The sequence below is a fragment of the Pseudoalteromonas sp. NBT06-2 genome, assembly GCF_002276045.1.
Classification (GTDB): domain Bacteria; phylum Pseudomonadota; class Gammaproteobacteria; order Enterobacterales; family Alteromonadaceae; genus Pseudoalteromonas.
In genome coordinates this window covers 1-41,376 of sequence record NZ_NQMR01000082.1, presented here as the reverse complement: position 1 = coordinate 41,376, position 41,376 = coordinate 1, and the positions used below count along the sequence as shown (strand labels likewise).

Genomic DNA, 41,376 nt, shown 5'->3' with positions numbered 1-41,376 from the left:
TGATGGGTATATATACCCAAGTCACTTCAAGATACGAGTTTAATTCTCGCTGAAATCGCGCATTTTAAAGTATTATGGGTATAACTCCCTTAAAAGAAGATGGACCGGTAATATGCACCTGCACTGCTCTAATATCTAAACTTTTAAGCTGCGATAACACTGAATATAAGGCATAAAAAAATGCCTTATATTTTGATAAAATACGTTGTTTACTTCTCTGATATTTGCCACACAGCAACTGTTCCAGATATTTCATTACCAATGACCAGCAATGCTTTCCCAGTTGGACTATCTTTAGCAGATACAAATTTCATACCCTCAGGCGCTAAATCTCCTGTAATATTAGCTTTTTCTGTAGTACCTCTATTAATAAAGTAGTTTACAAATTTAGTATTGTATGGATTAGTAATATCAAACATCATAATACCAGCCATGCGCTCTAAGCCAACAAAAACACATGTACGATCACCAATTTTACCAATTGCTAATGCCTCAGGTTCTGCGCCTTTTGCATCTGAACGTGTATCCCCTTTATTTTCATCTTCATCATTATTAAATGCTTCACCGTGAATAGATGCTGTTATGCGATCAATCATATCACCAGAATCAAAAACAACTAGCCCATTACTATCCCAAATAGTGAAAGAGCGGCCGCCAAAAGTATATAACTGCTCAAACTCACCATCATTATCTATATCACCTAACTCAGAAGATACTTTTAACCGACCAATATCCATATCATCATTATTCAAGTGATCAAAATTATCCGCTAATGTCAGATCTTCAGCTCTTATTTCATTGCTGTATGCTAAGCAGCCATCATCTTCGTCAAAGTCTAATCCACCAGCTACTAAACAAGCATTTTCACTTTCGGCATCAAAAAAGTACTTGCGACCATCTCCTTCGTTTGCAGTAATAATATAGTCAGAGCCTTGCCACTTAAAGGTAGCCACTGAATCAGGTTGGTACATACCTTTTAAACCAGTATATTGTTTAAAGTTAATTCCACCATCTTTATCTGAAGCATCAAAATCTAGACCACTCCAATCTTTAAAACCTAAGCCTTTAATTGATATTGAATTATCATTTAAGTTTAAAGTAACTAAAGCATTATTCTCTTGTAACGTAATAAAAGCTTTTGAGTTATCTTGTGAGATTGCAACATATTCAGGCTCTAAATCCATTGCAACAGTGGTTTCAATCAACTGACCTTTAATTGTTCTACCTGATGGATTTGAAAATATAACCCCCTGTTCAGTTAATTGATCTTGTTTGCCGTTAAACGTTTTAAAATCAATCGAAGTGGCAATATCTTTAGGCGTACCTGAAACAATATCTATAATTGAAATAGAACCCTCAGGGTCAACGGAATAATCCCCCACTGGTTCGCCTTCATTAGCAACAACCACTTTTTCTCCATTAGGAGAAAAAGCAACCATGTCAGGTAAGTAACCAACAGTAACATTTTTTATAAAATCGGGAACATCATTTGATATATCATAAAAGGCAATTTTACCCAGCTCACCTGTATTTGCAGCCATAGCAACCGCTAATAAATCATCGCTATCTGAAATAGCAATGCTGTTGGCATCACCATTTGTATTAGCAGATAAATCAATAGTATGAAAAATTGGCATATTTGTATTATTAACAACACCCTCACTATCTTTTATAAGCACTGATGCATCAATATTTTTTGTTGTTAGTATTTCAACTACCGCTTTATCACCGGAACTATTAATCGCATACACTTTTTGTGACGATTTTTGATATGCCACAATTTCTGCTGCTCCCTCAGGGGACTCAGTATTGAGCTGAGCACGACCGATAAGTGAAACATTTAACTGGGTGTCTATGTTGTTTCCATCTTTGCCATCGTCACCATCTAGATTGCAGCCAATTAATAAAGACATTAAAGTAAGCGCGATTATTGATTTTTTCATTTATAACTCGTTTAAAAAAGAAAGGGTAAAAATAATTGGCTAATAGAAACAGTTGTTGATGACAGAGAAATTACAATAAAACGACAGAAATATGACAATATTATGATTGGAAGTTTATGACTCTAACCTGCAAAAATCTGTACTCAGTAAAACTAAATATCTTTAAAGGTTAACACTATCTCAATACTTAGGTTTATACCCAAACCACTTCAAGATGCAGGATTCAGTTGGAATTAGAAATGCTTTAGGCAAGGCGTATTAGTGAATGGAATAGCGGGCTATTTCGAGCTGATACAACGTAGCATGTGTGATTTTTGGCCATTCCCTGCGGGTGAGGCTAAAATTTCCGTATACTGCGTTAAATTTTCTTGATGGAGAATAACTAGACCTACAAAAATTTTCCTAGTCTACGAAAATTTTAGCTCTCGCTGGTGACTATATTTTAAACTGAACGGTTCTCTAGGGGCTGTTGATCTTTCAGGGTTAAATTTTGTTCGAGATAAAAGCATTTTAGTCGTGTGTAGCATAGTCATTCTAAGTAAATACGACTCAACAAAGAATAAAATGCTTTTAGCCGAACCCTTCGGACAGCGTTTGTTGGGCATTTTTACTGCGTTATCGCCTTTTTATGTGGAACAACCACATGACAAAGCCTCTACCTTGTATAAATGCCCTACAATTCGCTGCAAAAGTAATATCGAAAGATCAACAGCCCCTACAATAAAGGACTGGTAATACCAGTTCTTTATTGTAAATAATAACTAGTTTGATATTAGTTTTCTAGGTCGGATCTCCATAAAAAATCCAGCTGAAAAAATGGCTAAAAGAGCGAAGATAATATACAAAATGTCATCATCACTTTGTAGTGCTTGCTGTTTAACCTCTTCCAGTTTCTGACCTGTTACCTGCTCCATATTTGCTGCCTTGCCAGCATCTGGATTTGCTACATTTTTAGCAACATCAAATACAGGCGGATTTAAACCAAAGTTTTTAGCTTGATCTGTTACATGTTGTTTTAATTTCTCATTATCAATATATAACTCATATTTTTGTGCAAATTCAGAATAAGTTTCAACCAACTTTTTAAGTCGCTCAGGAGAAGTTTGCCAATAGTTTTTCCGATTCGCTTCTAACATGCGTTCCATCATTCTCGCTAATGCTTCAGGATTTACTTGCTCAAACCACTTATCTAATTCCATGTTGAGTTTATCATCGACATAAATATCAAAATATTCATCCCATTGATCATTACGAACGAGGTTCGGATCAACCACTTGCCAACCAAAAAAGTTATCCATACGAGAGCTTAAAGCAACAGCACCAGAGTAACCTTCTTTTTGCATTTCTTCTATCCACCGAGGATGAAACACTCGGGTTCTCAGCTCTTTTGCCATAAATAATCCTGCATCTTCCGCGATTGCATTGGTCACACTTCTCAAGTTAGCAATCACCATATCTGGACTTTTACCATCTAAGTTTCTGACTGCTAAACTTAAACTACCAAAGTATTCAAATGGATCATCTGAGCTTAACATGCCAAATACATTTGAAGAGCGTGAAAGTAATGCAATATCGGTACCTGAGAGCTGTTTACCGTACAGGTTGATAGCTTCTCCCTGTTCATTATTTACTTTCAAGCCCCACTTACTGCGATCAGCGCCATAATAATAACCCATTTTATTCATGTAATTATCAGCAATAATGGCATCTTCATCCCACTTATCACTCGCCCATGCCAGCTCGTCCGTACCTGAGCCATAGTCTCCTGATTCGTTTGAAAAAACACGTACAGTAGATAGGTATTCTGCGTCTTCTTGGTCTACACCTTGCGTAATTAATTCATCTTTAATGCGGACGCTATTTTTCCAAATTGGGTTTGAGTCTTCTTTAAGTTTTGCAACCTGCTCTACCGCTTTAGCTAAACGCATCATCACATTTGGAAATGCATCACGATATAAACCTGTAGCCGATAGCACAACATCAATTCTTGGACGTTTTAATTCTGAGTAAGGGATAATTTCAATGCCTATCACTCTACCGCTTTGTGACCATTTAGGTTTTACACCCATAGCATATAAGGCTTGTGCCTCAAGTACGCCATAGTGACGCATAGTTTCAATTGACCACAATGAAAACGCCATTTTATCTGGATATTTTCCATGCTTTTGATAATGATTGGCGATCATAGTATCGATCAATTCTATACCCTGCTCATAAGCCGCTTTAGTAGGTACTTTTGATGGATCAAATCCATATAAATTATAGCCAGTTGCTAAGGAATCAGGGTGACGTATTGGATCGCCGCCTGTTTTAACGGGAATATATTTACCAGATAAAAAATCGGTCATGCTTTTAAGCTCACGAATTTTACTCATATCAGCATAATATTGACGTCCAGTTTCAATATGTTTTTGTAGTTTTTTATCAATTTTATTAAACGAAATAGGTTGATCAGTCGAACTTTCTGTTAAAACATGTTTAACAATATAATTTAATGCGGTTTTATAACCAGCTTGATCTGAAAGTGGTACAACTGAATTACCTTGGTCAACTGATACATTAGTTTGTTGTGAATGAAAATGATGACTGTGCTCACCTTCATCATTATCTTCATGGCTAATTTGATAATTCTCATGTTCAAACTCACTCGCCAATGCAATAAAATCATTACCAAGCATCTGAATAAGTGTTGATGTCACTAACTCTATATCAGCTAAACTACCAAATGTATGTAAACCAAGCGGTTGAGTTGATGTTGCAAGTGATTCCATATGTGTATGTAATTCATTATAAAACCTATCAAAATCTGATGATATTTGTTCATCCGTCCAACTGATATCTTTACACAAGTTACTAGAAAAACATTTTTCTTTAATCTGTTTCGCTGTTTTGGTTTTTACGCCACCTTGATCTAATTGATTGTATTGATGCATTAACTCATGTAAAACTGAGATATCACCATGAAGACCTGCAGCTGCAAATGGCGGTGTCATATGTGAAATAACCGTAGCACGACCTCGCCGTTTGGTTTGCATTGCCTCACCAACATCATCAACAATAAATGGATAAACCACCGGAATATCCCATACAGCAAGGTTTCCTTGATCGTACATTGAAAGACCACGTTCTTTTCCACCAAGATATTCATGTGAACCATGAGTACCTAAATGCACTATGGCATCGCTGTTCCAAAAAGTTCTGGCATAAAAATATGAAGCCAAGTAAAAGTGATTAATTGGGATAATACCTTGATGAAGCATACCTGATTCATCATTTAATTTATCAGATCTCGGTGGTTGGCGCATAACCAACATATTGCCATTTCTAATTCTAGGTAATATAAAATAATCTTTACCATCGCGGTTTATCGCCATAAAATTATCTTGTGGTTTACCCCAATGACTATTAATTTGTTCTCTCACCTCTGCTGGTAAAGTATTAAACCAAGCTAGGTAACTATCAATCGGCATTAACTCTGCGAGATCTTCTTTTAATAAACGTTCTAATTGATAATCTTTATAAAAGGGATCTAAAATGTCTTTTACCCTATCTATAAAAAATGTATCTTGTTGATTTTCTATTGAATAGCCTTTATCCGCTAATGTACTGCTTATTGAACTTAAACTTTGTGGTACATTTAAAAATGATGCACCTATATCTTTATCACCCCAAACAAAAACAGTAATTTTTTTATCTTTATTGGCTTTGTGTTTCAAATTAGCAAGATTGATTGCTTTATTAACTAAATGGTCAAGTTGGTAGTCGATAATCTCATATTTTTGCGTTTTACGATCCATTGCTGCGATTATCATAGGATCAGTAACACCTGCTGTTTCTGGTAAAACTAAGGTAAAAGCCATCATATTGGGATCAACACCTATAGTGTCTTTTTCCCAAGTTTTTTTATCTCCAGAATAATATGTCATAGCTTGTAGTACAGGCACACCAAACTTTTCAAATTCTACTTTACGCTGATTTGCCCAGTGAATATTTCTAAAACTGATAATGACATCAACAGCTGGCGACGCTTCACCACTCAGATAAATAGCTTCATCGTAATGTTTTGCACCACGGGCTAATTCAAAATAGAATGGTATAACTTGAACTCCTAAATTCTCGAATCTTTCTATTGTTGTATCAATTAATTCTGTTTTTTCTATTTCAATACTGTCTCTGTTAAACAATAAACCAATTGTAGGCTTATCTTTTTTTAATGGTCTCCAAGTAACATATTCATCCAAAGTTTCTTTTATCAGTTTTGGCATCTCAGGGTGATAAACCCCTTTGATAGGAAAAATAATTGGCACTTTTACATTTAAATTATCTGTATTTGCTAGTTTAAGTGCATTTTGCGAAATAAAGCTGAGCATATTATCTAAATTTGCTCTACCGCCATTTCGCCAATAATGTGTTAATGCTTGCTGTTGTTGCTCATCTATGCCTTTATTTGCATTTGATTCAGTTTTCCAGCTTGGAGAAAAAAACACAGCTTTTGATGATTTTACAGCTGGTAAGTATTGCTCAAATGTTTTTTTCGATTCTCTTTCTGACACACCATCAAAAACGATTACTTGATTGCGTTTAAAAAGTGCTTCTGCCTCTGACAGCTCTTTTAAACTTCTAGCTGATTTATGCGTGATTTCCCACGATAATGGATGTTGATTTGCAACTTTTTTAAGTAAATCAACTTTAGATTTATTACTATGCGCTGAGCTTATGAATAAAATATTTATTTTATTACTCGCATAAGTAGGAATTAGGCTACTAAACAAAACCGACAGAAACATAAATAGTTTCAGGTAATTTTTCATTTTTATCTCACATGAAAATAGGGCAGGTACCCAAACGGCTTAAAAATGCGAGTTTCAGTTGGAATTAAAAACGATTTAGGCAAGGCATTGATAGTAGAGAATGGTAACCACTTTTCAAAATCAATAACTCAGCATAATTCATTTTTAAACCAACCTTATAGGCGTTTCATAGGAACTTACTCTCTACGTTGCAACTTATTCAATGGGAATAACCTATTTCTGCAAAGTGGCGCTTGATATTAAGTCCCTATGAAATTCTGAATCCTGCATTTTGAGTTAGTTTGGGTATAAATGGTCCTATAAATTTATAATTATTATTCTGCAGTTAATTTATCTGCACGGAATGTATAGCTACCAGAGTTTCCTTCGTCGTCGTAGTAGCTTGTTATTTGAAATTTATAATCAGCTGTAGGTGTTTTTACAATATAAACACCGTACTGAGACCAAAGCTTATGACCTTGCTCTAAATTATATACATACCATTTATTGTCATCAAAGGCTTTTGTACTATACTCGTTTGATTGAAAACCATAGTAATGTGCTGTTGCAGCATCGACACCTTGATAAGCATTATCAAAGTCTTTTATCGCTTTTGCATCTGCATGTAAATTAAGCTCGAAAGTACCATTAGCATCACTACATGGGATAGAAACGTGATATGCAGCATCTGCAGATACTTCCATGCCAGTTTCAAAATCAACATAAACTGCACTTGTCTCTGTATCGCTACATAACATAGCAAGGTCTAGCGCTACAGTTTTACTATCACCAAACTCTTCTGCACCTTCAGCTTGCATAGCAACATTAAATGTTACACTCGACATTGCATAAAAAACTTGAGTTAAGTCAACAACACTAAACTTTGCAAATGCACTTCCAGTTTGAATTATAAAAAAGTTATCTGATGCAGCTGACACTAGATGAGTTGTAGAGTCATAATTATGAAATCCATCTAATATTTTTTCAGTTTTATCTATTTTAAAGCTTTCTTCATCTGTAGGAATTGAAGCATGTGTTACTGCTACATAATCTTCTAATTCACTTTCAGGTGTTGCGTTAACAAATTTTTCTACAACAGCTTTACCATCCGTATCTAAAAAGTCAGCATTATTTCCTGTAAAGTTAACAGACACTAAATTATTTTCATTTTGATTTAGGAAAATACTACCACGTCTAAAAGCGATATCCCAAATTGTATCTGTTTTTGCTGTTTCTTGTGTTAATTCAACTACTTTACCTTCATCTAAATCGAAATATGCATATTCAGGTACTTGACTAGTGCCTGTACTAAGAGGACCATAAACAGTGTCAGTTACAACTACTGGCGGTGGCTCAACAACAGGCTTTTCTTCTTTTTTGTCACTACTACTAGAACCACAAGCAGTTAAAGATAAGGCTAAAGTAATTAAAGAAAGTTTATATAGGTTATTCATTATATTTTCTCGGTTAATTTTCAATTAGAGTTAAAATTTGTATTCAATTCCTAGCCTAAGTTCACGGCTAGATGTAGGGCGGGCATCAAAATGTCTTTGGTTAGAGCTTGATGACGATTTATGTTCATCAAATATGTTGTTTAATGCTAAAGTCCATTGAAGTTTTGATGTGATAAATTGGTTAATAGTAACGTTGACTAAGGTATATGCGTTATTTTCTACATCTAAATAGTTAGAAGATACCGCTTCATCCGCTTGGTAAACCAAATATACTAATGATTCAATATCCCACTGTAAAAAATCATAACCAAAATTAAATTTAACTTGATGTCTCGGTCTGCCACCTAGGCGGTTATCATCTTGGTCATTACTATCAACATAACTATAATTTAACTGGGCCACCCACTGGTTGAATGTCAATTCATTTGATATATCAAAACCGGAAATTTTAGCACTTTCTATATTGCTATAACGAGATATATCCAGCCCTTCTTTAGCCGATTCTTCAATATCAGTTACTGTAGAAATTAAATCTTTAGTATCAGAAAAGTGTGTACTTACTTCAAAAGAATAATCAGCATTATCTGATAAAACCTGTGATGCATAAGCTAAACTCGCTGTGATAGAGTTCGCTTGTTCAGGTGTTAAGTTTTCGTCACCTAATACCATATATCCTAAGTTACTGTGATCAAAAATATAATGACGCTCTTTCAAATCAGGTACTCGGTAGCCTTGTCCTACACCCAATCTCAAAGTAACTGGGTTTTCAAGATCTCCCATCTTTGCCATACCACTAATTCTTAGTGCACTATGAAAACCAAAATCAGAATCATTTTGACCACGAACACCTGCAAGTATTTGGTATTTAGGTGAAATCCAATTATATTGAAAATAAGATTCTATGCTGTGTCGGTTTTTTCCGTTTATTTCTATTGAATTTGTTAAAGGTTTAATTTGATCTAAACCATCGAATTTAGTAACAACTCCAAATACCGTTTCACTGCCAGATTCACCTTCAACTTTTGGTGTTGTATTGCCACTTTGCCAAACATTCAAACCTTCAACTTCTGCAAACTGAATACTCGTATCTCTTAAGCTATTTGACTGTCCGCTTGTTTCATCATGTTGAATTAAACGACTATTTAGTTTCCATTTGTTATCTGTTGGTAACAAATTAAAATCTAATTGATGCTGTGCAACATCAGATGTGTAATAAATGTATCCTTCTTGACCTGGAATTTTTGAAGTTGGACGCGTTTTCAACTCATCAAAATACTGATAACTCAAGGTCGTACTAATATTTGCAATATCTTTTTGGCTATTTAACTGAACAAATTTCTTTTTTAACTCAGCCGAATTTTGACTAATTGTTTCTTCATCATAATCAAAACCAGTATCTTTTAATATTTGTAACTTTACATTATGTTGCCAACCTAGCCACTGCGTTCCCGCTTTTAAATTTAACAACTGCGATATTGAGTCACCATTTTCTGTATCTGGCTTATTATTAAGATAGCTGCCAGTTTCATAAAATGCCGAAGCATATGAACCTTGTCTTTTCTTGGTAAGAATATTGATAACACCGCCCATCGCTGAACTACCATGTAAAACTGAAGCTGCACCTTTAATAACTTCAATTTGATCGATATCCGAGGCGCTAATATGGTCAAGATCAACTGAAGAGTTTGCCGGAGAAATAAGTGACTGACCATCCACTAAAATCAATACATGTTTACTGCCAAACCCTTGCATTTGAATGTTATAACCGTCTTTGACACTACGATTAACAACAACACCAGGAATAAAATCTAATACTTTAGCTAGTGTACCTTGTGATATCGCTTTTAAAGTTTCACCATCAATTACGTCAACCAACACAGGTGAGTTACTTAGCAATTTATTTGTTTTTGTTCCAGAAACAACAATGTGTTCAATATCTTTATCTGCAGCAATACTTTGAGAGTTATAGAAAAACAACGTAATTGGCAACAAAATTAAAAGTTTAGATTTCACAATAAATGCTTCATGGTTAAAAGAGCACCTATTATAAATAAATCACTAAAAAACTTCAATGCAAATAATAATAATTATCAGTGAGATTAGGGTTTTTGTTTTTGAGCACTTTATTTTATTTACCGGTGAAAACCAAATATTACGATGGAGGTTTTATACTTTTTACCCTAAACTCTTCTGCCAGCTACCCTTTAGTACATTGCTGTTTTACTCGTTTAGCACCCTCAATAAAACGATTTCAAGCATCATTTGATACCGACGTTGACCAACCATTTGAGCCTAAAATGAATCCTCAACTTGGCTTGTTGTCCTGTAAAATATCGTAAAAGCATTCAATTACCTTCAAATTCAGTCGCCAAGATTGAACCACCAGAGGGGTAACCTTGTTCTGAAAGCATATGCATCATATTTTTATAACTTTAGGTCTAAATAAGAAACCTAGAATACTACCAAAGAGTTTTTCATACATTGCTTCTATCTCTTCTTTGTTAATATTTCCGCCACATATTAACATCTCAAGCTGTTCACCAGGTTCTTTCACTCTATACCCTGATGAACTAAATCCATTTTTCTCATAAAAAGCTTTACGCTTGACTCGCTGCTTGTAGTTTTTTGCTTGCTGATCAAGTTCTTCAATATTTAGTACAATTCTTTTTTCTGAGTGAGTCCCTTTTAGCAAATCCATAACCTTACTACCATAACCAGCTGAGCGATAAGATTCCGCTATAGCTAAAAATTGTACAAATAAAATATCTTTATACTCAGTGATATAAATGAGGCCAATCCAAATATCATGTGCATAAAGTATGTTGAAACCCATCTTACCTTTTCTTAGTTTATATCGAAGAAACCATGTAGGTATGTACTGAGCTTCTGGAAAAGCTTTTTTATAAAGATCGATAACCTCATAATAATTTTTGTCGGATTCAAATAGTGGTCGTAGATTAATACTCATATGCTGTACTCATAACGATTTTATTAAACTGAAAACTTTGAAGGTGAGTTTTTGATTTATTAAAGTTGAGTTTACTCGCTAACCTATTAAATTAAAATCTGTTTTTAACTTCGATTTTTATTTTCAGCGCGATAAGACCTGCTTTTATCATTTAGTACTAAAGGTAAATGAAAGTTACATTTAGTACTAAATGATAAAAGCATTAAAGACTTAATTAATGCCCTTTATGGACTGCGGTGGTATTGAGGGTATTATACCCGTGCTATTTGAAAATTCAGGTTTATCGACTTGCTGAAATCGCGTGTTTCCATTTAGCATGGGTATATACCCAGACCACTTTAAGATGCAAGATTCAGTTGGAGTTATAAACGCTTTAGGCAAGGTATTGGCTTTTTCTTTTCTATATTTTCCCAAATGATTTTCCATGATAGCTCACTTAAAATCATCAAACAGGAAATATCTTTGGCCGATTCTTTATTTTGTGCTAAATCTTGAAGCTGCAATAGTCTTATTGCTATAAATGCCTAGATAACCGAGACTCTTATTATATTATCTCGACTTTGCATTCTGAGCTCTTCAACCTGTGCCTATACCATCGAAACAAGTAAAACCGTTTAGAACAGGTCAAAAAACAGATGCTAATGATGCTATTACCGTCGCAAGTCGAGCAGCTAATATAAAACCCGCTAGAGTTTTATCTCTTGAACAACAAAGCCTTCAGTCTATTGAAAAAATAAGAAGCCTGATTAATAAGCAGAAACTACAACTCTCAAATCAAGTACGTTGCTTGTTACTAGAGTTTGGCCTTGTTATCAATAAAAGTGTTAAAAACCCTAGTAGAAAGATGCGCCTAGATTATGAATTGCTCAGCAGTCCTGAAACTCGCATCTTGAAGTGGCTTGAGTATAAACAACTCAAATTTGATCTCACCATCTTACTTTTACAAAATCGCTTTGCGCACTTAAAGACTCAACTAATAGCAATTTATTTTTGTGGGGATGCAAATCAAATCCTAATCTAAATTTATTATTGCCGATTGAAACACTTAATAAATCATTCTGAGTACCTTCTTTTAACTCAGATAAATGATCAAAAGAAACGCGATTTAAAAATGATTCTCTATCTTCTCTAGAAGTAAAATATAGACCTAAATCATTTAATGCCCAACGATGTAAATTAGCTGATTCTATTGTTTCTAACTTCTTTTTATTTAACACTTTGCCTGCTTCAGTAAATATCAACCAAGCTATCCTATCTTGGTCTATTGCAACTGCGTTATACCCCTTTACTTCTAAGAATGGTCTAAAGGCTAAATAACCTTTAATAACTTGATGCTGTTTTTTATCTTTGACAGAGATTTTTTTAATATTCGGTTTACCATTTTCATAAACCGTTAAATATAAAGATCTATCATCATGCCATAATGGGTTAGCTACTTTTTGTAATGAATCAGTTATATAGTTTGGTTGTATTTGTGTACCTGTAACACATGCTGAAACTGTATTAACTGATTCAATAACTAACCTTTGATTTACAATTGCTGCAAAGTGATTTTCATTTGGGCTAATCTCTAAGTTAGATATTTTAACATTGCTCGGCCAACAAGCTTTTATAGATAAATTGCCAGCTATCTCTTGTTTATGGATCATTAAAGATTCAGCGGTTAAAGTCGCAAAATAAAGCGCTGAACCGAACTGGCTATAACGAGGTAAATCCTGTGCACCTGATAACGCAATAATTTCACTTGCCGTGATTAAAGGGGCTTTTTGCGTATTAGCTTGTTGTATCGTATTCAGATCAATCGAATTTGTATCTTTTTTTGCTAATAAAACATTGGGCTCTTCTTTAATATCTAAATAATTACCATTATGTTGGCGCATTAGATAACAATTTTTACCGCACTCAGCAAAAATATCATTTGTATAAGCAGGAAATTGAGGCAAGCGTGTTAACTGGTTTTTAGTAATATTGTACTTACTGGCCGCACCACTGAACGCACTTAAAGTTAATGTATTACTATCTTGATGCCAAACAATACGGTTAACAAACATAGATACAATGCGATTAGCGATAAGTGTACCTGAGTGAGTTTCAATCACTAATAATGAAAACTCTCCTTTGGCAACTTGCCTTATGATCGCTAAGTACTTTCCATCAAATGATTCTGAGGCTAAATAGTCTCCAGAGCCTACTTGAGGAGAAGTGATTGATGTTAACTCCTGTGTTGTTAAATCGAATATATAAATGCTGCGGTTATTTGATACATAAGCTTCTTGTGCTAGATAAAGCGCATTATCTCCATGCCATCCAACAATATATTTATCTTTCAAATTTGGATGTTGTAAGACATCTACATCAACCACATCTCCCTTTTGATTAAACTTTGTAATTATGTTGTTTGATATACCATCTTGATTTCGTCCAAACGCCAGTTTATTTCCTTGTTTTGACCAATATGCTCCTGAGTAATGTGCGCCATCCCAACTTATTTTTTGCAATCGATTATTTTTCAAATTTTTAATAAGAATTTGTTGTGGTGCATCACTTTTACTTCGGTGCGTAAATGAAATTTTTTGAGTGTTATGACTAAAACTACCATAAGTTTCAGAGCCAGCAAGTTCTGTAATTTTGCTGACATTAAACTTTGGTGTTTTAGATAAATCTTTATCAGAAATTTTGTTTAAATTAAAAATATAAAAAAGGCCAATACATAAACAAACTAGCACAATAATAAAATAAGGTTTTAAAGCCTTTAGCTTTACATTACTATTTAAAGGATTTTTATTTGAAGTATCAGTTATTAAAATCCTATCAACTGAAGCTATAAATTTATAGCCTTGGCGTGGCACAGTTTTAATAAATATTGGAGATTTAGCGTCATCCCCAAGTATTTTTCGTAACTTTTTAAATGCAGCCCTGATAGCCTCATCACTCACATGGCGCCCCGCCCAAACTTCATTTTGAATTTGCTCTCTATTAACCACATTAGGTGACTCTAAAATCAATAAGGCCAAACAAGAAAATAGCTGAGGTTCTAGTTTTATTTCTTCATTATTTTTATAAATACGCTCTTTAGACAAATCAATTTTAAATTCGTCAAAAATAAAAACATCCTGAGTACCCAGCGCCATATCAGCCATAAAATAAATCCTAATAATACATGTGACTTTTTGTGAACATCACATTATTGCAAGAGTTCACAACAGTTAACAAAAAGTTATTTGCCTTAAACCACCCTTTTAATTAATTCTAATTAAACACTTTGGACAGTTAGGTTCAAGTGATTTAATTAGCATTAACTTAAAATTTTGCATTAATTTCACACTGAAAAATAATAAATTCATTAAGAGGTACTATGAAACTTTTATCCATACCAATCATCATCTATTGCTTGTTACTGTTAGCCATTTCAAATATTGTTAATGCCAATTCCAAGCTACCAAAAGCACAAACATTAACTCAATTAAATAACAATATTTCAAAAATTATGGAGAAAAGTAAACTTCCTTCTTTGGCTTACGCATTAGTCAAAAAAGAGAGTATTGAAGAAATTAAAGTACTCGGGTTTGCTGATTTAGACTCGCAAAAAAGAGCTGATAAAGATACCTTATACCGTATAGGCTCAGTATCTAAAATGTTCACCTCTATTGCGATATTAAAATTGATAGAACAAGGCAGGTTACATCTCGATGATGAAATTAAAACCTTAGTTCCAGAAGTTAAATATTTTAACCCTTGGCATGAAACACATCCTATTAGAGTGGTTCATTTACTTGAACATACTACTGGCTGGGATGAGATCGCTTTAACTGAATATGCAAAGCAAAATAACCCTGAACAAACTTTAATTGAGAGTTTAAATTATTATCCAGAATCTCGCACATCTCGTTGGCCTGCAGGAACGCGATCAGCATATTCAAACTCAGGCGGAGCTGTAGCAGCTTATATAATTGAAAAAATCACAGAACAAAACTTTGAATCTTATATTCACGAAACAATTTTCAATCCGCTTAAAATGCAAAATTCAACTTATTTATATAATGAACAAGTTAAGCAGTTTGGTGCAACTTCTTATATGCACCAAAAAGCACAAGCTTATAAACACCTTATATACCGCCCTGTAGGTGCGATAAATTCAACGATAGAGGATATGGCTAAGTTTACAAAAATGCTACTTAATAATGGCAAGCCAATATTAAGTCCTGAATCTATTAAACGTATGCAAAGTAGCAAATCAACTAATATTCATGAAATTGCTAATGCATACGGGTTAAACAACATCCCCATTTTATTAAATAATTTCTTATATCACGGACATGACGGCGCTGTTAATGGTTCTTTAGCTGACCTTAGATACTTACCTAGTGGCAATGCTGGATTTGTAATTTTAACTAATAGTGGAAATCCAAGTAAATTAAAACAAATTCGAGAACAGATTATCCATTTTCAAACTCAGGAGTTAAATAAACCTGAGGCTTTTTCAGAAATAAACCCGAATGAAATATCAAAACAACTTAGCGGTTACTACTACACTGTAAACCCTAGATTTGAATTAGCACATTTTTTCAATAGATTAATTGCTGTTTATAAAGTAACGGCTACAGAGCAAGAATTATTATTTAGTGGTTTGATATTTAATTCTAAACCTAAAAAGTTTTTACCTGCCTCTGAAACTTCATTTAAATCTATCGACAATGGACTAGTTACCTTGGCAGCAGGTAATGATCCTATTGACGGACAAGTGATACATTACGGAGATAAAGTGCTTAAACAAACCTCTGCTTTTGCAGTTTATAGCCAACTAATTATTGCTTTGTTTTGGTTGATCAGCATCATCTCATTTATTGTTATTTTATTAATAAGTGGAATTAATAAAATACGAGGAAAAAAGCTTTCTGAAGTTCATAAAAAGTTAAGAACTTACCCGCTATTGGCATCGTTTTCAGCATTAGTGATGATCACAGTTCTAATACTAGGAATGAAAAATCCCGTTCTAAACTTAGGAAATATCACAATATTCTCTATAGCGTTAATGCTTGCAACTATTTGTTATGCCATTTTTACATTATTAGCTGTTTTTACTGCATTCAAAACAGATCCTGTATCACTTAATAAAGCTGTATATGGGTACCATGTTATTTGCTCAACAGTACACTTTGTCGCCTTTAGCTATCTATTATATTTTGGCATTATTGGTATCAGAGTTTGGGCATAATATAGTGAGGATAAAATGTCACACTCATTTTAAACTTTAAAATAAGTGTGACTAAAAAAGTACTTATTTAATATAGTGCCTTCCATTGTGAATAATCACTGTTACCACAACTATTTATAGCTCTAATTCTGACATACTGAGTACCAGATAAATTTAGATTGTAATCAGTATTAGCTGTACTTCCATGATCTGTCCACGTTCCAGTCCAGTATTGAACATCATAACGCGTTGCGTCTAAAACGGTTTGCCAACTAATACTTTGACTAGTGCCATTTAAATCTTTAGGAGTTGTAGGCGCAGCATTACAACTATCATTTGGCAGCGTCACTTCTGTCCATTGACTAAAATCACTTGAACCACAAGAGTTACTTGCACTTATTCTTACATATTGTGTGCTACCAACAGATAAATCAGTAAATGAATACTCACTACTTGGTATTGTGTTAATTGTCTGCCATTGGCTGTCATTCATCCAAAGTTGTACGGTATAATTTTCAGCTTCTGCGACTGTATTCCAATTAGCTGTAAACCCAGTTGATGAATCAAGCGTAAAAGTCGGTTTTGATGGTACATCAGGAGCAGCAGTACAACTTGTTCCATCAGTAGCCGCTATATAGTTATAATACAGCTGAAACCATTGACCACTCATTAAATAATGAAATGTAATATGAATAGTAGAGCCATCAGTTGGTAATCCTGTAATGGTGTGTGACGTACCACTTAATTGATGAGCGTTACGATAATAATCTTTCGCTCCTAAAGTTGAACCCGCATAAAACCAAAACCCCTCTGATTGTCCTGGATTCCAATTAAATATTTGTGAAGACCCAGTCAGTGTTTCACCATCAACAGGACTTATTAAACCCAGCTCATCGGTAGTATTCTCATTAAATGCAACAAAATTAAAGCTTTTTTGCATCCACTGGCCATTACTTAAATAATGTAAAGTAATATGAACTGTAGATCCATCTACAGGTAAACCTGTTACTGTATGAGAGTTATTAGCTGTTGGATTTGTTTGGTTGTAATAATCAGCTGCACCGACTGTTGATCCTGCTGATATTTTGAAAGCCTCTGCTCCAGCAGTATTCCAGCTAAAAAGCTCAGAGGAGCCACTTAACATTTCGCCGTTTGATAAATTATTAATACTAGGCGTTTCATCACCCACACCTGTAATTTGACCTTCAATCGCATAATACCCTACAGAAGAATAATTTGAAAAGCCATGATTTGGAGAACCTTCTGCGCCACCTCTGATCTCTAATGTGTAGCTACCTTGTGATAAATCTATATCAAAAGAAGCAGATCTCTTAACACTTTTATTAGATTGTGCAACGGTATACCCATTACTGTCTTTAATATAAGCCTGAACATCAAGCATACCGCCACCTATATGCTCAGTTCTATCTATCACTAAATTAACTTGGCCCCCAGCTGAGCCAAGAGTAAAACTAAAACTGTCAACATCTGTATTTCTCTCTATTAATCCGGTATTGACCTGCGCACTCACACTCCCATTTGAAGCTATTGAAAGTGCTTTTGTATGCGTATTATCATCAAGTTTACTCGGAATAAATCCATTGATGATATTAAAGTCATCTTCTCTATTTGAAGCACCGTAATACTCTCCTTTACTCCATTGGTACAAGGCATTATTCCAACCTGTCCCCATCCAAATATTGCCCATAACTGGCACCCATTGAAAATCAGCTATCCCATTAAAATATTCACCTCCAGGTTGACCACCATCATGGGCTAAATGCAATAAGTGACCTAATTCATGAACTGCAATTCTTCCCTGTCCATAAGCATCACTTTCTCGATAAAGCGTACAAAAAGTAGAAGTACCAAAAGCATAATGACAAGAAGAACGACCTGTTTCACGATACATAGTGGCACCGCCCCGCTTACTTGGTACGGCATAATCATAAATTTCGCGATTGGTTGTCACATTAACATCAAACATTGAAAAGCTAGCAGCGACAATTTGCCATGTCGTCCAAATAAACGCTTTTGAAACATCATATGGCACACCATTACTCATTACTCGGCTAGTATCAATCAATATGACATAATTCGAGCCTGGCTTACTTTCTAATAAACCCACATGCTGTCCAGCATAAGAGCCTATATGTGGTGAATTAGTAAAAGCATTCGGAAAAGCAATTTTACTGTCAGCTGACTTATTTAAAATATTATGCTGTTCAAAGTTACAGATAGGATGTACATCCGTAATTTTAACTTGCTTTACAACTAATTCTCCATATTCAGTTGTATATTCATAAGCGATATTTTGATCTCGCAAGATCATCCAACCATAAAGATTTTCATTATTTCCTTGAAAGATAAATTCCGAATTATCAAAACCTGCGACTTGCCCTTCCATAGATAAGTAACCATCAAGTTCCAATGAAAATTGTTTAGTAATTACAGGGATACCCGCTCCTTGTATATCTATTAAATTAAACTTCATTGGCAGCTGAGTTGACTTAGCCTGAGTTCCTAATACCTCTTTTAATTTAATCGCTTTATTTTTTAGTTTTAATTTTTTAAGAAATGTTTCAGTAGAACCTAGATTCAAAGAGTTCGATGATATATCTAAATTTTTTGAAGTTTCATTTTCCTTAGCTTTAACTGCATTGCCAAAAAACAAACAGGATAACAGGCAAAGCCAACTTAAATATCTTTTGCTATTAAAATAAAATAAATGGGGTTTCGTTATTTTCATTTTTTCATCCTAATTCGTAATAAAACAATTAATTGAAATGAAAATCTGACTTTTAAAATTCATATTTTATTGTAATTACTACGATTATTTTTATATAAAGCGAAAGTTGATACTGCTATTTTCTACTTTCAATGAGCAGAAGAGGATCATCAAAAATCCATCAACCGGCAAAAAAAATTGGTTGAATTGCAACCAACAGCACTAAAGTTATAAAACTTAATTTTGAAGTTCAATAGAAACTGACATGAAGTACCTAAAAAAGGAATTAAAACGTAGCAATTATGTATTAAGTTGTAAATGAAGCTATTTGGAGATAAATATGAGAGTTTATTAAAAATAAATTGAATTATTTAATTTTAATTTGTATTAAAAATAAACAGTGCTTTCCAAGGGAAAAAAAACACTGTTTACAGTTGGGTTACATACTTCATGTATATAATACCTTTCCATGTAAGTGAAAAGGTTGCTGTAATATTGTTATTTATTAATTTTCATTGATTATGTTCACTTTGCGAACAATTTAATTGAATTTCTAATTTAATAAAAAATAATAAGCTATAATAGCCAAAGCAAAGTTAATAAACGGTTAATTCCAAACATTTTATTACTGGTTGAATTATATACATTGCTTAGTGCTTTTTTCTATTGTGTCTTCAACTTTAGAGAATCTTTTTAAAGTTTTTCCTTCTCGCTCTATCATTTCATCAAACATATCTAATGGGCGCACCCAAATTTCTTTTTCGCCATATTCAGGCTGATATACAACTAATAACTCTTGTGTTTCACTGTGCTTTGCTAAATGTAATACTTGGTAAAAGTTACCTTTAAAGTGTCGGTACCGACCTAGTTTGATCATGATTGTTTCCTAAGGTAGCCATAATTACTGGATTTAATAAAATAAAAATTGGAATTTAAATAAAAAATAGAGATGAAAAACCTCTCACTTTATAATCTTCAATAGATTAACTTTTAAGTTTATCTAATAAACCACCTAATTTTTCTTTAGCCTTCTTTTCTAATTTCTTTTTAACTTGGTCTTTTAAAGTTGTTGTTTGCTGTTTTTTTGCTTGCAGCCAAATAGATGATAAAGCTTGTGTTACCAGTTCAGTACCCAATTGACTTGCTGGCATACCGGCTTGACCACCAATATTAGTTAATTTGATATCAGTTAATACTGCTTGATGCATTTTATTTCCAAGTTGAGTTAAATCAACTGTCAGTGAAACACCTGCCAATACAAATTTATTTACGCGTATAATGGGCTCTGCACTACTATTGGTATTTTCTTTCTGGGGTACAGTTGCTGAATCACTTGCAGTATTTTTCTTTATAGCATCGAGGATATCTTTAATATTAGCGCCACCATTTTGGGTAAATTCTACAACAGCTTTAGGTTTATCAATTACAATTTTTTCAATAATAATAAGGTCAGTTGTTAAGCTCTCAAGATTAATATCTAAAGTCACTTCATTTAATGAAAATACTGAATGTGCTTTATATTTATCTGGATTATCTAAAACTAACCCCTTAATAGTGCCTGCACCATCTAAAAGATTAATATCAACCTGGCTAACCGTGACAGACTGTTCGGTAACTTTGCTACCTACCTGTTCTATTTTCTGCTTAATAAAATCATTAAGAACACTGCCAGTGAAAAACCAGAATGCACCAGCAACGATTAATAATAAAACAGCTATAAATATTGCAATTTTTTTCATTTTTTATATATCCATATTAAGTTTGGAAAAATTATATAGGAATTAATACATAAGGTAAGTCTATCAATTAAGCTTTAGGTATATAAATAATAATTTCGCATCCTTCACCAAAAACTGATTCAACTAAAATACTGCCATTGTGCTCTTTGATAATGGAATGAACAATATATAAACCTAATCCAGTCCCTTTACCAACTGCTTTTGTCGTGAAAAAAGGATCAAACAAGTTTTTCAAATCACTGGGCTTAATACCTGTTCCTGTATCTTTAATACTTACTTTAACAAATTCTTTATCATTCGAAGAGAAAATGAAAATTTTTCCTTTATTTTCAATTGCATGGGAAGAGTTAACAAACAAATTTATAAAAACTTGTAATAACTTTTGCGGATAACATTTAACATAAGAGTTTGCTGCAAACTCTTTAATTACTTCAGCTTTATATTTTAATTCGTTAGAAACTAAGTCTAAACTCTGCAAAATAATGTCTTCAATTAGCATTTCTTCCATATCGTCATCATCTTTATGAGTATAATGCCCTAAATCTTTAATGATACGTGTCACTCTTTGCAAACCATTTTTACTTGAATTCATAATTTCATTCATATCAGATAAAATGTAATCAAAATCTTGATCATTAAAGAATTTTGTAGCTGCTTCTAAATTACCACTCTCTTTTATCAACAAACAATATTCTGAAATTAATTGTGAATATTCATCTAACACACAAATATTACTTTGCACAAAACCAATTGGATTATTTATCTCATGAGCTATTCCCGCAGCTAGCTGACCGATAGAGGCTAGTTTTTCTGAATTAATCAGTTTTTCATTTAAATTCAAAAGCTTTTCTTGATTTAACTTTCTATCATTTATATCCGTAATGGTTATTAAATAATGAGTTTCATTTGAGATTGAAAGTAAACGCCCAGAATATTCAATATAAGTATTCTTTAAGGCTGGGCTTAATAAACTTTCTTCAGATGTTTTTAAAATATTATCAAGATCTAATTCACCCGTTATCTCTTGTAAAACAGGAATAAATTCACCAATATTATTATCTAAAAGTAATTCAGAACTATTGCCTAATATCCTGCAAGCTTCTGGATTTACTTCTTGTATTAAACCTCTTTTATCTAATAGTACAATACCATTAGGCACTGTATTCATAATGTTTATTAAACGTTGATTCACATCATTTGCTAATGTCCGTGCACTGGCTAACTCACACGCCATTTTATTAAATGCCGAAATAACTTGTGATAACTCATCTTTAGTATGATGTTTAACTTGTACTGATAAATCACCAGAAGCGAGTAATTTAGCTTTATTTGAAAATTCTTTAATTGTTATTTTCAAGGAATGATACATACCAAAAATAAAATAAGTAATTACGAGATAAAGCATTAAAGCTAGAGACAAAAATAAATATAACTCTTCTCTCTGTAGCGCTATTTCAGCGTAGAGTTCATTTTTAATAATTGGCAGTAAATTATTACTTATATTATATATTTCATTTAAATGTAGGGTATTCATATCAAAGAATTGCTGCCAAGATATATCAACAATACCAAACTCTGAAAGTATGATTTTATTATAAAAGTAATCTATTAATGAGTTCGTTTCAGAAGTAACATCAATAAACTGATTTATTGTTACATTTGATATGCCTAAATTAGAAGTATAATTTAAACTTTGTTCAACTATAGATGAAGTTTGAATTAGCTCATCATGAACTTGTTCCAATAAAGTATAAGAATAACTATCAATACTCGACGAACTTAAAGCGTGACTGCCAAATGCTCTTAATTTGCCAATTACTCTATTTAATAAAGGCAAATCTTCAATTAATAATTTTATCAAAAAGAAGTTCTTTTTATTTGGGTCATAAGCCAATTTACTTTCATATGAAACTAACCTGGCTAGTCTTTCTAATTTTTGTACGATACGATCATAATGATAAAAATGGATTTCCGGTTGCCCTTGAACACCAGCAGTTGAATTAGATAATTCATTCCATAAACGCTCTAAGCTAGTTAACTCGTTATGAAGCTCAATCGTCAAGGCCTTAGAAGATAAAAGATGTGTTCTTAAATTAGATAATGATGCTTTAGCTTGTTCTTTTCTTATATGAAGGTTTTCTGAAAATTGAAAAGACAAATTTGATCTTTGTAAAATAGAGTAATCTCTTAAATCAGCAATCACTTTAATGGCTTTTAAATTATATTCTAGCGCTTTAATACCTTGTAATTCTAACTCCGAAGTTTGAATATTTCCCTTCATTTCTCCTATTAGTGCCCAGCCAAGTAAGGTGAGAGGGAAACTGAAAATTAAGCAAATAAACACAAATTTAAAGACAAACCTTAATTTACTCATTAAGGCAATTGCAGGATAGAACAGCAGGAACTTAGTATTTTTTATCATATTTAAAACACCAAGGATCTCATTTAAAGAGAGTAAAAGATTAATTAACTTAATCTTACAACATTTTGAGAGACAAGTTTAAAATAAGTTCAATAAAGTAAACCAAAACATGTGTTTAAAATATACTAAACCATTTTAAAAAACATAATGTCCCCACGAATACCGGCATCACAGATATCAAAAGTTGAAGTATGCTTGACGGTGTTTTTTTACATACTCACAAACAGTTTTATTGAAGACTCTTTGTCAATTTTCAATCCTTTAGGCGATACAAATACCATAGAAATTTTTAGATTTTTTGGTGAACCAAGTTTTGCCCAAATGTTAGATTATAATGTTTTTATTCATTGGTAATAACTGTATTCAGAAAAATCATAATTAGCATAACATTCCACCCCAGAAATAATGTCTTTTTATATCTGAATATAATTTGAAAAACTCTCTTGCTGAAATACTTTTTATCACCTGCATGATCTGACTTGATGACATTTTTAATTCCCTTCTTTAGACCATATGAAATGGCTATATATGCTTACCCAGCTCGCACCTCTTTGAAAATTTATTTTCCCTTATGGTGAAAATTATAGCCCAAGTTCGGAATATTATAACTATGACGAAGTACCCCTTTATAATTGTAACCCCTAAGCTCTGCAGGCAAATTAAAAAAAAAGTTGAGTTTATAATTTTCTGCATAAGAAAATACTGAAAAGAATCAACAGGAAAGTAATATCCGACATTCCGCACCCAAAGTCGATATTTTAAATTCTGAGTGAATCTTGATTAAAACAGACTTAGGTTTCAAATAGCGTTGTCTATTAAATATACATTGTGCGTAATATCAGTAATGTCATTTTAATCATTAATAATCCGTTAAATTTAATGCAAGCAACAAACTAAAAAGCATTTCTACCTTAGTCAGGTCTAACCTAGCATTAATCAAATATAGAGTAAATAGCGTCCAGACTTAGTTATTTTGATGCAGATAGCCGCATCATTATGGGTATTTTTATCACATGAAAAACACATTACATCTTTTAAATTTTTTCATGATGATACTTTAAATCTATTAAGGGCTGCATAAAGGTTAAAAATATTATTTTTAATATCATGATTAGCATTTACTATCTTTTTTGCCCCTTGTGTTGTTTTATTGGCTATAGTGGTTATGTTCACAAGATTTTTATTAACTTCTTCTGCTACCATAGATTGCTGATTAGCAGCTGTCGCCATTTGAGTGTTTAAATCAGAAATTTCATTCATTGCTTGAAATGCATCTTTAAAAATGGCAAATGTTCCCCCACTTTTTGCTAAACACTCCTTTGCGCTATCAGTACCTTTATTCATACTTTCTACGGCATTACGCGCTTCACGTTGTAATCGCACAACTAGGTTTTGAATATCTACAGTTGAGGTTTGCGTGCGTTTCGCAAGCGTTCTAACCTCATCAGCTACAACAGCAAAGCTCGACCACTTTCTCCTGCTCTAGCGGCTTCTATCGCAGCATTGAGTGCCAATAAATTTGTTTGCTCTGCTATGCCTTGTATAGTAGCTAATACATTACCAATATTGTTCGTTTCTGATACTAGTGATTTAATAACATTTTCTGCATCGCCAATCTCATGGGCCAAACGTTCAATGATATTTTCCGTTTCCGTTGCACCAGTTTGTCCTTGTAATATCTTTAAGCGAACACCATCCGTAACTGTTGATGCGCTAAGTGCATTATTCGCAACCTCGGTAGTTGAACTACTCATCTCTTGAACTGCCGTAGAAACCATTTCTGTTTCGATTTTCTGAGTCTCTATGTCAGTAAGTGTGGTCTGTACTATTTTCGAGGCTAAATCTGATGCACTGCTAAGCGAATTTGCTTGCTGATTCGTGTTTTGAACTGTTTCATTTAATGTAGCAAGTAGTCGGTTAAAAGCTTTAGCGACTACCGTGGTTTCATCTTTACCATTTTCTTCTAGCCTTAAGCTTAAATCACCATCTCCATCATTTATTTCAACTAGTCGCTCGATTAAATTAAAGATAGGCTTGGAAATTGAGTTATTTATTATTGCAATCAATACCGTACCGACAATAAAACCTATAATAGATAAAATACCAATTAATTTAATGCCTATTTGTTCATCGTGTTCCGCTTTTCTTGCAGCTTCTAAGGTAAAAAATTGGATATCCTCTAACATTACAATAAGACTATGTTTAACTTTATCTTCATGTATTTCAATCGACTTTATTTCTTGATAAAGTGTTGCAACTTTGTATTCATTAGTTTTAGATAGTACATTTTCAATTTCGATGGTTAATTGATTAAATTCTTGTTGTGCTCTAGGTTACCATTTTCGCTTAAACTCGCTTTTAACAACGAACGTTCAAATAACACAGCTTGTTCTAATTGGTGCTCAGCAAGTTTAGTTATTTTATTTGTTAATGGAATGTTATTTTCAGCAATTTCGATTAGTTCAGTACCAATTTTATCCATTTTAATAAGAGAAATACCTCCCATCAGCAGCATTAGCAGTAGTATAATTATACCCAACAAAGATATTTTTTGCGTAATTCTTAAATTGGAAATCATGTTACACCTCAAAAAGTATGATAATTAAAACAGAGATTAAAAAATTAACTCTTTATAAATTATTTTTTTATAATTACAAAAAAAATTACTCATGTAAATTCTATATGCAAAACTTCTGAACTTTATATTTTTTCAGTAAAAGTGAGCAGAACAGATTACTTTAATCACTAAACCTTTCTAATTTGTATGTTTTGTTATTTATTACCTTTTTTAGGTTTTTTTAATTACGATCATATTCTAAAAAAGTAATAAACAGATATTCGATTTTGCAACAAAGACAACTTGAAGAATTCACAACAGAAATGACGCAATGTGCATTAATTATCCTTACAATAGAGCAGCAAACAGAAAAGTGTGGTTTTGGGCCCTCGTCAGAGTATAAATTTTTAAAGCGGTGATTATCAGATACCTATAAAAGCGCTTTTCAAAAGAAGTCGCTCTCCCATTTACAACGCAGTTCGAAATGACTAAAAGTAAAGGTCAATTTTCAGAATTAAAAGTGAGCTCCATTAAACTGAGCCTGCCAATACTAAAAGCATCATAACAAAAGCGAGTAGACCAGACTAAAGTGAAACAAAAAAGTGCAGTTAAGCATTTTTAGTAAATCAAACTTAGTTATATACCCAAGCCACTTCAAGATGCGTACTTCAGGACTGCTGAGCAACTCATGATCTCGGCGCATCTTTGTATTAATGGTTGCTCCCTTAAAATAAGATGGACCGGCAATATCCTGCATTGCTCTAGTATCTACATCTATGCAGGCAACAACGAGCATGATTTTCTAAGAAGCCCCCGCTGGATTGGTTTAGAAACGCTTAAGCTGCGTTATGATTCATCATCAGGGAATACCATGAATTACAAATCATGTCTTGTACTCGTATCCTACTCAAGCTCTGAAACCTGCATTTCCAAGTGACATGGATTATATACATCAAACTTCATCTTACGTCGTTTAAATATATCTTAAAAGAACAGTTATTTCAGTCAAATTACGGTAACCCCCTGCAACATCTTGTTGATAATTCTAGCTCAAACCTTTAAAATTATTATTGATTGAACGTTCAATTAAAAATAAAAAGAGAAATGAGTGCCAAAAATTGGAATGCAACCTCTGCGAAAACAGCAGTTAATTAATGCGACTTTAGAGTCCGTAGCACAATTCGGATTACAAAAAACCACCGTAGTTACCATTAGTAAGATAGCTGGTTTATCATCAGGTATTATTAGTCACTATTTTGGTGGTAAGCAGGGGTTAATCGAAGCAACTGTTAAATATCTTTTAGAGCAGTTGAAAGTCGCGTTATTAGAAGGAATGACTAACCCCCCGCTCACTGCAAATGAAAGACTAAAAATGATTGTAGAGGCCAATTTCACTCAACTACAACGCTCTATTCCTGCAACTAAAACTTGGCTTAGTTTTTGGGCGCAATCAATGCACGATCCCGGACTTGCAAGATTACAAAATATCAATAGCAAACGCTTATACAGCAATCTACTATTTTCTTTTCGCCAAATACTCGATGAGGATTTAGCACAAATAGCATCAAAACAAACAGCTGCAATGATCGATGGCTTTTGGTTACGCAGTGCATTAAGCACAAAGCCCAAAGAAGAATTTAAACAAGCACAACAATTATGTAAAAACTTTATAGATGAACAGATAAAACAGTACGGAGATATTTCATGTCAATCATAAGCTATAAAAACTATGTAGATGGTGCCTACTTGGCAAATACCAGCGGCGAAACATTTGATGTGATTAACCCCGCTACAGGAAAAATAATCTATCAAGTTGAAATTGCTGATGAGCACATCAAACAAAAAGCAATATCAAGTGCAAAATCTGGTTTTGCTATTTGGTCGGCAATGAGCCCTACTAAGCGCAGCAGAATGTTAAACAAAGCTGTAAGCTTATTACGAGAACGTAATGATAAATTGGCAAAAATTGAAGTTTTAGATACAGGTAAACCTTGGCAAGAAGCCTCTGTAGTAGATGTTCATTCAGGCGCAGATTCAATTGAATTTTTTGCAGGACTCGCACCTGCAATTGAAGGAAATCAGCAATCAATCGATGATGATTTTTATTATACTCGCCGAGAACCTCTTGGTATTTGTGCTGGAATTGGCGCTTGGAACTATCCATTGCAAATCGCTTGCTGGAAATCAGCTCCTGCACTTGCTTGTGGCAATGTCATGATTTTCAAACCATCAGAAGAAACACCTCTAGGCGCATTAAAACTTGCAGAAATTTTCACTGAAGCAGGTATCCCTGATGGTGTATTTAATGTTGTTCAAGGTGCAGGCGATGTGGGTGTTTGGCTAACGCATCATCCTGAAATTGCAAAAATCTCTTTTACGGGCGAAGTCGGTACAGGTAAAAAAGTAATGGCAGCCGCTGCTAACACACTTAAAGATGTGACTATGGAGCTTGGTGGAAAGTCACCGCTTATTATTTTTAATGATGCCGATATCAACAATGCAATTTCTGCGGCCATGATAGGTAATTTTTATACTCAAGGTGAGATTTGCACTAACGTTACCCGCGTATTTGTACAAAAATCAGTTTATCCCACATTTATTGAAAAACTTATTAAGCGAACAAGTCAAAATATTATTGCAGGTGATCCAATGGATCCTAACACCAATTTTGGAGCGTTGATTTCAGCTAAACATCGAGACTTAGTAGAAAAATATATCAATATAGGCATAAAAGAAGGTGCAAAACTACTTTATGGCGGCACACCTCTAAGACCTAAAAATTCACCTGATGGCTATTTTATTGCTCCTACAATTTTTGGTGATTGCACAGATCAAATGACTATTTGCCGCGAAGAGATCTTTGGCCCGGTCATGAGTATTTTAACATTCGATGATGAAGATGAAGTCATCAGCCGCGCCAATGCAACTAGTTTTGGGCTCGCAGCTTCAGTATTTACCCAAGATATTAATCGTGCCCATAGAGTGATTCATCAAATGGAGGCCGGTATTTGTTGGATAAACAGCTATGGTGCCTCTCCTGCTCAAATGCCTGTTGGCGGTTACAAACAATCAGGCATTGGTCGTGAAAATGGTCTTGCTACACTTAACCACTATACACAAATTAAATCAGTATATGTTGGATTACAGCCTTTAGAAAGTCCATTTTAATTGCAATAAGCTTTTCATCACAAAATTTTAAATCATAACCATTTAATTGAGATAAAAACATGCGTTTTGATCTCTCAAGTAGTAAATACGAGTTTTACATGACAAAAGAAAAGTTTGATTACATTATTGTTGGTGCAGGTTCTGCTGGCTGTGTATTAGCTAACCGTCTATCAGAAGACAGTAATAATCAAGTATTACTGCTTGAAACCGGTGGTAGCGATAAAAGCATTTTTATTCAAATGCCAACTGCGCTATCTATTCCTATGAATACAAAAAAATATGCTTGGCAATTTGAAACCCTACCAGAGCCTCATATTGATAATCGTCGCATGCACTGCCCTCGTGGTAAAGTATTAGGTGGTTCGTCTTCAATTAATGGCATGGTTTATGTTCGTGGACATGCAAAAGATTTTGATGAATGGCACGAGCATGGGGCTACAAACTGGGATTATGCACATTGTTTGCCTTATTTCAAAAAAGCCGAAACTTGGGTATTTGAAGGTAATGAATACCGAGGTAAAAATGGACCATTAGGTGTCAATAACGGTAATCAAATGCAGAATCCGCTTTATAAAGCATTTATTGATGCGGGTGTTCAAGCAGGTTATTTTGAAACCAAAGATTATAACGGCGCTCAGCAAGAAGGTTTTGGTCCAATGCATATGACCATAAAAAATGGTGTACGCAGCTCAACATCTAATGCCTATTTACGCCCAGCTATGACACGTAAAAACTTAACTGTGATCACCCATGCATTAGTACACAAGGTTTTGTTAGAAGGCAAAAAAGCAGTTGGTGTACGATATGAACGTAAAGGCAACATTGTTGACATAACAGTTAATAAAGAAGTTATTTTATCGGCAGGCCCAGTGGGTTCTCCACATATTTTACAACTATCAGGAATAGGCCCAAAATCTGTACTTAAAAATGCTGGCATTAAATTAAAGCATGATTTACCCGGTGTAGGCGAAAATTTACAAGATCACTTAGAGTTTTACTTCCAATTCAAATGTAAAAAGCCAATATCACTTAATGGCGAACTAGATTTATGGAGTAAGTTCATCATAGGCACACGCTGGATTTTGACTAAAAAAGGCCTAGGTTCAACCAACCATTTTGAATCTTGTGGTTTTATTCGCTCTAAAAAGAATGTGCAATGGCCTGATTTGCAATATCACTTTTTACCCGCCGCAATGCGATATGATGGTAAAGAAGCCTTTTCCGGTCATGGATTCCAAGTGCATATTGGCCATAATAAACCAAAAAGCCGCGGTTTTATTAAAGCGAACTCATCGGATCCTACAGCGCCTCCTCAGATTCAGTTTAATTACCTTGAACATGAAGCTGACCGTGAAGGGTTTCGTGCCTGTGTACGTTTAACCCGTGAAATTATTCACCAATCTGCATTAGACGAATACCGCGGTGAAGAAATTCAACCAGGAACACATGTTCAAACCGATGACGAAATTGATACCTTTGTTCGTCAATTTGTCGAAAGTGCTTATCATCCCTCATGTTCATGTAAAATGGGCACTGACAAACTATCTGTTGTTGACCCTGAAACTAAAGTACATGGTATTGCAGGATTAAGAGTGGTTGATTCCTCAATATTTACCACCATTCCAAACGGTAATCTCAATGCACCGACCATTATGGTTGCAGAGCGTGCTGCTGATTTCATTCTAGGACGAGAAACTTTACCACCATCTACTGCCCAAGTGAGCATAGCGCCTAACTGGCAGCAGCAACAACGAGCAAATAAGCCAAGTAGAAAAATAGATTAAATTCAACCGCGGGTATTTTTAATTCGTTAATTTTCGCAATCATGACACTCATAATCATTGTTATCATTGCGAAAGTTAATATTTAGGAGAATTTCTAAAAATTAAAAATGCGCTCATTATAAAAAAGAAACAGGAGTAAAACGTGTTTATATCCACTAAAATCAAAATAAGGAGACTGCTATGACCCCTTGGTTATCTGCTGGCATCTTATTCACTTTTTCAGCCATCGCCTTTGTGTTATATCGCTGGGGGAATATTCGCTGTGTTGGTGTAACGCCCGTTAAAACATTCACTTTTATTGCGATTTTATTTACTTCAGGACTAGATGTGGGCCTAATAATGTTCCCATTAACCGAATTTTCTGGTTATGCCGATTTAGCAACCAGTCCTGAGTACGCATTTACTAATCCACTTGCTATAGAGTTTGGCTTTTGGGCATTTCTAATTTGGGGTTTTTACTTCCTTACTTGCTTTTATTTCTGTGTCATTGAACCAAGAGTTAAGTTCTTTGAGATCCCACTGATCAAATTAATAAATAACGTTGTTATTGTGGGGACTTGTGCCTTTACTGCATACTTATTATTAACTAATTTACCTTGGTATGTGCCCGAACTTGGTGATGGAGAATCTATCATAGGCAGTTTTTACTTAATCGTATTTTTAGTGATTGCTGTTGCTGTTTATTCTAGTACCAGTATTCGTTATGTACGTTTACTAAGTTTACTAACTAGCTGGATGTTTATTGGCTTAATTTTATTAATGTGGGCAGGTGCTTTCCTCTCCGAAGGCTCTAGTATTGGTGAGTTTGCAACGACTATCTCTCTACTTGGTGGCTACTTTGGCAATATTCATGAGTTTGTTTTACCGATGAATGCTTACCATGAGTTCTATCTTTATTGGTGGTTTGCATGGAGCATCATGATTGGTCAATTTACGGCACGCTTTGTAGGTGGATTACGCACTTATCAAATACTGGCTGCAATGTTGGTATTCCCATCAATTCCAATCGCGATTTGGTTTACTGTATTGTATTACTATAGTGCAAATGGTTTAGAAACAGCAGGTTTTTACAATATAACAATGGCAATTGTAGGCGTGACTTTTGTCGTTAACTCACTTGATTCATTGATCCGTTTATATACAGATAACTTAAATTTAACTGTATCTAGACTCGGTAAAGTTAAGTACTTTTTAGGCAATTTAGTTGCTCTGAGCTTACTCACTTTATTATTTAAATTGGACTTCTTACAGATCCAATGGGTAGGTGCTGTTGTTATTGGATTATTCTTTACTTGTTTTGGTTATATTCTATTTTCCAAATTCAAGGTTGTTAGTGAGATAGCATGCTCACCAAAAGAAAATAAAATCGACTTTAATAAAATTGAACTAGTTAATTAATATGAGTATAAAAATAATGAATAAAAACATCCTAGCTATTGCGGCTACTAGCTTACTTACAGTATCTGTCGCTTCACAAGCTGCGTTATCTTCAACTGTAAACCTAGCATCTGACTATACGTTTAACGGTGTTAGTCAAACAATTAATGATCCAGCTCTGCAGGCAAGTTTTGACTATGCTGCTGATAACGGTTTTTATGCTGGCACATGGGCATCTAACGTTGACTTTGGTTCAGGTGAAGATACCAACATTGAATGGGATGCTTATATAGGTAAGTTTTTTCAGCTTAATGAAAAAGTAGGTCTAGATACAGGTATAGCGTATTACACTTACCATGGTGATGACGTTTCAGATACTTATAACTATCCTGAAGCCTACGCTAAATTTTCTTATAACTCTGCTATGGGTGATACCCAGCTTAACTTCTGGTATAGCTGGGATTACTTTGGTTTAGACGTAAATCATTATATTGCAATGATAGCCCATACAGTAGCAGTTGCAGATGGTCATAACATTAAATTAAGTTTTGATCGTTCTACTTCAGCCGATGAAGATAAATGGTATTGGGGAGAAGAAGGTAACGATGCCTATAACCATTACCGTGTTGAATACATGACAAGTTTACATGATTTTAATTTTAGCTTAGCAGCAGAGAATACAAACATGGACATAGATACAGCTGATTCACGTATCGTGCTAGCTGTATCGCGTAAATTTAGTTTCTAAGCTATTTTTAGAACGATATAAAATAAGCCGGCTCAAGTCGGTTTTTATCTATAACCTCAACTATGTTAGATAGATAGGTTATTTAACACTCGTTAAAATTAACGATTCACTAACCAGTTAGTTGCTTAGCCTTATTGGTATGACTACATATATTTTTATGTCGCATACAACTAATATTGAAATAAAATTTAAGAGAATTAAGAGCACTTCCATGACTAAGATACACAAACCTAGCAGTATAACGATGTTTAAAAGAGCCATTGATAACATGCCTTTAGGTGTTGCCGATAGTTACCGTTACTGGGGTGAAGACAATACCGTATTTTTAAAAAGCATGAAAGGATGCACTATCACTGACTGTGATGATCAAACTTTTACAGATTTTCGTTTAGCTTATGGTCCTATAATATTAGGTTATCGCGATGAACGTATTGATAAAGAAGTAATTAATACCATTACTCATGTAGGCACTATTTCCGGTTTTTCTACAGGCTTAGATTCAGATGTGGTCGAATTAATAAAGTCTCTTTGTCCTAATATCGAAAAAATGCGTTTTTCAAACTCTGGTACTGAAGCTGTAATTGGTGCGGTGCGTACAGCGCGTGGTTTCACTAAACGTAATAAAATTGTCGTGGTAGAAGGTGGTTTTCATGGATTACACGATGAAGTAATGTGGAAATCAGATGTTGATAACTGGGATATTAATACTCAAGAAGCGCCTGAAATTATTCCTTTTGGTGGCGGTATTCCACACAATACCCGAGAACACCAAGTAAGTGTACCACTTAATGACTTTGATGCACTTGATGCTGTTTTTGCTGCACATGGCAATGATATTGCTGCTATTTTAATTGAGCCTATTATGGGTAACTGTGGTTCAATTGCATCTACACAAAAATATATGCAAAAGCTACGTAATATATGTGATGCTAACGCCTCATTACTTATCTTGGATGAGGTGAAAACGGGTTTCCGTGTTGCAAAAGGTGGTGCACAATCTTTGTATGGTATTCATGCCGATTTAACCACATATGCAAAAGCAATTGGCAACGGCTACCCTGTTGCTTGTTTTGGTGGGCGTGCAGATGTAATGGATACGATTTCGTTTGATAAAAATGGCGTAACGCATGGCGGTACTTATACTGCAAATATGGTGGCATTAAGTGCCGCAAAAGCCACTTTAACAGTACTCAAAGAAACTGACGCACTTGAAACAATAAATAGTGTAGGTAAAGCTATTAAAGCCTTATTATCTCGTGTTTTTACCAAGTTTGGTATTGAGCATTGTTTTGCAGGTCCTGACGCTATGTTTGGTGTACATTTTGGTAGCACAGTACCGCAAAATTACCGTGACTGGAAGCAAACAAACAGTGATCTTTACACGCAATTTGCTCTTAACTTAATTAATAACGGTGTGATGTTAGAGCCAGACTCACGTGAACCTTGGTTTATATGCGAAGCACATCAAACAACTGACTTAAAATGGTTAGAGCAGGTAGCTGAAAAATCGATGGAAGCAGCGATTAACGCGAAATAAGTCGGTTTTAAAACCCTTTTAAGCTTATGTTTAGTTATAACAAAAGCTTTATAATCATCGCGTAATTTTTAAGAAACCATAATTAAATAAGGCCACACATGAATACAAAAATATATAAGAGAGTACTTTCACTCACTGATAACTTATTGGCGGCGGCGGAACAAAAAAATCAAAAAAGATTTGATGGCTTTTATTCAGAATTAAAGCAACTGTGTGAAGAAAATGAAAATTCAGATAAAGACCATCCGGTGCAGTGGGAAACGCTTGCGGATTTTACCGATAATTTAGCGCTTGCTGTTACTATTTATGAACAAGCCTTAATTAAAGCTGAAGCAATTAACTCTAAAGACTTCCGTTCTTCTATCGGTTATTCAATTGGTGCATTAAAAATCGAGCTCGGTGATAAAATGGGTGCTATTGAGAATCTAGAAAAAGCTAAAATTAGCTGTAATAAAATCGCAGATAAGGAGCTTAAAGCAGAGATACACGACTTATTAGAAAAACTTAAAAACTCATAGTTCCACTCGCAGGCTAATTTGAAATAGAGTGATCCTTGTCACTCTATTTCAGCAAGAATATAACCTAACTTTCTTTCAGTAATTTGATTGTTATGAAAGTAGTCCATTGCTAATTTTTTGTTCCATTTTTGGCCCTTTGGTGCATGTGGTAAAGTAAAATCTAACGCTAATAGTGATAGATCTGAAATCGTATGACCCTTCTCTATATCAGCTTTTGCACATTTAAAAAGTATATAATCTATTGAGTCTTGCAAACCATAGAAATGCCAGTTAAATCCTGCGATACAACCGCCAACTACTTTTTCTTTATTATCAAGAATATCAATTTTTCTCTCGGCGCAGCCAAAAAGAAGTACAATAAAACAAAAAAAGAAATACGTGTTTTACGTTCATATTGTTTACCTTAAGCCTTTTTAACAAATTTAGCTGTTACCATCATTTCACCCACGCCATCAACTTTACAATCGAGTTCATGGTCTTTTTTATCAAGTATACGTCTCACAAGCGCTTTAGTACCAATCTTAATGATTTGCGAGCTGCCCTTTATTTTTAAGTCTTTAGCAACTGTTACCTTATCCCCATCACTTAATAAAGTACCATTGGCATCTTTGACAATCACAGCGTCTTCATCTGGTTCTTGCGGATTCCATTCATAAGTACATTCGGGGCATATCAAAAGAGATTGATCTTGATACACATATTCAGATTCACATTTAGGACAAAAAGGTAAGGCTGTACTCATAATTTATTCAATAATATCAGTAAAAATTATCGCTATTTTAGCAGTCCAGTAATCACATTTAAATGATAAGAATATTTAAATGGTCAAATACAAGATATTTATTGCAGGTAATGGTTATTCCCTTATCAACATAAATAACTTGGTAGTTGACCATTTAAAACCCGCCCGTAGGGAATTTTAAATGAAGATAGGAAAAAACGTTCAGGAATGCTGTTCTTCAATGAAGATGGCATTGAAGCTGGGGGCTGTATTTATGACGGAAGTAAAAATTAAAAAAAACATAGCACAGGTATGTCACTCACATTCGAACAATATAATGGCGATCAAGTAATACAACTATTAACGACTGATACGCTACGTGGCGACAAGCGAATAGTTAGATCTGGTTTGGCCTTTAATGATAGAGCTGACGGTGGTTTACTCACTGCATTTTATAAAAATGGAAAGCGTCATTACTTAAACGAAAATACTTTTGCAGTGTACATCACTAATTTACCCAAACCAGTAAAAACAAGCCAAAGTAGAAATAGCCAGTTTTCACAGTAGTTAGGGCTCAATAGCTAACTTAAAAGCTATAAGTCTATTTAAGATTAATTTTAGGTGTTCTGAATTCATTCGATAGTTTATCGTCTAGATTTTTTACGACCTTTAGATTTTCCGTTGTTAGGCTGTGGATCAGCCTCAAAATTGCCATATTCGTCATCTTCAACTTTCTTTTTATTTGACCTCCCTTTTCGCTGAGTATTTAAAGCTGCTTTAGATTTTGCATTTTTCTCTTTAGCTGCAGCTTTGGCAATTTCCTTTGCTATCTCCTTTTTATTCGCTTTAAAACCTGCGACAGTCTCTAATTCAAACTTACGCTCAATTAATCGCTCTATCGCCTGTAATTGCTTAGTTTCATCGGCACTAAACAATGACACAGCTAACCCTAGCGTACCAGCACGCCCCGTGCGCCCTATTCTATGTACGTAATCTTCTGGTACATATGGCAGGTCAAAATTAACCACATAAGGTAATTGATTTACATCTATACCGCGAGAAGCAATATCAGTTGCAACTAAAACACTAATATCTTCATTTTTAAAGCCATCTAACGCTAAGGTACGTGCGTGCTGGGTTCTGTTTGCATGAATTGATGCAGCAGTTATTCCTGCTACTTTAAGTTCAGATACCAAATTATCAGCGCCATGCTTAGTGCGACTAAAAACCAAAACTTGATGCCATTCATTCTTTTTTATTAAGTGAATTAATAATTCACCTTTTCGTGATTTTTCTACTGAATATATTTTCTGCTTAATCTTATCAACGGTACTGTTTGCAGTTGTCACTTCAATTAATAGCGGGTTATTTAACATACCATTTGCAAGCAACTTTATCTCTGGTGAAAAAGTAGCAGAAAACATTAAGGTTTGACGCTTATTAGGTAACAGACTTTTTATATGGCGAATATCATCAATAAAGCCTAAATCCAACATGCGATCGGCCTCGTCCAAAACTAATATTTCAAGTTGTTCAAAGTTAATCGCATTTTGATTATATAAATCACGCAAACGACCAGGGGTCGCAACTAAGACATCAACACCGCCTTGCAATAAGGTAATTTGCGGCTCAATTCTAACACCACCAAACACAGCCGCAGAGATCAGATTCATATGACGACTATAGCTTGCTATGCTTTTTGCGACTTGCGCAGCGAGCTCTCGGGTTGGTGTAATGACTAATGCACGTACAGAGTGAGCTTTAGTGCTTTCACCTTCAGACAAAAGCTGCACCATTGGCAACGAAAAACCAGCGGTCTTACCTGTACCTGTTTGTGAAATAGCCATCACATCGCGCTTTTTAATCACAGCAGGAATAGCCTCAACCTGTATTGGTGAAGGCTTTATATAGCCTTGTTCTGAAACAGCTTTCACTAATTCATCACTCAAGCCTAAAGCGCAAAAAGACATAGTTATACATTCCTTGGGTTGATTAAGATTTTTTATATTAGGTCTGATGTAGAGTAAGTAACAATTATTATTTTATAAGCACTTAGATGCGCATAACTAAAGTGGTGACCTAACGCTTTAATCACAAATTAAAGCGATTTTAAAACATAACGCCATTAACGACTCAAATTTGTGGCTATAATAACCGAGAATGAGCAAAAGCCAACTGATTTGTGCTGATTTAAATAACCACTTCACATTTATTTCACTTAAAAGTTTATAAGCTCGCCCCAAAAATATAAAAAGGAGCCTTGCTAATGCTTAAAAAAATCATGGGAATATTGTTAACCCTGAAAGATCAACAGCCCCTAGTATAGTGCTCTCATAAATTGACTTGGAGCACACATTATGAAAAAAATGATAGCAACCATTACCTTTATTTTTTTATTAGCGGGCTATTCATTATTGGCAAAAAGTGCCGTTCAAGATGTTGATGCTCCTGTTAATAAATATGATTTTTCAGCACTATCGGATGGAATAAAGTTAACAAATGAACTGAAATTTGGGTTTCAACCCTCAGAGCAACAATGGCAAATTTTGTTTGAACACCAAGCTTATGAGTTGATTTTTTCCATTTCTGATTTAGGTCAAGAAAAGCTATAAATAACCTAGATTGGCTTGATACCTATAAAAGTTCACTGTTCAATTCTAGAGCAATAGAGCGTTTTTTAAAGTTGGCAAACCAGTATATCCCAGAAACATTTCGTTCTTCAAAAGCACCAAAGTATTTTTTTGGCTTTTTTGGACAAAATGCACATTCCAGCACAGAGGGTGTTGTAATGGACCCATATCTTGGCTATTTGTCAGATATTGCAGCCCCTTTTGAATTGGGTGGTCAAGAAAAAACTTTTAGATGAAGCCTCTCCTTTTTCTGAATATAATGAGAGCTGAATTACAGAGAGTCTGATTTTGAGTTATTAGGCTTAACACCCTATCACGCCGAATTTAAAGCTTAACGTTTGAATGAGTTTACTATAATTATGCAGTTGCGATAAATGATTTTAGCTTTTTCCAAGTACTTCAAAGCCAACTTATACTTCCCTTCATCATAAAGATATTCACCATAGAAATAATTAGGACCTATGCCGTAGGATTGATTAACAATGCTTTATTCAACATCACTTTTGCATCATCAATACTAAATAATTTAAGTGAAATGCTTATAAATAGACAAAAAAAGGGCAAAGAAAATAAAAAATAAATTTACATTTTAACTTGAAACGTTATCAACCATATTCAGTAGTTTATCTCCTTCAACACAATGTATATTGGTTGTGTAGTAATCCAAACTATATTCAATGTTTAAGGAAAAGTATAAGCTTTGTTTAAGGTGAATCTTTATCGCCTTTTCAATTTCAACACTTAAATTTTGGGTAAACACTTTATCTCGATGAGGCTTTGTTAATAAAGACACAGTAACGAGTATGTGCGAGTATTTATACTGAGAACAAGGATAAGCTCTTGATTTGCATTCACCAGCGCTTATATCCTTTTCATTAATGATTCTCTCGACAACATCAAAGACTTTGTTGGTATCTATCTCTAAATTATCAGAATATTTAATTTCTACATGAGGCATGTAAACCTGCTCCTTCAACGCATAACTAGCCTCTTCCACAGTACCGCGTTTTTACGTAATACTTTAGTGACCAAACATAAAGAAGAAGACTCAATGAACTTTTATAATAGCTGACATCCATATTACTGTGAAATAGATTTACATGCACGCCTTATACATGACACATTCATCTGAGTTAATTAAAATTGCAACCACTACCCAGAGAGAGAAATACATGGCAGTGTTTTGTAATGTAATTCTTCGCGGTAAAGCTAAAAACAATCAAAGCATTATTATTACATGTGTGATCTATTTAAAAATATTTAGATTTAGCTTTGGTAACTTTTTCTAAATATCGGCGAGATTCACTCAGTGGATGCTCATAGCGAAGTTTTTTATACACATTTGGCGGTGATTGTGCGTTAATTTTTTTCATCGCAGTGGCTCTATTGGAATCATAAGTTTTTAGCACATTACCTGCACCACCGTTATAAGCTGAAATAATTGTATATTCTCTGCTTTGTTGATGTTTAATGGCTTTTAAGTACCGAGTATTTAATATTTTTAAGTAAGCGGTGCCAATATCAATATTGTGTTTTGGTTGCATTAAGATTGATTTTGTAGGTTGACCTGAACGGCTTTTTTCAAGTTTATATACATCGCGTCCAGCAGTAGAGGGGATCACTTGCATCAAACCGTAGGCATTAGCATGGCTGACAGCATAGGGATTAAATGAACTTTCGGTATCAATGACCGCATAAATTAATGCGGGGGAAATATGATACTGCTTTGCCGCTTTTAACACATATTCACTGTATTTTAGGTGCCGTAAATGCGTGTGTTCTTTTACTAAATTGAATAATACGCTAGTATATTGATTGCCGTCTCGAACAGATTGAGTGAGTTGGTTGTTGACTAAGTAATTGGCATATCGCTTTGCTCGCCATTGATAGCGTACAGGCTTTCCATCATGATCTTGTACTTGTGGGTATAAAAATGGTTCGCCTTTTAAATTAGGTGCTTTACTCGAAAAGATGTCTGTTGTGATTGGGTCGTCGGTTGTGAGTAAAGTTTCATAAATCGCTTTTGACAGTTTATCTTTGGGGTTGTCTGTGGCCACGGTCTCTACTTTTACCCATCCTTTGTCAAAATCCACAATAGCACGCGCCTGATATTCATTAGAGTATTTTACATAGCGTTTTTTACCTGGTAGGGCTTTACGTTCACTTCCCCACACTTTTTCAATTTCGAATTCAAGTGAATTATAAAGTTGCTGTATTTTTTTTGCATCATGGGTAATGGCTTTTTGTGTATTTTTTATACCTGAGGCAATAGCTAGGATATCTTTTGGGTTATTATCAATTTTATTTGAGAGCTTTTTAATTTCAGTGATTGATTTTAAGTGATGTGTCGCTTGGCAAGCAGATAGAAATAAAACAATAATTATAAATATAATAACCCGCATTAACTATTACCTAAAGATGAGTAAGTCTCTGTTTAGTATATCATTAGGGTTAATAAATGAAATAAATACTACAAAACTAATACCAATTAAAAAAATTAACATTCCAAATTAGTCCATTCTCGAACACATAGCTGCTTTACTCGTTCAACATCCTCAATATAGCTATTCCAAGCATCACAACATGCGTCAACAATATCTTCATAACTATCAAAATACCTATTAGCCAACTCATTTTTTCTTAATCATTGCCTTTTTATGCTACGAACCGAATAACGTTTTCCAGAAGACAATGTAGGTAATGAACATGATGATTGTGAAGCGGCTGACACTGAATAGTAGTGACTGTATGGTAGAAATTAAAGCCTGTCTGCTTTAGTACTAAAAGACAATTAATCCCACTATAAAAACTTTATTATGATTATCTTTCGTAATTACTTCAATAAATTATAGAAATGATTTTCGAAAGTTTCATTAAGATCTTTTATTTTTCATGTTTTAATTTTATTAATATTAAATTTTTTGGATCGTGGTGCAATAATTTTATTTAGAAACAGATCAGTAAGAACACCTTAAAAACTTGAATACATTAATAATTTTTAAGTAACCTTAAAATATAAAGCCCTTTAACAAAAAATATCGTTATACTAAAGTAATTTTAATAATCTTTATTACCAGTTAAATTACCGCCGGCAGAGC

The 41,376-nt window shown here is 34.2% G+C and carries 31 protein-coding genes and 1 pseudogene; 13 read left to right on the top strand and 19 right to left on the bottom strand.

Features of this window, described 5'->3' with window-relative positions; all coding sequences use genetic code 11:
- Positions 1-209: 209 nt before the first annotated feature.
- Entirely contained in the window at positions 210-1,943 is a 1,734-nt protein-coding gene (locus CJF42_RS16060) for a choice-of-anchor I family protein (protein ID WP_095367664.1), read from the bottom strand.
- 516 nt (positions 1,944-2,459) lie between these two features.
- Here CJF42_RS16060 and CJF42_RS28685 point away from each other — a divergent pair.
- A complete protein-coding gene (locus CJF42_RS28685; protein ID WP_095367663.1) occupies positions 2,460-2,678 on the top strand; it encodes a hypothetical protein in 219 nt (72 codons plus the stop codon).
- 26 nt (positions 2,679-2,704) lie between these two features.
- On the opposite strand, the gene CJF42_RS16050 is transcribed toward CJF42_RS28685, so the two are convergent.
- The 4 genes from CJF42_RS16050 to CJF42_RS16035 form a co-directional block, all read right to left on the bottom strand.
- Positions 2,705-6,754: a cobaltochelatase subunit CobN gene (locus CJF42_RS16050; RefSeq protein ID WP_095367662.1), complete on the bottom strand. Its 4,050-nt coding sequence runs from the start codon at positions 6,752-6,754 to the stop codon at positions 2,705-2,707.
- 314 nt (positions 6,755-7,068) lie between these two features.
- Positions 7,069-8,187: an HmuY family protein gene (locus tag CJF42_RS16045; RefSeq protein ID WP_095367661.1), complete on the bottom strand. Its 1,119-nt coding sequence runs from the start codon at positions 8,185-8,187 to the stop codon at positions 7,069-7,071.
- A 30-nt stretch (positions 8,188-8,217) separates the two neighbouring features.
- The gene (locus CJF42_RS16040) at positions 8,218-10,200 is read right to left on the bottom strand and encodes a TonB-dependent receptor plug domain-containing protein (protein ID WP_095367660.1); all 1,983 of its coding nucleotides are present in this window, start codon (positions 10,198-10,200) and stop codon (positions 8,218-8,220) included.
- Between the two features lie 403 nt (positions 10,201-10,603).
- Entirely contained in the window at positions 10,604-11,155 is a 552-nt protein-coding gene (locus CJF42_RS16035) for a GNAT family N-acetyltransferase (RefSeq protein ID WP_095367659.1), read from the bottom strand.
- A gap of 583 nt (positions 11,156-11,738) precedes the next feature.
- On the opposite strand from CJF42_RS16035, the gene CJF42_RS26845 reads away from it, so the two are divergent.
- Positions 11,739-12,176, top strand: coding sequence for a transposase (locus CJF42_RS26845; protein WP_141235574.1), 438 nt, complete (start codon positions 11,739-11,741; stop codon positions 12,174-12,176).
- On the opposite strand, the gene CJF42_RS16025 is transcribed toward CJF42_RS26845, so the two are convergent.
- Positions 12,082-14,295 carry a winged helix-turn-helix domain-containing protein gene (locus tag CJF42_RS16025; RefSeq protein WP_095367657.1) on the bottom strand — a complete coding sequence of 738 codons (2,214 nt, stop codon included), beginning with the start codon at positions 14,293-14,295 and terminating at the stop codon, positions 12,082-12,084. The two genes, CJF42_RS26845 and CJF42_RS16025, sit on opposite strands and share 95 nt — an antisense overlap.
- A gap of 215 nt (positions 14,296-14,510) precedes the next feature.
- Here CJF42_RS16025 and CJF42_RS16020 point away from each other — a divergent pair, with 215 nt between their 5' ends.
- The gene (locus CJF42_RS16020) at positions 14,511-16,370 is read left to right on the top strand and encodes a serine hydrolase domain-containing protein (protein ID WP_095367656.1); all 1,860 of its coding nucleotides are present in this window, start codon (positions 14,511-14,513) and stop codon (positions 16,368-16,370) included.
- A 67-nt stretch (positions 16,371-16,437) separates the two neighbouring features.
- On the opposite strand, the gene CJF42_RS16015 is transcribed toward CJF42_RS16020, so the two are convergent.
- The 7 genes and pseudogenes from CJF42_RS16015 to CJF42_RS27570 all read right to left on the bottom strand — a co-directional run bounded on the left by CJF42_RS16015 (position 16,438) and on the right by CJF42_RS27570 (position 26,591).
- On the bottom strand, positions 16,438-19,098 hold the full coding sequence (locus CJF42_RS16015; protein WP_095367655.1) for a fibronectin type III domain-containing protein: 2,661 nt from the start codon (positions 19,096-19,098) through the stop codon (positions 16,438-16,440).
- A 616-nt stretch (positions 19,099-19,714) separates the two neighbouring features.
- Positions 19,715-19,954, bottom strand: coding sequence for a DUF1653 domain-containing protein (locus CJF42_RS16010; RefSeq protein ID WP_095367654.1), 240 nt, complete (start codon positions 19,952-19,954; stop codon positions 19,715-19,717).
- Positions 19,955-20,060: 106 nt separating this feature from the next.
- Entirely contained in the window at positions 20,061-20,816 is a 756-nt protein-coding gene (locus tag CJF42_RS16005; protein WP_095367653.1) for a DUF748 domain-containing protein, read from the bottom strand.
- A gap of 67 nt (positions 20,817-20,883) precedes the next feature.
- The gene (locus tag CJF42_RS16000) at positions 20,884-23,097 is read right to left on the bottom strand and encodes a sensor histidine kinase (protein WP_170940635.1); all 2,214 of its coding nucleotides are present in this window, start codon (positions 23,095-23,097) and stop codon (positions 20,884-20,886) included.
- A 1,185-nt stretch (positions 23,098-24,282) separates the two neighbouring features.
- A pseudogene (locus CJF42_RS28680) lies at positions 24,283-25,424 on the bottom strand (methyl-accepting chemotaxis protein).
- A 116-nt stretch (positions 25,425-25,540) separates the two neighbouring features.
- Positions 25,541-25,816 carry an MCP four helix bundle domain-containing protein gene (locus CJF42_RS15980; RefSeq protein WP_095367649.1) on the bottom strand — a complete coding sequence of 92 codons (276 nt, stop codon included), beginning with the start codon at positions 25,814-25,816 and terminating at the stop codon, positions 25,541-25,543.
- Positions 25,817-26,354: 538 nt separating this feature from the next.
- Positions 26,355-26,591 (bottom strand): hypothetical protein, encoded by a 237-nt coding sequence (locus tag CJF42_RS27570; protein ID WP_170940634.1) that lies wholly within the window; start codon positions 26,589-26,591, stop codon positions 26,355-26,357.
- Between the two features lie 312 nt (positions 26,592-26,903).
- Here CJF42_RS27570 and betI point away from each other — a divergent pair, with 312 nt between their 5' ends.
- The 7 genes from betI to CJF42_RS15940 all read left to right on the top strand — a co-directional run bounded on the left by betI (position 26,904) and on the right by CJF42_RS15940 (position 34,927).
- On the top strand, positions 26,904-27,512 hold the full coding sequence (betI, locus tag CJF42_RS15970) for a transcriptional regulator BetI (RefSeq protein ID WP_095367648.1): 609 nt from the start codon (positions 26,904-26,906) through the stop codon (positions 27,510-27,512).
- Complete coding sequence (betB, locus tag CJF42_RS15965; protein WP_095367647.1) at positions 27,500-28,963, top strand: betaine-aldehyde dehydrogenase; 1,464 nt, start codon at positions 27,500-27,502, stop codon at positions 28,961-28,963. Before betI ends, betB begins: the two co-directional genes overlap by 13 nt.
- Before the next feature lie 98 nt (positions 28,964-29,061).
- On the top strand, positions 29,062-30,747 hold the full coding sequence (gene betA, locus CJF42_RS15960) for a choline dehydrogenase (protein ID WP_095367646.1): 1,686 nt from the start codon (positions 29,062-29,064) through the stop codon (positions 30,745-30,747).
- Positions 30,748-30,927: 180 nt separating this feature from the next.
- Complete coding sequence (locus CJF42_RS15955; protein ID WP_095367645.1) at positions 30,928-32,145, top strand: choline transporter; 1,218 nt, start codon at positions 30,928-30,930, stop codon at positions 32,143-32,145.
- Between the two features lie 16 nt (positions 32,146-32,161).
- Positions 32,162-32,872 (top strand): TorF family putative porin, encoded by a 711-nt coding sequence (locus CJF42_RS15950; RefSeq protein ID WP_095367644.1) that lies wholly within the window; start codon positions 32,162-32,164, stop codon positions 32,870-32,872.
- Between the two features lie 211 nt (positions 32,873-33,083).
- Positions 33,084-34,409: an aspartate aminotransferase family protein gene (locus tag CJF42_RS15945; RefSeq protein ID WP_095367643.1), complete on the top strand. Its 1,326-nt coding sequence runs from the start codon at positions 33,084-33,086 to the stop codon at positions 34,407-34,409.
- Positions 34,410-34,507: 98 nt separating this feature from the next.
- The gene (locus CJF42_RS15940) at positions 34,508-34,927 is read left to right on the top strand and encodes a Replicative DNA helicase (protein WP_095367642.1); all 420 of its coding nucleotides are present in this window, start codon (positions 34,508-34,510) and stop codon (positions 34,925-34,927) included.
- A 38-nt stretch (positions 34,928-34,965) separates the two neighbouring features.
- On the opposite strand, the gene CJF42_RS15935 is transcribed toward CJF42_RS15940, so the two are convergent.
- The gene (locus tag CJF42_RS15935) at positions 34,966-35,181 is read right to left on the bottom strand and encodes a hypothetical protein (protein WP_212668832.1); all 216 of its coding nucleotides are present in this window, start codon (positions 35,179-35,181) and stop codon (positions 34,966-34,968) included.
- Between the two features lie 149 nt (positions 35,182-35,330).
- Positions 35,331-35,669 (bottom strand): zinc ribbon domain-containing protein YjdM, encoded by a 339-nt coding sequence (locus tag CJF42_RS15930; protein ID WP_095367641.1) that lies wholly within the window; start codon positions 35,667-35,669, stop codon positions 35,331-35,333.
- A gap of 291 nt (positions 35,670-35,960) precedes the next feature.
- Between CJF42_RS15930 and CJF42_RS28135 the strand changes: the two genes are divergently transcribed.
- Positions 35,961-36,215 carry a hypothetical protein gene (locus CJF42_RS28135; protein ID WP_212668831.1) on the top strand — a complete coding sequence of 85 codons (255 nt, stop codon included), beginning with the start codon at positions 35,961-35,963 and terminating at the stop codon, positions 36,213-36,215.
- A 77-nt stretch (positions 36,216-36,292) separates the two neighbouring features.
- On the opposite strand, the gene CJF42_RS15920 is transcribed toward CJF42_RS28135, so the two are convergent.
- Positions 36,293-37,618, bottom strand: a complete 1,326-nt coding sequence (locus CJF42_RS15920; RefSeq protein WP_095367640.1) for a DEAD/DEAH box helicase — start codon at positions 37,616-37,618, stop codon at positions 36,293-36,295.
- A 387-nt stretch (positions 37,619-38,005) separates the two neighbouring features.
- Here CJF42_RS15920 and CJF42_RS15915 point away from each other — a divergent pair, with 387 nt between their 5' ends.
- Both CJF42_RS15915 and CJF42_RS15910 read left to right on the top strand, forming a co-directional pair.
- Positions 38,006-38,260, top strand: coding sequence for a hypothetical protein (locus CJF42_RS15915; protein WP_095367639.1), 255 nt, complete (start codon positions 38,006-38,008; stop codon positions 38,258-38,260).
- Positions 38,257-38,514: a DUF5700 domain-containing putative Zn-dependent protease gene (locus CJF42_RS15910; RefSeq protein ID WP_353651685.1), complete on the top strand. Its 258-nt coding sequence runs from the start codon at positions 38,257-38,259 to the stop codon at positions 38,512-38,514. Before CJF42_RS15915 ends, CJF42_RS15910 begins: the two co-directional genes overlap by 4 nt.
- Positions 38,515-38,867: 353 nt before the next feature.
- On the opposite strand, the gene CJF42_RS15905 is transcribed toward CJF42_RS15910, so the two are convergent.
- The 3 genes from CJF42_RS15905 to CJF42_RS29105 all read right to left on the bottom strand — a co-directional run bounded on the left by CJF42_RS15905 (position 38,868) and on the right by CJF42_RS29105 (position 40,907).
- Positions 38,868-39,236 carry a tautomerase family protein gene (locus tag CJF42_RS15905; RefSeq protein WP_095367637.1) on the bottom strand — a complete coding sequence of 123 codons (369 nt, stop codon included), beginning with the start codon at positions 39,234-39,236 and terminating at the stop codon, positions 38,868-38,870.
- A 292-nt stretch (positions 39,237-39,528) separates the two neighbouring features.
- Complete coding sequence (locus CJF42_RS15900; RefSeq protein WP_095367636.1) at positions 39,529-40,680, bottom strand: murein transglycosylase domain-containing protein; 1,152 nt, start codon at positions 40,678-40,680, stop codon at positions 39,529-39,531.
- Positions 40,681-40,775: 95 nt separating this feature from the next.
- Positions 40,776-40,907: a hypothetical protein gene (locus CJF42_RS29105; RefSeq protein ID WP_286203504.1), complete on the bottom strand. Its 132-nt coding sequence runs from the start codon at positions 40,905-40,907 to the stop codon at positions 40,776-40,778.
- Positions 40,908-41,376: the final 469 nt, after the last annotated feature.

What these genes read in the sequence shown, in the direction of transcription:
- CJF42_RS16060 (WP_095367664.1), bottom strand. Translation starts at nt 1,943, where the DNA reads ATGAAAAAATCAATAATCGCGCTTACTTTAATGTCTTTATTAATTGGC.
- CJF42_RS16050 (WP_095367662.1), bottom strand. Translation starts at nt 6,754, where the DNA reads ATGAAAAATTACCTGAAACTATTTATGTTTCTGTCGGTTTTGTTTAGT.
- CJF42_RS16045 (WP_095367661.1), bottom strand. Translation starts at nt 8,187, where the DNA reads ATGAATAACCTATATAAACTTTCTTTAATTACTTTAGCCTTATCTTTA.
- CJF42_RS16035 (WP_095367659.1), bottom strand. Translation starts at nt 11,155, where the DNA reads ATGAGTATTAATCTACGACCACTATTTGAATCCGACAAAAATTATTAT.
- CJF42_RS16025 (WP_095367657.1), bottom strand. Translation starts at nt 14,295, where the DNA reads ATGGCTGATATGGCGCTGGGTACTCAGGATGTTTTTATTTTTGACGAA.
- CJF42_RS16020 (WP_095367656.1), top strand. Translation starts at nt 14,511, where the DNA reads ATGAAACTTTTATCCATACCAATCATCATCTATTGCTTGTTACTGTTA.
- CJF42_RS16015 (WP_095367655.1), bottom strand. Translation starts at nt 19,098, where the DNA reads ATGAAAATAACGAAACCCCATTTATTTTATTTTAATAGCAAAAGATAT.
- CJF42_RS16010 (WP_095367654.1), bottom strand. Translation starts at nt 19,954, where the DNA reads ATGATCAAACTAGGTCGGTACCGACACTTTAAAGGTAACTTTTACCAA.
- CJF42_RS16005 (WP_095367653.1), bottom strand. Translation starts at nt 20,816, where the DNA reads ATGAAAAAAATTGCAATATTTATAGCTGTTTTATTATTAATCGTTGCT.
- CJF42_RS16000 (WP_170940635.1), bottom strand. Translation starts at nt 23,097, where the DNA reads ATGAAGGGAAATATTCAAACTTCGGAGTTAGAATTACAAGGTATTAAA.
- CJF42_RS15980 (WP_095367649.1), bottom strand. Translation starts at nt 25,816, where the DNA reads ATGATTTCCAATTTAAGAATTACGCAAAAAATATCTTTGTTGGGTATA.
- CJF42_RS27570 (WP_170940634.1), bottom strand. Translation starts at nt 26,591, where the DNA reads ATGCTCGTTGTTGCCTGCATAGATGTAGATACTAGAGCAATGCAGGAT.
- betB (WP_095367647.1), top strand. Translation starts at nt 27,500, where the DNA reads ATGTCAATCATAAGCTATAAAAACTATGTAGATGGTGCCTACTTGGCA.
- betA (WP_095367646.1), top strand. Translation starts at nt 29,062, where the DNA reads ATGACAAAAGAAAAGTTTGATTACATTATTGTTGGTGCAGGTTCTGCT.
- CJF42_RS15955 (WP_095367645.1), top strand. Translation starts at nt 30,928, where the DNA reads ATGACCCCTTGGTTATCTGCTGGCATCTTATTCACTTTTTCAGCCATC.
- CJF42_RS15950 (WP_095367644.1), top strand. Translation starts at nt 32,162, where the DNA reads ATGAATAAAAACATCCTAGCTATTGCGGCTACTAGCTTACTTACAGTA.
- CJF42_RS15945 (WP_095367643.1), top strand. Translation starts at nt 33,084, where the DNA reads ATGACTAAGATACACAAACCTAGCAGTATAACGATGTTTAAAAGAGCC.
- CJF42_RS15940 (WP_095367642.1), top strand. Translation starts at nt 34,508, where the DNA reads ATGAATACAAAAATATATAAGAGAGTACTTTCACTCACTGATAACTTA.
- CJF42_RS15930 (WP_095367641.1), bottom strand. Translation starts at nt 35,669, where the DNA reads ATGAGTACAGCCTTACCTTTTTGTCCTAAATGTGAATCTGAATATGTG.
- CJF42_RS28135 (WP_212668831.1), top strand. Translation starts at nt 35,961, where the DNA reads ATGTCACTCACATTCGAACAATATAATGGCGATCAAGTAATACAACTA.
- CJF42_RS15920 (WP_095367640.1), bottom strand. Translation starts at nt 37,618, where the DNA reads ATGTCTTTTTGCGCTTTAGGCTTGAGTGATGAATTAGTGAAAGCTGTT.
- CJF42_RS15915 (WP_095367639.1), top strand. Translation starts at nt 38,006, where the DNA reads ATGAAAAAAATGATAGCAACCATTACCTTTATTTTTTTATTAGCGGGC.
- CJF42_RS15905 (WP_095367637.1), bottom strand. Translation starts at nt 39,236, where the DNA reads ATGCCTCATGTAGAAATTAAATATTCTGATAATTTAGAGATAGATACC.
- CJF42_RS15900 (WP_095367636.1), bottom strand. Translation starts at nt 40,680, where the DNA reads ATGCGGGTTATTATATTTATAATTATTGTTTTATTTCTATCTGCTTGC.